We start from the raw sequence: 54,965 nt of genomic DNA on the forward strand, positions 1-54,965 counted from the left end.
CAGCGCCAGGATCGGCGGGATCGCCTCGCCATCATAGCGCAGCGACTGGTAGGCGGCGTCCTCGATAACAGCGATGTCGAGTTCTTCTGCAAGCTCCAGAACTTTTTCGCGGCCTGCGCGATCGACCGTTTCGCCGGTCGGATTCGAAAAATCGGCGGACAGATAGGCGAACTTCACCTTGCCGCCATTCTGGGCCGCCGTCGCACGGTAGGATTCGGGCGTCCGGTTGCCGTTCGGCGTCAACTGGTCGTAAGACGGCTCATAGGCGTTGAAGGCCTGCAGCGCTCCGAGATAGGTCGGCCAGGTTACGAGTGCGGTATCTTTCGGCGACAGGAAAAGCTTGCCGAGATAATCGAGACCCTGCTGTGAGCCAGAAACGATGAAGACATTGTCGAGGCCGCAGGGGATGCCCAGCGCCGCCATCTGCTTGACCAGCCATTCGCGGAGCGGCTTGTAGCCTTCGCTCACCGAGTATTGCAGCGCCGAGTTGACGGCAGCGCTCTCGAAAATATCGGCATAGGCGGCCTTGAATTCCTTGTCGGGAAACAGCGCCGGATCCGGAATGCCGCCGGCGAAGGATATGATGTCCGGCTGCTCGAGAAGCTTCAGAAGCTCACGGATTTCCGATGCACGCATGCGCGACGAACGGGTCGCAAAGATATTGTCCCAATTCAACATGGGAGTTTCCTCGTAATTTTTTGTCGTTTGCGGACCAAATCACGCAACAAAAATTAAGTCAAGAATGCTGACCTATTTTCTTGTAACAGTGACAAGTTTCAGGTCTTGTATTCGAAAGCGGCATTGACAGGAATAGCGAGGCGCTGGAAATCGAGCGGGTCTTGACCGACTAACGTTATTTTCTTACCTTTTTTCTATCGATAAGGATCGGGTAAGAATGGCGACGGCAACACTATCTGCGAAATTTCAGATTTCCATCCCCAAGGAAGTCCGCGACCGGCAGCACTGGTCGGCGGGGCAGGAATTCGTCTTTGTCCCCAAAGGCAAGGGCGTCCTGCTGATGCCGGTCCCAGAATTGAATGATCTTCGTGGGCTTGCAAAGGGAGCAAACCCCGAGAATTACCGCGACAGAAACGATCGCTTTTGATGCGTGTGGTCGATAGCTCCGCCTGGATCGAATGGCTGGTTCACGGCAAGTTGGCCAAACGCCTTCAAGACGAGATGCCTGATCGAAGCCAATGCATCGTTCCGACGATCGTGCAGTTCGAACTCGCAAAATGGCTTGAGCGGGAACGCGGCGAAGAGGCTGTCGATAGTTTCTTCGCCTACACGACCACATGCATCGTTGTACCGCTAGAAACGATGCTCGCCCGGCGCGCAGCGGAGATTTCGGCCGCTCACAGGCTGGCTATGGCCGATGCTATCATCTATGCGACCGCAGAGCTTCACGATGCCGATATCTTGACACTGGACGCACACTTCAAGGACCTCGATCACGTCGTATATTTCGAGAAGAACGTATGACCTCTTCATTCTACGACGAAAACGCCGAGACTTATGCCTCGCGAAACCGGAAGCTGCCGAGGGCGAGGCTCGATGCGTTTCTCACGGCCCTCACCGACGGCGCCAGGATCTTGGAGCTCGGCTGCGGCGGCGGGCAGGACAGCGCCTACATGCTCTCCAAAGGATTCGACGTGACTCCAACGGACGGCTCGGCGGAACTGGCCAAGCAGGCGGAGAAGCTGCTCGCCAGACCGGTGAAAGTCATGCGCTTCGAAACGCTCGATGCCGAAAGCGAATTCGACGGTGTGTGGGCCGAGGCCAGCCTGCTGCACGTGCCGCGCGCGGATTTGCCAGCCACACTCGCCCGCATCTGCCGTGCACTGAGCGATGGCGGCGTCTTCCATGCAAGCTTCAAGGCGGGAACGGCAGAGGGTCATGACAGCTTCGGCCGCTATTACAACTATCCTTCCGCGGCCTGGCTTTCGGGATTGCTGTCTGCCGGCGGCTGGCAGAACATCAGCATCGACGAAGCCGATGGTAGCGGCTACGACAACAAGCCGACGCGCTGGCTTTTCGTGAGGGCTCGCAAATAGCAAGGGCCGGGAGCGTTTTCCGCTCCGCAAAACCGCCTTACGCTGGAGTGATGGAACGTACCGTCCCGTTGTTGTCCACGACACAGGCGAACTTGCGGCCACCCGCGTCGAGATCGACGCCATATGTGACCGCGTCGAGCTGCCGCGAGCTGACAGGGAGAACCTTGCTGCCAGTCGTACCGGCGCTACCTGCGGCAGCATTGGCGCACATCAGTTGCAGATCCGCCGGCGCCGTCTGCAAGCTGGTTCGCGACATGTCCGTCGGTGGCGGTGACGACGATTGGCAGGCACCAAGAAGTGCCGCCGCAACCGAAATGAATGCCATCGTCCAGTTCAAACGCCCGCTCATAGGTGCCCCCAACACGTCCGCCTCCGTTCATTCCTCAAAACGCGCCCTCGCCGGCCTTGCCGTCCAGTCGTCAGATTCCCCTGTAGAGCGCCGCCCCTTGCATCAAGACGATGACCTTCGCGCCAACCGAGACCCGTGAGTACAGGTCGACAACATCGTCGTTGTTCAGCCGGATGCAGCCGGAGGAAACGTCGAGCCCGATCGTCCACGGTTCAATCGTTCCGTGAATGCGGTAGATCGTGTCGTTGTCGCCTTCGTAGAGATACATCGCACGGGGACCGAGCGGATTGTCGGGCCGGCCGCCTGGCATCCCGGCTGCCCATTTGGCCGCATTCGGGTCGCGCGCCACCATTTCCGGCGGCGGTGTCCAGGTCGGATTTTCCGCCATTCGACCGACCCGCACGATGCCGGCCCAACCGAACCCTTCCCGCCCGACGCCGATGCCATAGCGTATCGCCTGTCCTCCCGGCTGCACCAGATAGAGAAAGTGCTGGTTGCCGTCGATGATGATCGTCCCCGGCTCCTCGGCCGTGCGGAATGTTACGAGCTGCCTTCGGAACGCCTCGGGCAACTGCTTGTTGCGGGCATAGAGCTGCCTGGCCTTCTTCTTGTCGTAGTCGACCCACTTGCCCGCTCTGGCGTCGTAAATCTGCGTCTGGGCAAGAGCAGCAACAGACGCCAGGCAAAGGCCGGCGGCAAGAAGCGCAAACCCGAATTTCCGTGCCCTGGAAGCAGTCGCAAGGCGTGAGGTGCCAGAGATCGCCGTCATTGTTTTGCCCACCCCTCGACGCGCGCGGCATTTTGCTCGACCCATTTTTTCGCATAGTCGAGCGGCGCCTGGCGCTCGACCCCGAGCGCATAACTCATCCCTGTCACCTCGTCGGAGGAGAAATCTACCTTATCGAGGAATTGCGCGATCTCGGGACGCTTCTTCGCAAAAGTCGACGCGTAGGCGATCTGGAAGTGCGCCGCGTCCCAGGCGGTGGTAGCGCTCGACTTGCTGATCCAGAGCGGGTCTTGCGCGGAGACCAGTTTCCACTTCGCCGGATCATGCGCAGGCTCCTCGAGCCTGGTCAGTTCGTGTAGCTGGAAAACGTGGTGCGGTGCGTAGCAATAGAACACCATCGGCCGGTCGGTCGCCACGGCCGCATCGACGGCCGCCATCGCAACCTCTTCCTCCGCCTCGACGAGAGTCAGGTTCGACGCGTAGCCGTAGCTGTTCGCCCTCACCCGCTCGATCCCGGTCGAAAGCCAGGTGGGAGCGCCGATCCACATCTCGCCCCGGCCATCGCCGTCGGTATCCAGTACCTTCGTCTTTTCGGGATCGGTGAGATCGGCGACCGACTTGATGGTCTTCGCCGCCGCTGCAGTCGCGCACAGTCCCTGCCAGGCGGCGACGCTCTTGTTGCTCAGCGTCACTTCGCCCTTCTCATCCACGTACTTCTTGACGAGGTCGTCGAAATTCGGCCGCCACACCTCCGGCTGGACATCGACTTTGCCGGTCTCCATCCCGACGAACGACGTCATCGTCCCCATGGCCTGCACGTCCACCTGCAGCCCGAAGGTCTTTTCGATGCCGACCTTAAGGATGTTGGCTGTCGCCTGTCCCGAAGGCCAGTTCGGCGCGGAGATTGTCAGGTCGGCCGCCACCGACGGAAATGCCGCAAGCAATGTCGCAACGGCGGCCAACGTCAGAAAATTCGATGCATTTCGCTTCACAGTCCCATCCCCCGGAAATCCAGAACGTACTGCATGCCATGCGATCGATGACTGCCACATGGGGCGTGGGTACGCCCGGGTCCCTCCGCTGAGCCCCCCGCTCAAGGCAAAAGCCAGTCATTTGCCGGCGAGGATGCATCAGCTTGATCACCCGCGTCAACTTGTCGTTGCCCATTTTGTCCGCAGTACAGGCCCAAAACGGCCTTAGATCCCGAAAAATCACACAAAAAAGAAGCCGGGACATGCCCGGCTTCCTCTCATTCAGTAGACGTTAAGGCCTTAGTTGACCGACTTGTCGACCACCTTGTTCTTCCCGATGCCCGCATCGCCAAAGGCGTGCAGAGCGACAAACGGGGATCGGCAAGCTCCTTAGTTGACCGACTTGTCGACCAGCTTGTTCTTGCCGATCCACGGCATCATGCCACGGAGCTTGGCGCCGACTTCTTCGATCTGGTGGCTGTCGTTGTTGCGGCGGATGCCCTTGAAGCGGGCCATGCCCGAACGGTATTCCTGCATCCATTCGGAGGTGAACTTGCCGGTCTGGATGTCCTTCAGGACGCGCTTCATCTCGGCTTTGGTCTCTTCGGTGATGACGCGCGGACCGGTGACGTATTCGCCCCACTCGGCCGTGTTCGAGATCGAGTAGTTCATGTTGGCGATGCCGCCTTCGTAGATCAGGTCGACGATGAGCTTCACTTCGTGCAGGCACTCGAAATAGGCCATTTCCGGAGCATAACCGGCCTCGACCAGCGTTTCGAAGCCAGCGCGGATGAGCTCCACGAGACCGCCGCAGAGAACGACCTGCTCGCCGAAGAGGTCGGTTTCGCATTCTTCGCGGAAGTTGGTCTCGATGATGCCGGAGCGGCCGCCGCCGACGCCGCAGGCGTAGGAGAGAGCAAGTTCAAGGGCATTGCCGGAAGGGTTCTGGTTAACGGCAACGAGGCAGGGAACGCCGCCGCCCTTCTGGTATTCGCCGCGAACCGTGTGGCCCGGACCCTTCGGGGCGATCATGACGACGTCGACGGAAGCCTTCGGCTCGATGAGGCCGAAGTGGACGTTGAGGCCGTGCGCGAAAGCGATCGCTGCGCCGTCGCGAATGTTGGGAGCGATTTCCGACTTGTAGATGTCGGCCTGCAGTTCGTCCGGCGTTGCCATCATCATCAGATCGGCCCACTTGGCGGCTTCGGCAACGGTCATGACCTTGAAGCCGTCAGCTTCGGCCTTCTTGACGGTCGGCGAACCGGCCTTGAGCGCAATGACGACGTTCTGGGCGCCGCTGTCCTTCAGGTTCAGCGCATGCGCGCGGCCCTGCGAACCGTAGCCGATGACGGCGACCTTCTTGGACTTGATGAGATTGAGATCGGCATCACGATCATAATAGACGCGCATTGATTTTTCCTTCCCTTTGCTTGTCTTGTTGATTGGAAACAGCGGAACTCAGCTCAGAGCCGGCATTTCCGCCAAAACCTTGTCCGTGCCGTAAAGCCGAAGGAAGGCGGTGACTGCCCTCTCCGCCTGCTGCGCGGTATCCTTGAGGCCCGGTTCGCCGAGCAGCATGCGCACATGCAGATCGGAGACGATCAGGCCGTAAAGTGTGCGATATGCCTCATCGGCATCATGAAAACGCAGCAGCCCTGACCGCTTGCCAGCGTCAATCAGCGCCATGGCGCGGCGGTCAATCTGCCGGCGGCCGCGCTCCAGGAGCAATCTTCCAAGTTTCGAGCCGTCGCGGTTCGACTGGCCGATCGCGAGCCGGTTCAATGCAAGTGAAACATCTCCGGCCAGCACGTCCAGCAAATCCCGCGCAAAGATTACAACATGATCATGCAGGCTCGCAGCCGTCAGGCGTTCGCCGCCGCGCTCGAACGTGCGCACCTTGCTGGCCTGATAGGCGATCATGGCCGAAAGAAGACCGTCGCGGTCACCGAACCACTTGTAGAGGCTTTCCTTGGAGCAGTTGGCAGCACGCGCGACCCCGGAAGTCGTCAGGGCTTTCTCCCCGCCATCGACGAGAAGCTGCAACGCCTGCTCCAGAACGGCGTTCTGACGCGGCGAAAATTCGCTGGGCTCCAACGATTCAGCAAACACGATAAGCACTCCCCCATACGTACCGTACGGTACGGTTCACGAGGGTTTATCGCGCAGAAGCGCTCCCCCGTCAATAGTCTCACGGAGACCCGAAGGACAAATTTTTCGCAGGACACGCGCCGTTTTATTCGGCAGCGCTCAGCACGGCATCGACATCGCGTGCCGGCGACAGGCCGTAGAGACGGCTGTACTCCCGGCTGAACTGCGACGGGCTCTGGTAGCCGACGCGGTGACCGGCGGTCCCGGCATCCAGTCTCTCGATCAGCATCAGCCGCCGCGCCTCGTGCAGGCGAAGCTGCTTCTGGTATTGCACAGGCGTCATCGCCGTTATCGCCTTGAAGTGATGATGGAAGGACGAGACGCTCATATTGACGTGCTCGGCGAGGTCCTCGATGCGCAGCGTCCTTGCAAAGTTCTCCCGGAGCCAGCCGATGGCACGCGCGATCCGGTTGCCGTGACTGTCGGCCATGGCGAGGTTGATCAGCTGATCACCGGCCGGTCCGATCAAGATGCGGTAAAGGATTTCCTGTTCGATCAGCGGCGCCATCGCCGGGATATCGTCCGGACTATCGAGCAAGCGAAGCAGCCGTACAGCAGCGTCGAGAAGCTGCGGCGTCGCGTCATTCACGACGATCCCGCGCTGACCAGGGGTGGTCGCTGCCGGCCGCTGGATGTTCGCACGGCTGAGCAGATCAAGCAGTTTCTCGCTGTTGATGGCAAAGGTCAGGCAGAAGTGCGGGACCTCCGGGCTGGCCTCGACCACCCTCCACACGACGGGCAGGTAGAGCGACGTCAGGAGGTAGGAGCCGGGGCCGTAGTTGATCGTGTCCGTGCCAAGCTGCACGCTCTTTGCACCTTGAACCACCATCGCAAAACACGGGCGATAGCTGCCGTGGCATGGCGCGCTCGGTGTCGTGCGACGGCTAATCCCGAGCCCTTCGATGCCCGTCTGGAACTCGCCCTCGCCGGATGCGAACCGGGCTGCGATCGATGCGATCTCCTGATATCGGTTGAACGGCAGTGTCATGCGGATAGCTCTCTGATGAAGGACGGCCGGGCGGCGCGGCTGCTCCCTATCTAGAATGCATTCAGCCTTTGGCAAATACCCCGCGCCTTCACTTTTGCAGGATCGGGCAAAAAGGCTGGAGGATCGCTCTAACGCCCGCGACGGCTTGTAGGGCATAACTGCGCCATCCTCTCCACCCCCGCGAAAAGAAGGATTTTTCCATGCCTATTGCTAGAGGCTATGCCGCTACTGACGCATCCAAGCCGCTGACGCCCTTTACCTTCGAGCGCCGCGACCCCAACCCCGACGACGTCGTCATCGACATCAAGTTCGCCGGCATCTGCCATTCGGACATTCATACCGTCCGCAACGAATGGAAGAATGCCGTCTATCCGATCGTCCCGGGCCATGAAATCGCCGGTGTCGTATCGGCCGTCGGTTCGGCCGTGACCAAGTTCAAGGTCGGCGACCGTGTCGGCGTCGGCTGCTTCGTCGATTCCTGCGTCGGCTGTGCTACCCGCGACGTCGACAACGAGCATTACATGCCGGGCCTCGTCCAGACCTACAACAGCGTCGAAGTCGACGGCAAAACCGCCACGCAGGGCGGCTACTCCGACTCGATCGTCGTCAAGGAAGGCTACGTCCTGTCGATTCCGGACAACCTGCCGCTCGACGCTTCCGCACCGCTGCTTTGCGCCGGTATCACCCTCTACTCGCCGCTGCGTCACTGGAATGCCGGCCCGGGCAAGAAGGTCGCGATCGTCGGCATGGGTGGTCTCGGCCATATGGGCGTGAAGCTCGGCGCCGCCATGGGTGCCCATATCACGGTTCTCTCCCAGACGCTGTCGAAGAAGGAAGACGGCCTGAAGCTCGGCGCCAAGGAATACTACGCCACGAACGACGCCTCGACCTTCGAGAAGCTCGCAGGCACCTTCGACCTGATCATCTGCACGGCCGGCGTCGCGATCGACTGGAATGCCTACCTCGGCCTGCTCAAGGTCAATGGCTCGATGGTCATCGTTGGCGCCCCGGAACATCCGATCCCGGTTCACGCCTTCGCCCTGATCCCCGGCCGCAAGAGCCTGTCCGGCTCGATGATCGGCTCGATCAAGGAAACCCAGGAAATGCTGGACTTCTGCGGCGAGCACAACATCGTCTCGGAGATCGAGAAGATCAACATTCAGCAGGTCAACGAAGCCTACGAGCGCGTACTCAAGAGCGACGTCCGCTACCGCTTCGTCATCGATATCGCCTCACTGGCAGCATGATACTCGCTTTAGTCATGCTCGGGCCTGTCCCGAGCATCTGCAAACGCCGAATTTATTGAGAGCTAGCAGATCATCGGCACAAGGCCGAGGATGACGTCGACTAAAGCAAGCGCTCTATCTCGACAGGCAAAGGCGGCTCTTGGAGCCGCCTTTTCTACTTCTCCTCCCGCATGGTTTCCTTCTGGGTAATCAGCCGGGCGCTGTGCTTGCCGCTCAGAAAGATCCAGAGCCAGTTCCAGGCGACGGCGAAGCGCGACCGCGTGCCGATGAGGAAGTAGATATGGGCGATGCCCCATACCCACCAGGCAAGCCACCCCTTCAATTTGATGCTGCCGAAATCGATGATCGCCGCACTCTTGCCGATGGTCGCGAGACTGCCCTGATGGCTGTAGCGGAACGGCGCTGCCATGGTTCTCCCCGCAATCCGCGCCCGGATAACCCTTGCCACATAGGTGCCCTGCTGCTTTGCGGCAGGCGCAATCCCAGGTACCGGCGAGCCATCCTCCCGCTTCACCGAGGCCGTATCGCCGATGACGAAGACATCGGGAAAGCCCGGCGCCGTCAGGTTCTTCTCGACCACCACGCGCCCCGCCCGGTCAGCCGGAACATCAAGCCACTTCGCGGCGGGCGACGCCTGGACGCCGGCGGCCCATACGATCGTCCGGCTGGCGATGAACCGCTCGCCGATCATCACGCCTTCAGCCGTGCAGTTCGTCACCATCTCTCCGAGATGAACCTCGACGCCGAGTTTTTCCAGCGCATGCTGGGCGTAAGCGGAAAGCTCCTCGGCAAAACTCGGCAAGACGCGCGGCCCGGCTTCCGCCAACACGACCCTGGTCTTGCGCGTATCGATGTTGCGGAACTCCTCCGGCAGGATGTGATGCGCAAGCTCGGCGATGATGCCTGCCAGTTCGACCCCGGTCGGGCCGGCGCCCACGATCGTGAAGGTCAGCAGCGCATCCCTGACGGCCGGATCGCTTTCCAGTTCGGCCCGCTCGAAGGCGAGCAGCATGCGACGGCGGATCGTCGTTGCGTCCTCGAGCGTCTTCAGCCCCGGCGCGACGGGCTCCCATTCGTCATGTCCGAAATAGGCGTGCGTTGCGCCGGTCGCAAGCACCAGCGTGTCGTAAGGTAAGGTCACGCCATTCCGTAAGGTAATGACCTTGGCAGCCGTGTCGACCCCAGTCACCTCGCCGAGCAGCGTCGTCACATCGGATCGATCGCTGTAAAGCTGCCGGATCGGCCAGGCGATTTCGGAGGTCGAAAGGATCGTCGTTGCGACCTGATAGAGCAGCGGCTGAAAAAGATGGTGATTGCGGCGATCGACCAAGGTGATCTTCGCTCCCGCACCCCTGAGCTCGTTGACGAGTTGCAGCCCGCCGAAGCCGCCGCCGACAACGACGACACGATATTCGCTCATGACATACCTACCCTTTCGCGATTTCGCTGCGGAAGATGTCGGCTTTCGTAAAAGGGCTTTCAACCGCTGGGCCGGAATAGCTGCCCGCCTCAGCCGGCATAGCTGACCGGGATCGCTGTACCGCCCTTCAACAGCTCCATGGAGATCGACGCCGAGACGTCGAACAGTTCGATCTTGCGGACGATCTGCTTGTAGATGATGTCGTAATGCTCGACGCGCGGCAGGACGATCTTCAGGATGTAATCCTGATTTCCGGTCAGCCGGTGGGCTTCGACGATTTCAGGAATGCCGCTGATCGCCCTGCGGAAGCTCTCGATCCATTCGTCGGAATGATGCGCCGTCTTGATCAAAGCAAAGACCGTCGTCGGCACGCCCATCTTCTCACGGTTGAGCACAACGATGCGCCTGGCGATATGGCCGCTCTCCTCAAGGCGCTGGATACGCCGCGAGCAGGCAGAAACCGAAAGCGCAACCCGTTCCGCGAGAACACTCACGGAAATACCGGCATCCGTCTGCAGAAGGTCGAGAATCTTTCGGTCGCGATCATCAAGCATTGCTAAAGTTTACGTTGGCGCTGATTTTTTGCACGATATGATAAAAATGCACAAAGTCATAGAGCCCGGTTATAAAGACGATCAAAGAATGCAAACATTCGGCGCAAGGACTGATGCATGCTTTGGGCAATCGAATCCGGGGGATGGGAGCAAGGAATATGCAGACAATCGGCCTGATCGGCGGCATGAGCTTTGAAAGCTCGGCGGTCTATTATCGTCTGGTCAACGAGATGGTTCGCGAACGCCTGGGCGGCCTGGCCTCGGCCGAACTTGTCATGCATTCCGTCAACTTCGAAGAAATCGTCGAAATGCAGAAGGCAGGGGATTGGGATGCCGCCGCCGCCCGCCTCGGCGATGCCGCGCTTCGCCTGCAGATTGCCGGCGCCCGCTGCATCCTCATCTGCACCAACACCATGCATCTCATCGCCGACCAGGTGGCTTCACGGATCTCTGTTCCGCTCATCCACATCATCGATGAGACCGCACGCTCGTTGAAGGTTGCGGGACGCAAACGTCCCCTGCTCCTCGCAACGCGCTACACGATGGAGCACGGCTTCTATTCGGGTCGCATGAAGCGCCTGGGTGTCGACGTCATGGTCCCGGAGGCCGCTGACCGCACCACCGTTCACGACATCATCTTCAACGAGCTGTGCTCCGGAAAGGTCCTCGACAGATCACGGGCGAAGCTGATGGAGATCATCGAACGCGAGCGCGCCAAGGGCGCAGACAGCATCATTCTCGGCTGCACCGAGATCTGCCTGATCCTCGATCCAAACAAGCTGCCCCTGCCCGGCTTCGACACGACTGCGATCCATGCCAAGGCTGCCGTCGATTTTTCGATCGGCGAAGAGCAGAGCGACGAAACCGAAGCAGCCTGAGCAATTACTTGACTCAGTCAATTAATTAGAGGACAAAGTCTCTTATCGGGAGACTTTGTCATGCACGATTCCGCCCTTATCGAAGCGGCGCGAGACTTCAGCCGTTTCTATACGAATTTCCTCGGTGTCCTGAACAAGGCCTATCTCGACACGCCCTTCACCCTGACGGATGCACGGGTGCTGTTCGAGATCGGCTCGCATGACGGCATAAGCGCCGTGACGCTCGCCCGCGACCTTCATCTCGATCCGGCCTATCTCAGCCGTATCCTGAAGCGCTTTCGTGCGGATGGCCTCATCGAGACCCAGGCCGATCCTGCCGATCTGCGCAGCCAGATCATCAAAGTCACCGTTAAGGGACATCAGCAATTTCAGGAGCTTGGGCGCCGCTCGAATGCGCAGATTGCCGAACGCTTCGACGTGCTTGCCCTCGGCGAGCCGCAACGCGTCGTCAACGCCATGCAGACCATCCGCTCGCTGCTCGACCCGAACGGCAGGCCGAACCCTGCGATCATTCGCGCACACCGGCCCGGCGACATCGGCTGGATCGTGCAGAGCCAGGGCAAGGCCTATGCCGAGGAATACGGCTGGGACATGCGGTTCGAAGGCCTCGTCGCCGAAGTGGCCGGCCGTTTCCTCGCCAATTTCGACCCGGAGATGGAGTATTGCTGGATCGCCGAGCGCGACGGCATCAATGTCGGTTCGGTGCTCGTAACGAATGGCCGCGATGGGATCGCCAAGCTGCGATTGCTCTATGTCGACAAGGCCGCACGCGGTCTCGGCCTCGGCAAACTGCTCGTCGATGAATGCATCCGCTTTGCCAGGGCGAAGGGATATCGCCAGCTTTCGCTCTGGACCAACGACGTACTGGAGGCTGCTCGCGGCATCTACGTGAAGGCTGGCTTCCGGCTTGTTTCCGAAGAGAGACATAAGATGTTCGGCCCGGAGGAAAACGGTCAAACCTGGGTTCTGGATCTCTAGATTGCTGCATCGCAAAAAATTGACTTGATTTGGAAACGGTCATTTCCTAATCCGACGAACATGACCACAGCAACCATCAGCGAGCAGAGTCGATCGCGCGGCAGGCCGCGGGAATTCGACATGGAGGCAGCGCTCGATAAGGCGCTTGGCGTCTTTTCCGAGCGCGGCTATCACGCCGCCTCGATCAGCGAATTGACGGACGCAATGGGGCTCGCCTCGGGCAGCGTCTACAAGGCCTTCAAGGACAAGCACGGCATTTTCCTAGCCGCCTTCGACCGCTACCGCGCCGTACGCCGCGCTTTGCTGGATGCCCGCATGGCAACGGCGGCGACCGGTCGCGAGAAGGTCCGTGAAGTTCTGACCTTCTACGCCATCTCGTCCCACGGAGAATCCGGCAAGCGGGGTTGCCTTGTCGTCAGCAGCGCCAAAGAGCTTGCGATCTTCGATGAGGAGGCTGCAGAGCGGGTCGCCGGTGCCTTTGCTGCAAACGAGAAATTGCTGCTGGACCTCATCCGCCTCGGCCAGTCCGATGGCTCGATTCCCAAGACGCTCGATGCGGCGACGGCTGCGCGGACGCTCCTCTGCTTGATCAAGGGCATGCGCGTCGTGGGCAAGACCGGCCGCACCGAGGAAGATATGAACGTCGTGGCGCAAGCCGCCATGAAACTTCTCACCCCATAGAGACCGCCGCAAAAGCGGGTGGCGACCAAAGACTTTTAGACCGATCCTCCATATTCGCATGCCGGAGTTTTTTATGAGCGTTTCAACCGCCACGAACGAGACCGCGGTTCCCCGGACGATCTCGCCTTTGATGACATTCCTTTTCGCCGCCGCCTGCGGCCTTGTCGCCGCCAATCTCTATTACAGTCAGCCGCTGGCAGGTTTGATAAGCGCCGACCTCGGCTTCACGCCGGCGGCCACGGGCCTGATCGTGACGCTGACGCAGATCGGCTACGGCCTTGGCTTGCTCCTCATCGCACCGCTCGGCGACCTCCTTGAAAACCGCCGCCTCGTGCTGGTGCTGACCCTTGCGTCGGCCGCAGCGCTCATCGGCGCCGCATTCTCATCGACGCCAAGCCTGTTCCTCTTTGCCTCGCTGTGCATCGGCCTGTCTTCCGTTGCGGTCCAGGTCTTGGTGCCCTTCGCCGCCCACATGGCGCCGGATGCAATACGCGGCCGCGTCGTCGGCAACGTCATGAGCGGTCTTCTCTGCGGCATCATGCTTTCCCGCCCCGTGGCCAGCTTCATCGCCGAGGCCTCATCCTGGCACATGGTCTACTACGTCACCGCGGCTATCATGGTCGGGCTGGTCGCCATCCTGCATACAAGCCTGCCGGTTCGTGTGCCGCATACGAGGCTCGGCTACGGCAAGCTGCTCGCCTCGATGCTCCACCTTGCCACGACCTCCCGCGTCCTTCAGCGCCGCGCGCTCTATCAAGCCGGGATGTTCGGCGCCTTCAGCCTGTTCTGGACCACAACGCCGCTGCTGCTGGCCAGCCCGACATTCTGTTTCACCCAGAACGGCATCGCGCTCTTTGCGCTCGCCGGTGCTGCCGGCGCGATCGCTTCGCCGATTGCCGGGCGTCTTGCCGATCGCGGCCTGACGAGAGCCGCCTCGACGCTCGCCATGCTGCTCGGCATGTCAGCTTTCCTGATCGGCCATTTCGCGACGGACGGCTCAACGCTGGCCATTGCCCTCCTGACGGCCGCCGCAATCCTTCTCGATTTCGGCGTAACGACCAACCTCGTCTGCGGCCAGCGGGCGATCTTCGCGATCAGCGCCGACCATCGCAGCCGCCTGAACGGCCTCTACATGGCAACCTTCTTTGCCGGCGGCGCTCTCGGCTCGGCGATCGGCGGCTGGGCCTATGCGACTGGCGGATGGACGATGGCAGCGTGGATCGGCTTCTGCTTCCCTACCTTCGCCTTCCTGCTCTTCCTCACCGAGGGACGCGGCAAGTAAGCCGCATCTCAGCCCTCGGCGGCATCGAAACGAACTCGGGCGGCGCGAACCGCGTCATGGTTGGCTTCCGCCCAGTTCAAGAGCAGTGCCAGCGTGCCGTAAAGCGAGCGGCCGAGTTCGGTGATACGATACTCGACGCTCGGCGGCTTGGTGGGAAACACCTCCCGCTCGATGTAGCCTTCGCGCTGCAGGTCGCGCAGCGTCTGCGTCAGCATTCTCTGGGAGATATCGGGGATCTTCCGCCGCAACTCGCCAAAGCGATAAGGGCGTGCGGCAAGCGCTTCCAGCATTAGCGTCGACCACTTGCCGCCGATCTGCTGCATCATGTCCCTGACTGGGCAATTGTTGAAATCGAGATCGCCGAGATCGATCTCGCGACGAATGCCGGGAGCCGGGTTGCTCTTCAGATTTCGCACAGCGCCGTTCATGTCGGGTGGTTCCTCTTTGGTAACCTAGAGCGGAAAAACTGCCTTCTTTACAGCCCCAGGTCAATTCCTATTTTAGTGCTGCTCTCTTTTTGAGACCACATAGAGGAAGACCTATGAGCGAAACAATTCTTGTTACCGGCGCGGCCGGCCAGCTCGGCCAGCGCGTCATTCATCACCTGCTCGAAACCTACAAGGTTCCCGCCGCCAACATCCTCGCAGCAACCCGCGATCCGGCGAAACTTGCCTCGCTTGCCGCCAGGGGCGTGGGCATCCGCAAGGCCGATTTCGACGATGCGGCAAGCCTCGAAACCGCCTTCAAGGGTGTCGATCGCCTGCTGATCATCAGCACCGACGCGCTCGCCGTCCCCGGCCAGCGCCTCAAGCAGCACAAGGCGGCCGTCGAGGCTGCGGCAAAAGCCGGCGTGAAGCACATCGCCTACACATCCATGCCCTCGCCCGACAGGTCGGTCGTCACCTTCGCGCCGGATCACCTTGGCACCGAGAACGCCATCAAGGCGACCGGCATCCCCTACACCATCTTCCGCAATGCCTGGTATCACGACAACTACCTGATGGGCATGCCGCATAACCTGCATGCCGGCAAATGGTATACGTCGGCTGGCGATGGCAAGATCTCGACAATTGCGCGCGACGACTGCGCGCGGGCGATAGCAGCAGCACTCGCATCCGCCTCGACAGAGAGCGTCACCTATACGCTGACCGGCGCGCGGTCCCTGGCCGCAAAGGAGATCGCAAACATCGTCGCCGAAGCAGCCGGAAAGCCGCTTGAGGCCATCCCGGTCAACGACGAGCAACTCGGCCACGGCATGCGCAGTGCGGGCCTGCCGGACTTCGTTGCCGACATGCTGGTGTTAGCCGATGCGAACATCCGTGCCGGCAACTTCGATATCGTCACGGAAGACTTCAAGACGCTGACCGGCAAGGAGCCGCAGCCGCTGAAGGATTTCTTCGTGGCCCATAAGGCGGCACTCGCCGCCTAACCCGGACAAGGCCAGCAATGAGATGGCGCGCCCTCATCCCTGTGCTTGTCATAGGGATGAGGGAAGTGAGGTGGATCTCAGATCTTCTGGCCGCAAGCCCGGCAGAAGCGGCGAACGGTTTCCGCCATGCCATATTCCAGCGCATCAGCCGTGAGGCCATGGCCGATCGATACTTCGGCGAGCTTCGGAATGCGCTTCACGAGCGGCGGCAGGTTGGCGACTGTCAGGTCGTGCCCCGCATTGACCCCGAGGCCGATGGCAAGCGCCGCATCCGCCGTTTTGCCGAGCGCTTCAAGAATGGGCGCAGCGCGCTCCGGTGCGTCATAGCAGCCGCCATACGGACCCGTATAAAGCTCGATCCGGTCGGCACCCGTTGCCTTGGCGAACTTCATCGCCTCGGCATCGCCGTCGCCATCGGCAAACAGCGAAACACGGGTTCCCATCTTTTTGAGCTTTGCAACGACGTCCGTCAGGAAGGCCTGGTGCTTGCGGAAATCCCAACCGTGGTCGGAGGTCGCCTGCGATGGATCGTCGGGCACGAGCGTGACCTGTTCGGGTGCCGCCTCTTTGCAGAGCTCCAGGAATTCCTCGGTGGGATAGCCTTCGATATTGAACTCGGCCTCCGGAAATTCATCGTCGATCAGGTTGCGAATCACCGCCAGGTCGGTGAAGCGGATATGCCGCTGGTCCGGCCGCGGGTGGACGGTCAGCCCGCTGGCGCCCGATTGCAAGGCGATACGCCCCAACCCCTCCACGCTCGGCCATGGCAGATCCCGCCGGTTGCGCAGCATGGCGATGGCATTGAGATTGACGGAAAGCGTTGTCGGCATGTCGGTGATCCATTCGATGCGGAATGCGTGGGCTGCTTTGTAAGCCAATGAACCTGCTCAGGCCAACGAGATTCGCTCATGGCTGCATGCGAATCTTTGATAGGCGGCGTTCCGGCGCGAAAGGGTGTACCACCGGAAGTATTACCAGTTTTGTTTGAAGAGTTTGCCGGCATTTCAGTCAATCCAGTCCAATGGCGTAGATTCCAGCAATCGCAACTGCGTTGCTATCGCGTTTAAAACCGATTATTTTTAGCACTTTCAAAAATGAGCGTTCGCGCATACCGTGAACGATAGGTATCGAGTCAGTACGCCGCGTACTGCTTCTCCTCGACGACTGTAATTGAGGACGACCACTCCACAGCGCTTTCGAAGCAACTGGCAAACCGCATTGAGGTGCAACTTTATGCCAGGGGGGTCCATGCCAGATGGTACCAAACGTGCCGCCAACGGTGAAACGTCGGGGGGCCGGGCGAAATACCGGTTCCTGCCGTCTACCGCTCTGCCGGCGGATTTGCCTGAGGGACCAGTGCCGATCGCCGAGATGGCGAATGCATTCGGGGTGACGCACAGGACACTGCATTTCTACGAAGAGAAGGGCCTGCTTTCCGCAAACCGAATCGGCTTGATGCGCGTTTACGGCGAGGACGATGTGATGCGGATGGCCGTCATCAACCTCTGCCGCGAATCCGGCATGCCGGTCGCCGTCATCCAGGAATTGATGGAGGAACTGCGCCGCGCTTCCTCGCAGGACGAAGCCGAAACGATGTTTCGCGAGGCGCTGAGTATCCGTAAGCGCGAGCTAACGGCGGAAATGTCGACGCTGCACCGCCAGTTGCAGCAGGTCAGCGACCTGCTCGATGCCGATGCCAACGGCGAGATGCCGCCGCTGAACGACAACGAGGACCACAGCAGCCTTTCGGATGAGGAGATGCGTTGTCTCTCCCTGATGGCAGAAGGCTTCTCGACCCAGCGCATCGCCCGCACGCTCGATCTCAAGCACGACGAAGCACAGGCGCTCGAATCGGCGATCATCCTGAAGTTTCGCGCAAACAACCGCTTCCAGGCGATCGCCAAGGCGGTACTTCTCGGGCTGGTCAACGTCTGACGTTTGGGCGGCGGCGGTTGCCGTTCGGCAACGTTACCGCACGATCGTCAGCGTTTCCGCCGCACGCGTGATAGCGGTGTAAAGCCAGCGTTCGCGCGTATCGCGGAAGGCCCAGCTTTCGTCGAAGAGCACGACATTGTTCCACTGCGAGCCCTGCGCCTTGTGAACGGTCAATGCGTAGCCGTAGTCGAACTCGTCGTAGCGCTTTCGCGTGTTCCACGGGATTTCGCCTTCGACATCCTCGAACGCCTGTTTCAGGAGCTTGATCTTGGCCGCGCCGCGATCCATGTCGTCGTCTTCCGGTCGCACGAGCAGGTTGATGCCCGGTTTCGTCGTCTCCTTCGACGATGTCATCACCTGCCAAAGCGAGCCGTTGAGCAGCCCCTTGGCAGGATCGTTGCGCAGGCAGACGAGCTTGTCGCCCGTCTGCGGATAGTCCGCGCTGAAGCCCTTCAACTCGCGCAGGCGCTGGTTATAGCGCCGCCGGGTGCGGTTGGTGCCGACGAGCACCTGGTCGGCATCGAGAACTAGCGCCTGGTTGACCTCGTTCTTCGAAATCACCTGCGCGGTGCCGTAGTCGCCATGCATGATCTCGTTGCCTTCGCGCACCTGCATCGCCAACTGGATGATCGGATTGTCGCGCGCCTGCCGGTGAATGTCCGTCAGCAGATAATCCGGCTCCTGATTGGTGAAGTAGCCGCCGCCCGAGACCGGCGGCAGCTGGCCGGGATCGCCGAGGACGAGGATCGGGGTACCGAAGCTCATCAGGTCCTTGCCGAGCGCCTCATCCACCATCGAGCATTCGTCGACGATGATCAGCGCTGCCTTGGCAACGGGGCTCTGCCGGTTGATGGCAAACATCGGGGCGATCGAGGTCTTGCCGGTTTCTTCGTCCTCGACGGCCTCTTCGCCGCGCGGGCGATAGATCAGCGAATGGATGGTCTTGGCATTGCTGGCGCCGCGCGAGCGCAGCACCTGGGCCGCCTTGCCGGTGAAAGCCGCAAACAGCACGTCGCCATCGACATTCTCCGCAAAATGCTTGGCAAGCGTCGTCTTGCCCGTCCCGGCATAGCCGAACAAGCGGAAGAGCGGTGACCTGCCCTCCTTCAGCCATTTCGAAACGGCCTTCAGGGCTTCATCCTGTTGCGGAGCGAATTGCATGGCAGCGACTTGGCAGGATTCGCAGCCGCGAAGCAAGACGTAAAAGCGCGCGCGGCGGGCGTTGCCCGTTAACGTGCTGATCTCCGGCCGCTTGAACGCGGATTTTGCGCCCGTTAGTGTCGCCCGGCCATTCGAAGGGGATTCGTGTGAGAAAAGGCATTCAGGTTTGTCTGTTGATGGGGGCGCTCTCGCTGCCGGGAGCTGCAAAGGCCGAATGGCAAGCCGTCGAACAGATCAAGCCCTATGCAATCAACGGAGCCACCGGCGCCGAGCTTTACGCCTCGATCGGCGAACACGGACCGAAGGCGGGCATCGGACGGGCGATCGCCCATACGACCTTCAAGCTTACTTGGACCAGGAAATACGAGCCGCAGCCGGACAGGTCCTGCAAGCTGACGACGGCGCGGCCGAAGCTGATCATAAGCTACACGCTGCCGAAGCCCGCCGGACAGCTATCGCCTGCAACAAAGGCGAGCTGGGAAAGCTTCGTCGCGGGCGTTGAAACCCATGAGCGGTGGCACGGCGAAACCATCAAGCAGATGGTCAAGGAGATCGAAGCCTACAGCGTCGGTCTCACCGCCGCTGATGATCCTGATTGCCGCAAGATCCGCACCGTGCTCACGAAGCGCCTCGGCGAGCTGTCCGGTTACCAGCGCCAGCAGGGCCGGGATTTCGACCGCGTCGAGATGGGTCAAGGCGGCAATATCCAGCAGCTCATTCTCAAGCTGGTCAATGGACCGTAGCAGTCGGCGCCGGTCATGACGCCTCGCCTCCTTCGATGCCTTGCGGCAGCAAAGGCAATTGCAGCCTGCGCGATATCCCGATCCCGTCCAGAAACACTTCATCGTGGCTGACGGCCAGCAATGCACCGTCATAGGCACGCAGCCCGCTCTCCACGGCAGCGATCGAGTCGATGTCGAGATGGTTTGTCGGCTCGTCGAGGATCAGCAGCGAAGGCGGGTTCGGTCCGCCGAGGACGCAGGCCAGTCCCGCACGCAACAACTGGCCGCCACTAAGCGTCGATACCGTCTGGAGCGCCGCATCGGCCCGGAACACGAAGCGGGCGAGTGCCGCCCGGCAGGCGTTTTCCGCCGCTTGCGGGTTTATCCGCAGGAAGTTGTCTCGGATCGAGATCGATGGATCAAGAACGCTCACCCGCTGGTCAAGCATCGCGAACCTCGTCATCACTGAGACCGTGCCGGTCCAGGGCCTCAACTCTCCGGTGATGAGCGCCAGCAACGTCGTCTTGCCCGAGCCGTTGGGGCCGGTGACGGCAATGCGCTCCGGCCCCGTGATATCGAAGGACAGATTGCTGAGGATCGGCTGGCCGGACCGGTAACCCGCGGTCACCGAGTCCATCTTCAGGACGACCTTGTTGGCCGGTAGTCCGGTCGGCGGAAGCTTCACCGATAAGGGCTGCAGGACTTCGATCTTCTCGCGCGCCGAGGCTGCCTCTTCCAATGCATGAGCACGCCGGCGTTCGGCAAGCCGCGCATTGTCGCCACTCGTGCCCTCGCTGCGCTGCTTCAATCCGCCGGCGACGATACGCGGCATGTCGCCCCTGGCGGCCTTCTTCCTGCCGGCGCGATCTCTTCGTGCCTGCCGTTCGGCTGTCGCCTGCGCGCTCCGGGCAACCTCGGCCAGGCGCTTATCGGCATCGGCAAGGTCGTGTTGCGTAGCCGCCAGCTCGAGAGCCTTGCGCTCCTGATATTGGCTCCAATTGCCGCCGTAACGGGTAGCGCCCAACGTGGTCAACTCAACGATCGCATCCACGGTTTCGAGCAGTTCCCGGTCGTGGCTGATGACAATGGCGCCTTTCTGCCAGTCTGCGAGCAGATCGATCACCGCCCACCGCCCGTCACGATCAAGATTGTTGGTCGGCTCGTCCAGTATCAGAAAATCAGGCTCGGCAAAGATGAGCGCGGCAAGCCCGGCCCGCGTGTGCTGCCCGCCAGACAGCGCGGCAAGGCTCGTCTCCGGTTGTGCATCGAGGCCGGCGCGATCCAGAGCAGCAGCGATGCGTGTCTCCAGCGTCCAGTCCGCCGATGCCAGCTCCTCGACCGTCGCCGTGCCAGCCTCGGCCCGGCGGAGAACGGCCAGGGCTCCGGCCGCACCGAAGAGATCGGCAACCGTTTCGCCGGCTTCCACCTGGACGTGCTGGCGCAGCACGCCCAGCGTGCCGCCGAGCGCGATCGCCCCGGACTGAGGCTGGAGTTCGCTGGAAATCAGCTTGAGGAGCGTGGTCTTGCCAACGCCGTTGCGGCCGACCAGACCTGTGCGGTCTGTGCCGAAACTCAGATCGAGATTTGAGAAAAGTGGCCGGCCGTCAGGCGTGGACCACGATAGATTGGAAAGCGTGATGGATGCAGGCATGGATACGAAGTTCCCCGGTGGCAAGGCGAATTGGCATTGCGATCGGGTTGAACTCCATTGCTGCACACATCCTGTTGGAATGATTGGTCGCCGGCAATCTAGGCGACAAATACTTCCGATTCAAGGCAAAGGCGCAAATCTGACAGCAGCACCCGTATCCATCATTGCTTTTCAAGAATCTCTCGCTCGACATGGAATAAAAACGCCGCCTTCCGTGTCTCATGTCCGGCAAGCAAGAAAGCCTGTCGAACGTGAGGAGACACCCGCATGAAACTCGTAAAATCTGTGATCGCATTCGCCGTTGCATCTGCTGCGGCAACGGCTGCATTTGCGGCAGAGCCGGTGATGACCGTGGAATCCGCCAAGGGCAAGGTACTTGCCGGTGAAAACGGCATGACGCTCTATACCTTCAAGAAGGACGCCAAGGGCGTTTCCAATTGCTACGACCAATGCGCCAAGAATTGGCCGCCGCTGATGGCTGCTAGCGGAGCCAAGGCCGAAGGTGCATATTCGATCGTCGATCGCAAGGACGGTACGAAGCAATGGGCCAAGGACGGAATGCCGCTGTATTTCTGGGTGAAAGATACCAAGAAGGGCGATATCACCGGCGATGGCGTCGGCGGCAACTGGGACCTTGCCAAACCCTGAGTAAACCGGCGTGAAGACACCTGCACCTGAAACATTCGAGGGCCAGATCCTGGCCCTCCTTCCTTCGCTCCGGCGCTATTCGCGAAGCCTCACACGCTCCGACGCCGATGGCGAGGACTTGCTGCAGGATTGTGTCGAGAAAGTACTTGCCCGCCGTTCGCAATGGCGCGGCCTGAACTTGCGCGGTTGGGCGCTGACCATCATGACCAATCTGTATCGCAACACGCGCCGCCAGAATCCTCCCAGCATGATGGTCGAACTCGATAGTGCCGAACAGCTGCCCTCGCCGGAGGTACCCGCCGATCCACTGGAGCGCGTGCGGCTGGAGGACGCGCTGAACAGCCTTTCGGAAGAAAACCGCGCCGTGCTGATGCTCGTCGTTATCGAAGGCTACACCTACAGCGAGGTCGCGGCTGCCCTCGACATTCCGATCGGCACCGTGATGTCGCGCCTGTCGCGCGCCCGTCAACGGCTTGGACAGAGAATGACCGCCGACAATGTGATTACGCTTCGGAGACCGAAATGAACGAGCCCAACCAGACCGTGCCCGAAGCGGAGCTCCACGCCTATGCCGACGGGCAGCTGCCCGACAGCGACCGCACCCGTATCGAGGCATGGCTGCAGGACCATCCGGAAGACGCCGCAAAGGTTGCCGCATGGCAAGCGCAGAACGCCGAAATCCGGTCGATGTTCGCGCCGTACGAAAGATCCAAGGAAAGCGATATCCTGCTGATCGATCCGGAGAACGGACCTTCCGACTGGCTGAGGCGTTTAAGACTTGCCGCGGCCGCCGTCGTGCTCTTTGCGCTTGGCGCCGTTGCCGGTCATTACGGCCCGCCGCTTCTCGAAAGACCGGAACTTCAACTCGCGTCGTCAGAGACGCTCCCGAAAGAGGCGCAGAACGCCTTTCTGGTCTATGCAGGCGAGGTCCGCCACCCGGTCGAAGTCTTCGCCAATGAGGAAGCGCATTTGGCGACCTGGCTCGGGAAACGGCTTTCGATCCCGAACCTGAAGGTGCCGGACCTGCAGTCGCTCGGCTTCAAGCTCGTCGGTGGCCGCCTGCTGCCGGTGGATGGAAAGCCGGGCGCGATGTTCATGTATGAGAACCAGGCAGGGGAACGCCTAACCGTGCTTGTCGGCCGCAACAAGGAAAATAGGACGACGAGCTTCCGCTTCGCCTCCGCCGACAGCGTCGAGACTTTCTACTGGATTGACGGCGAGCTCGGCTATGCCGTCACCGGCGAGATTTCGCGCGACATGCTGCGGCAGGTTGCCGAGGAGTGCTACAAGCAGTTGCCGTCGTGATGCTCAGCGCAGCGGATCGTTCGACAGCTCGATCGGCTTTCCGTGGGGCGTCGCTTCGGCCGCACGCTGCCAGCTTTCCTGCAGCGAAAGGACGGTGCCGGCATCGGCAATGCCCTTGCTGACGAGGAGCGAAAAAAGGGCTGCAACCCAGCAGTCGAAATAGTCGCTGCCATCGACCGCCCGTCCGGGCTTATGCAATTCGTTCGAAAGCGTCTCCGCCCATTCGCTCCACGCGAAAAGCCCCCGCTCATGCAGATGCACCGTCATAGCAAAAGCCTCGGCCGCCCATGGCTCGGGAAAGACCGGCTCGCCATCACTGGATTTCGGCAGCTGCGGTGATTGGGTCAACGGCGATACCGTTTCACACAGGCTCAAGATAGCTCTCCCATGCGTCGATGGACACCGTCAGCGACGGATCGGCACCCTCACCCCAGATCTCGCCGCCGTCGAAGACGACGGTGTAGACCCATTGCGGGTTTTCACCCTTTCCATGCGCGTTGTCGTCCGGGAACACGAACGACCCTTGCACCGCCTCGATTGTACCGGTCTTTGCCCGGGCATAGCGCGGCAGCCGCGTATGCGTCTCGGGATTGAAATTCTTGGTGCGGACTTGCTGACCGGCGGAGAACTTCGCCGGAGCCTCGGATGGCCGGTCGCAGGGGCCGCCTTTCGCCAGTACGCCCGCCACCATGTCGGCCTTCAGCACACGCTTCGGCACGGCACCGTCGTTCAGCTTGTGGCCTTGAGCGATCTCTTCCTGCGTCGCAAAGCCGTGACGCTCCAGAAGCACTTCGAGCGCTCGCGTCCAGATCTCGTAGTAGCTCGCAGAAAGATACTCGGCAGGCGGAATGCTCTCGCGCGCATGCCGGCTCTCGTCGATCGTCCAGGCGCCAAAGGCGCCGCAGGACAGCACGACGCCGAGTGCTCGCTTCTCCCACTCGGCGTGAAAATACGGCTCGTTCTTTTCGGGAGCCACAGGGCCAAACCCCATCTGCCCGCCGAGATCGTGAGGGCCGTTCACGCTGCCGCTCCCGGGGCGCCAACGATCGCCGTCCCGATCATCGCATCGCGGCTGACGAGCTCTGCGAGCGCCTCCTCGCTCATCCCATCAGTGCCCGCCGGACGTTCCGGAATGACGAGGTAGCGGAGTTCTGCCGTCGAATCCCACACCCGGATTTTCTTGCCTTCGGGCAACTCGACACCGAATTCCGCAAGCACACCGCGCGGATCGATGACCGCCCGCGAACGGTAGGCTGGCGCCTTGTACCAGACCGGCGGCAGGCCGAGAACGGCCCACGGATAGCAGGAGCAGAGCGTGCAGACGACGAGATTATGGGTCTCCGGTGTATTGAACACCGCCCGCATGTGCTCGCCCTGCCGCCCGGTATAGCCGAGACTGGCGATGGCTGCCGTCGCGTCTCTCTTCAGCCATTCGGAAAACTCCGGATCGCTCCACGCCGTGGCCACCACATGTGCCCCGTTCCGCGGGCCGATCTTCGTCTCGTAGGTCTCCACAATCGCATCGATCGCCGCCGGATCGATCAGCCCCTTCTCCGTCAGCACCGTCTCCAGCGCCTTCACGCGCGCCTGCATATCCGAGTAGCGGTTGTCGTGATGATGATCGTGGTCGTGATCATGGTGATCGTTCAAGGTGAAGCCCTCCGCAGCACATTGATCTTAAGGGCTTCAATGCATTCCGCCAAGCCATCCATAGGCTCGCCCTAACCCGTCGCTCTGCACACCCGACGTCACGGCAGAGATATGCCGTTAGGTAAAGAAACTGGGCTAATCCCTTTGTTCCCAAGGTCCAACGGGGCCTGCGTGATAGTCTCGGTGATCTCGCAACCACGGAGGGGCACTGCGATGAATAGGCTTGTCATCCTTGCATTCGCCTTGAGCACTGCATTCGCCGCCTGCGCAAGCGCGGGCGATTATCACATTCTGAAAGAGGGCGAGTATCAGATCCCGGGACATCCCTATAAATCCGCGAAGAACTGCCCGCGCACGGCACCAATCGGCAAGTTCGATGCCCGATGCGACATTCCTCTCCTGGGCTACCGCAACTTCGCCGACCCGACGATCATCGTTCAGTCGGGCGGGTTCTAGGTTTTGGGCGGACGTCCGTTGGATGGTCCGCTTTCCTTCCGCTATTTCAACATCATCGGCCAAAGGCTCAGCACCAAGAGCACTGCCATGGTGATGTTGAACCATTTCAAACGAACCGGATCAGATAACCACTCGCGAAGCGCGGAACCGAAGCCCGCCCAGGTTGAGACGCTCGGCAAGTTGACGACCGCAAAGGCAAGGCCGACGAGCAGGACGCTGAACAGATAGAGGTCGGGATTCGTATAGGTCGCCATCGCCGTCACCGCCATGACCCAGGCCTTTGGATTCACCCATTGGAAGGCGGCGGCGGCAAGGAATGACATCGGCTTGACGCTTCCCTTGGCTTCGCTCAGCGACCGCGAGGTTGCGATTTTCCACGCGATCCAAACGAGATAAGCGCCGCCCGCAAATTTCAGCGCCGTGTAGAGGGCAGGCGCAGTATGCAGCACGGCGCCGAGCCCGAAACCGACGCCGAGAAGAAGCGTCAGGAATCCCGCGCCGATTCCCAACATATGCGGGATCGTTCGCCGGAAACCGAAGTTCACCCCGGATGCAAAGAGCATCATGTTGTTCGGCCCTGGTGTGATCGAGGTCGTGAAAGCAAAGAGAACGAGTGCCAGAAACCTTTCCAGCGGCATGGAACCTCCCTGGGACCGTCATCGACTTCGACGCGCCATCTTTGATGATCAGCTAGCCGACGACTATTCTCTAAGCCAGATAATCATTGTCACCGTGACAGGATTGCTTGAAAGATCACGTCTCTGCTCAATCTTTGGCAGAAAACGGAAGAGATTCAGCGATGCAAAGCGACCCGATCCCCACCATCACCCTCCCGAACGGCGTCGAAGTCCCGGCTCTCGGCCAGGGCACCTGGAACATGGGCGAGCGGCCGTCGGAAGCCGAGCGGGAAATCGCCAGCCTTAGGGCCGGCATCGATCTCGGCATGACATTGATCGATACGGCCGAAATGTACGGCGAAGGCGACTCCGAGCGCGTCGTCGGCCGCGCGATCAAAGGCCGGCGAGACGGCCTGTTCATCGTCACCAAGGTCTATCCTTGGAATGCCAGCCGCAGGGGCACGGTCGAAGCCTGCGAACGGAGCCTCGTCCGGCTCGGGATCGACCGGATCGACCTCTATTTGCTGCATTGGCGCGGCGAACATCCGCTCGCCGACACCGTCGAGGCCTTCGAGGACCTGAAGGATGCCGGAAAGATCCGCGCCTGGGGCGTTTCGAATTTCGACCTCGGCGACATGGAGGAATTGCTTGCCGTTCCCGGCGGCAGACATGTCGCTGCCAATCAGGTTCTCTACAATCTTGCGCGCCGCGGCATCGAATATGATCTCCTGCCGTGGTGCCAGCAGCACGATATCCCGGTCATGGCCTATTCGCCGATCGAACAGGGCCGCATCCTGCACAATCCTGAACTGATCCGCATCGCCAAGGCCAATCAGGCGACCCCGGCGCAGGTCGCCCTCGCCTTTCTTCTCGAACGCGATGGCGTGATCGCCATTCCGAAGACGTCGAATGCCGACCGCGCTGCCGAAAACCGCGATTGCGTTTCACTGGATATCAGTGATGAGGACTGGGCGTCCCTCGACCGCGCCTTCCCGCCGCCTGCGCAGAAATCGGCCCTCGAGATGCTTTGATTTTCTCAGAGCACGGCACGCTGTCCGGCCAGGATCAAGTCGATCGCTCCGAACACATCGATCTGCCGCCAGTCGGAGCACCTCCGGTGCGCCGCGCAACCTACGCGACGCTACGCTGAGGGTCAACGCAAGCCAGGCTTCCGTTCACATGCCCTGCGGGCCGCGGTTCATCGCGGCAACGCCGGTCCGGCAAACCTCAATCAGGCCCAGCGGCTTCATGATCGCCACGAACTGGTCGATCTTCGAGGACTTGCCGGTGATTTCGAGAATGAAGTGCTCAACCGTCGCGTCGACCACTTTGGCTTGGAAAGCATCGGCAAGGCGCAGCGTCTCGGCACGGGCTTCGCCGCTTCCCGCCACCTTGACCAGCGCTACTTCTCTCTCGATCGGAGGCTCCTGCCCGAGTTCGCGGGCGCGAACCGACAGGTCCACCACCCGGTACACCGGCACAATGCGCTCAAGCTGCGCCTTGATCTGTTCGAGGACATGCGGCGTACCGCGCGTCACGATCGTAATGCGAGACAGATGGGCCTGATGTTCGGTTTCGGAGACCGTGAGACTTTCGATGTTGTAGCCGCGGCCGGAGAAAAGGCCGATCACACGGGCAAGGACGCCCGGCTCGTTGGCGACGAGAATGGAAAGCGTATGGTTCTCGATGGCTGCCGTCTCGGGCGAGATGAAGTAGGCGGAGCCTGTCGGCTGTAGATGTGCATTCATTGTCTTGGCTTCCTCACCTTCGATTTCAAACGAGCTGGCGGCCCTTGGCGTCGATCGCGTTGGCGACCGCTTCGTCCGTGGCCTCATCCGGCAAAAGCATTTCGTTGTGGGCCTTGCCCGACGGGATCATCGGGAAGCAGTTGGCGAGATTGGCAACGCGGCAATCGAAAATGACCGGCTTCTTGACATCGATCATCTCCTGGATCGCGCCGTCGAGATCCCCAGGCTTTTCGCAGCGCAGACCGACGGCGCCATAGGCTTCGGCAAGCTTCACGAAGTCCGGCATCGCTTCCGTATAGGAGTGCGACAGGCGGTTACCGTGGAGCAGCTGCTGCCACTGGCGAACCATGCCCATGTATTGGTTGTTCATGATGAAGATCTTGATCGGCGCATCATGCTGGATTGCCGCCGACATTTCCTGGATGCACATCTGGATCGATGCGTCGCCGGCAATGTCGATGACCAGGCTCTCGGGATGAGCAATCTGGACGCCGAGGGCTGCCGGCAGACCATAGCCCATCGTGCCGAGGCCTCCCGAGGTCATCCAGCGGTTCGGCTGTTCGAAACCGAAGAACTGCGCGGCCCACATCTGGTGCTGGCCGACTTCCGTCGTGATGTAGGTGTCGCGGTCCTTCGTCAGTTCGTACAGTCGCTCGAGCGCGTATTGCGGCATGATGACGTCGCTGCTTTTCGTGTAGGCGAACGAGTTGCGCGCACGCCAGCGCGCAACATTCGCCCACCAGTCGTCGAGACGGCCCTTCTCCGGCTTTTTCGGCAGCGCACGCCACAAGCGGACCATGTCTTCCAGCACGAAGGCGACGTCCCCGCGGATCGGGATGTCGACGCGAACGTTCTTGTTGATCGATGACGGGTCGATGTCGATGTGGATCTTCTTGGAATTCGGCGAGAAGGCATTGATGCGGCCGGTGATGCGGTCATCGAAGCGTGCGCCAATGCAGACCATGACGTCGCAATCGTGCATCGCCATGTTGGCTTCGTAGGAGCCATGCATGCCGAGCATCTTCAGCCAGTTCTTGCCCGACGCCGGATAGGCGCCGAGGCCCATCAGTGTGGAGGTGATCGGGAAGTCGGTCAGTTCCACCAGCTCGCGCAGCAGCTTGCAGGCTTCCGGACCCGAATTGACGACGCCGCCGCCGGAATAGATGACCGGACGGCGCGCATTCGCCATCAGCTCGATTGCCGCATGAATCTGGTTGAGGTCGCCCTGAACCTTCGGCTGATAGCTTTTCTGGATCGAATGATCGGCGGGCGGCGTATAGGTGCCGGTGGCAAACTGGATATCCTTCGGGATGTCGACGACGACGGGGCCAGGACGGCCGGACTGGGCGATACGGAAGGCTTCATGAATGACGGATGCGAGTTCGTTGACGTCCTTGACCAGCCAGTTGTGCTTGGTGCAGGGGCGCGTGATGCCGACCGTATCACACTCCTGGAACGCGTCCGAACCGATGAGCGACGTCGGAACCTGGCCGGTCAGGCAGACGAGTGGGATCGAGTCCATCAGTGCGTCCTGCAGCGGCGTGACGGCATTCGTGGCACCCGGACCCGAGGTGACCAGCATGACGCCGACCTTGCCGGTCGAGCGGGCGTAACCTTCGGCCGCATGCCCGGCGCCCTGCTCGTGGCGCACGAGGATATGCTTGATCTCGTCCTGCTGGAAAATCTCGTCATAGATCGGCAGCACAGCACCGCCCGGATAGCCGAAGAGGTGCTCGACGCCGTTATCCTTCAGCGCCTGGAGAACGATCTCCGCACCTGTCATCTGATTGTCTGCCTTCTTGGTGTCCGTGCCCGTCATGTTGCTATTCCGCTTTGACTACTAGGATTGAGATTTATGGTCCGGAAGCCTGATTTTCAGGCATAAAAAAAGGCCCCGAAGGAGCCTATCGTCTAGCGCATGGGTGGCTATCGCCGGATGGTTACACCATCCTGCCCATGCGCTTTCCCACCACAATAAGACCTGTTGCGATTTTCATGGGGGCAAGTGATAGACAGAAAATTGCGCAGCGTCAACGCTTTCTGAAACAAAAAATCGATGTAGTCCGAGAGGCGTAGGAGCTGACTATCCCATTAAAAACAATGGGCGGAAGGATTTTGTTAAAGGATGGATCATATGATGACCTGCTAACGCAGGGAGTAGGCCGTTGCCCGACAACGACTTGCAGACGACAGGGAATGACCGCGAGCATGAACGCCGCGACAATCTAACGCCCGGGAATCGCTTCCTCGGTCGAGTCGTCGCATGCAGCGGCTCCCGCGCAACCATCGCCGCCACCGCAGAGGCCGGAGGCACCGATCTCACCGAACTCTGGTCCGTCGGCCGCCTGATCTCGATCAGCGTCGGCAGGAACCGGGTCGTTGCGCTCGCCTATGCCATGAATACCGGCGAGCACTCCTGGGGCGAAGGGCAGGACAACTATTTCAAGATCGAGACCGAACTGCTCGGCGAGGTCCGCGTCGAGGACGACGGCCGAGAGGAATTCTCGACCGGCATCTCCCAGTATCCATATCTCGGGGCGATCGCCCACCGCATCCGCGCCGCCGACCTGATGCGCATCTACGACGCAGGCAGCGGAACGACGGCGGTCATCGGCAAGCTGACCCAGGACGAAAGCATCGACGCGGCGATCCATATCCCCTCGATGCTCTCCAGGCACTTCGCCATCGTCGGCTCCACCGGCGTCGGCAAGTCCACGGCGGTCTCGCTGCTTTTGCACAAGGCGATCGAAGCCGATCCAAAGCTTCGGGTTCTGATCCTCGATCCGCACAACGAATTCGCCGCCGCCTTCCCGAAGCATTCGGTCGTGATCGATACGGACACGCTCGACCTGCCCTTCTGGCTGATGCGCCTTGAAGAATTCGCGGAAGTCGTTTTCCGCGGTCGGACACCGGTGCCGGAAGAACTCGACATGCTCCGCGACATCATGCCGGAGGCCAAGCGCGCCTTTCGCGGGAGCGACAGTTCGCTTGTCCGCCGCCAAACGGAAAAGAGCTCGATCACCGCTGACACGCCGGTTCCATACCGCATGGCCGATCTGCTGGCGCTGATCGACGAGCGCATCGGCCGCCTCGAAGGACGCGCCGAAAAACCGTTCCTGCGCTCGTTGAAGATGCGCATCATCGCTGCCATCAACGATCCGCGCTACCATTTCATGTTCTCCAACAATACGATCAGCGACACGATCATGGAGACCGTAGCGCAGATCTTCCGCATTCCCGGCGATAACCGGCCGATCTGTACGTTCCAGCTATCCGGCATCCCATCGGAAGTGGTGAACTCCGTCGCGTCTGTTCTTTGCCGGATGGCTTTCGAAATCGGCCTCTGGAGCGACGGCGCCATCCATATGCTCGTCGTCTGCGAGGAAGCCCACCGCTATGTTCCAGCCGACCCGAATCTTGGTTTCATCCCGACGCGCCAGGCTATCGCCCGCATCGCCAAGGAGGGCCGTAAATATGGCGTCTCTCTTGGCATAGTCACGCAGCGTCCCGGCGAACTCGATCAGACGATCCTCTCCCAGTGTTCGACGCTGTTTGCGATGCGCCTCGCCAACGAAAGCGACCAGGAGATCATCCGCTCGGCAATTCCGAACTCGTCGATCTCGACGACGAGCTTCATTTCCTCAATCGGCAATGGCGAAGCGATCGCCTTCGGCGAGGCGATCAAGGTTCCGATGCGTATGCGCTTTTCGCGCGTCGACCAGCATCTGCTGCCGAAGGCGAATGGAGCGAACGTCAAACAATCCGACGAAGATCCCGATTCCGTCGATCTACGCAAGATCGTGACGCGCATGCGGGCCGTCAGCGGCGGGCCGGATATTTCGTCGTTCCAGCAAAGTTATAATGCCGCCCAGAGCGACATGCTGTTCGACGATGAAGAGCCACCGGAGGACACCCTCTATCCTGCGCCAATCTCCGCACCGCCGCTCGCGCCTTCTGAATCCTATAGACCGGACATGCTGCCACGCAGCTATACGCCACGGGAGCCAGCGCCCGCGGCTCCGCCGTCGACCTCGATTGACAGCCGTCTGGAAGCTCTACGCCGCGAGATGCGCCGCGACGAGGCAGCGGCCCAAAGACCAGCGTTTTCGCCAGATAGCGCTGCAGCTCCGCGCCGCGAGCCCGGCAGATCACTTCGCGAGAGCATTCTCAAGAAGCCGCTGAGCAGCCTCTACGATAAGGATTGAGCCGCGGTTATGTCAGCCGCTTCCAGCTCTCGTCCATCTGATTGCGGAACCATGTCATCTGACGCTTGGCATATTGCCGCGTGGCGGCCGCGCTCTTTTCGATCACTTCGCCCCGCGCCATCTCGCCCCTTAGCATGGCTGCGATCTGCGAAACGCCGATCGCCTTCATGACCGGCATTTCCGGCGGCAAGCCGAGCGCCAGCAGCTCTCTGACTTCATCTTCCGCTCCCTGCTCCAGCATCTTCTCGAAGCGTCCGTTGATGCGCTGGTGGAGCACAGTTCGCTCCGGCAGAACAATGATCTTTTCGACGGTCGCCGGATCGACGAGCATCGGCCCCGCCTGCCCTTGAAAGCGCAAGATCGACTGCCCCGTTGCCGCCACGACCTCCAAAGCACGGACGATGCGTTGCCCGTCCTGTACGCTGAGACCACCGGCAGCCGCAGGATCGACTTGGGCGAGTTCGGAGTGCAGCACTTCCGCGCCTTCATCCAGCAAGCGCGCCCGCAGGCGATTGCGAATATCATCCGGTATTGCCGGCATATCCGACAGACCGCCTGTCAAAGCCTTGAAGTAAAGTCCCGTGCCGCCGACGAAAACCGGCAACTGCCCCTTGGCGCACAGCTCGGGCAGCAACGCCGTAACGTCTCGCAGCCAAGCGCCTGTGGAGTAGGCTTCTCCTGCGGGCACATGCCCGTAAAGATGATGCGGCACGCCCTCCATCTCCTCCTCGGACGGCCGCGCCGTCAGAATGCGGAGCGTGTCGTAGACCTGCATGCTATCGGCGTTGACAACCGCCCCGCCATGGCGTTTCGCCAGTTCAACAGCAAGCGCGGACTTGCCGCTGGCGGTGGGCCCGGTTATCAGGATTGCACTTGTTGCGCTCAAAAGGTTTTCCATATGGCTCTCGTTGCCACGCTTGTCGCCAATCCGTCAAATCCCGTTCTTACCCCGGCACTCGCCGAACAGGCTGCCGAAAGCGTGAAGGCACCGGGGCTCTATTGGCTGGCGGACGGCATCGCCTGCGATATCGCCCTTCGTGACGATACGGACGCTGAGGCGGTCGAGGCGAACATTCTCGCCGTCATCGCCGGTGCCCCGATCGATCTCGTGGTCCAGGAGGCCGAAACGCGCCGCAAGAAGTTGCTGATCGCCGATATGGATTCGACGATGATCGGGCAGGAATGCATTGACGAGCTTGCCGCCGAAGTTGGCCTGAAGGACAAGGTCGCCGCAATCACCGCACGCGCGATGAACGGCGAGATTGCCTTCGAACCTGCACTTCGGGAACGCGTGGCGCTGCTGAAGGGCCTGCCGGTCTCGGTCATCGATGAGGTCATCGCCAAGCGCATTACGCTGACGCCTGGCGGTCCCGAGCTAATCGCAACGATGAAATCGAAGGGCTATTATAGCGCCCTCGTCTCCGGCGGCTTCACGGTCTTCACCAGCCGGATCGCCGCGACGCTCGGCTTCGATGAAAATCGCGCCAACGTCCTCCTCGCAGAAGGCGGCAGGCTCGCCGGTTTCGTCGCCGAGCCTATCCTCGGCAAACAGGCGAAGGTGGACGCTCTCATCGACATCTCCGCCAAGCTCGGCATCTCCACCGAAGAGGCGATCGCCGTCGGCGACGGTGCCAACGACCTAGGCATGCTTCACCTCGCCGGCTCCGGTGTCGCTCTCCACGCCAAGCCCGCCGTCGCGGCCGAAGCGAAGATGCGCATCAATCACGGCGACCTCACCGCACTGCTTTATATCCAGGGTTATCGGAAGACGGATTTCGTCAAACCATAAAGCGAGGCCGCCCGCGAGACGGCCCCAAACGGGCTATTCCATCGGGACGGCGATAAACCGCAGATCGCCATTGGCCGAGGCGATCATCAGTTGGGCGTTGCGACGGCCTTCCTTCTTCAGCGACTGCACTTTCGCGGCCACCGCATCCGGCGACTTCATGAATTCCTGGGCGACCTCGACGATCACGTCGCCAGCCTTGAGGCCCTTCTCGGCAGCCGCCGAGCCTGGAGCCACCTCGGTGACCACTACTCCGTCGACACTTTCCGCAATGCCGAACGTCTTGCGGATTTCGGGGCTGAGCAGGGAAAGGGAAAGCCCGAGCACATTCTTCGGCGTCTTGGCATCCGGCGTCACCTGCCCCTGCTGATCCGTCTGGCCATTGCCATTGGGCGCCGGCGGCGCCTGACCCGAATCCGGCTCATCCATATCCTGGTTCTCGTCCGGATCCGGGTTGATCACCCCATCCGGAGAGCCGTCGGCATCGGCGTCGGCGGCGGCAGCCTCGTCGCTGTCTTCCAGACGACCGAGCGTCACCTTGACAGTCTGCTCCTTGCCATCGCGCAAGACGACGACGTCCACTTCCTTGCCGACCGGGCTTTCCGCCACGACGCGCGGCAGGTCACGCATCTCGTTGACGGGCTTGCCGTCGAATTTCAGAATGACATCGCCGGCCTTGATCGAACCATTATCGACCGGGCCGCCCTTGATGACGCCGGCGACGAGCGCTCCCTTGGCGGTATCGAGGCCCAGGCTGTCGGCCACATCATCGGTTACCGGCTGGATGCGCACGCCGAGCCAACCGCGGCGCGTTTCTCCGAACTCACGAAGCTGACCGACCACGCCTGCGGCAAGTTCCGACGGCACCGAGAAACCAATGCCGATCGAGCCGCCGCTGGGCGAAATGATCGCCGTATTGATGCCGATCACCTCGCCCTTCATGTTGAAGAGCGGACCGCCCGAATTGCCCTTGTTGATGGCCGCATCCGTCTGGATGAAGTTGTCGTAAGGACCGGCGTTGATGTTGCGGCCGCGGCCGGAAATGACGCCGACGGTCACCGAACCGCCGAAGCCGAACGGATTGCCGATCGCCATCACCCAGTCGCCGATGCGCATGACGCTGGAATCACCGAATTTGACGGCAGTCAGCGGCGCTTTCGGCTCAACCTTCAGCACCGAAAGATCGGTCTTCGTATCGGTTCCGATCAGTTTCGCCTTCAACTTGGTACCATTGGCGAAATTGACCTCGATATCGTCCGCGCCCTCGATCACGTGGTTGTTGGTGACGATGTAACCCGAGGGATCGATTACGAAACCGGAACCCAGCGAGCTGACATTGTGATTGGCCCCTTTGCCGCCCTGCTGCTTGTTGAAGAAGTCGTTGAAGAATTCCTGAAATGGAGAACCATCCGGGGCGCGTGGCGCGGGACCAACGCCCTCGTCATCCTTGACGTTCTGCGACGTGGAAATGTTCACCACCGCATCGAGAAGCCCCTGAGCCAGATCAGCGACCGAAGCCGGACCGTTCGTCGGCGGCGTGTTCTGCGCTTCCGCGGCGCCACCAAGACCAATGCTAGTCAGAAGGGCAACCCCGGCCAGGAGAGCGAGTGATCGTCTGAAGGTCGGGCGTGTCGTGGGGGCCATCAAGCTTCCTCTTTTAGGTCAAAGCTGCAGTCTCACCACCAACATAGGGCGGAATGATGGAGGGTGAAATCACCTTTTCGCGAATTCCCGCGCATTCTGCGTCAGCCTCTAACGAGCCAGACGAGCACGACGCCCAGCGCAATGGCGGCAAGTCCGAAGACGCGAAGCTGGCGCTCTGGTATCGACGGAAGCAGCCGGGCCATGTCGACAAGAAAACGAGGGGCCAGTGCGTAGACCAGCCCCTCGATGATGAGAAGAAACGCGATTCCGGTCAGGAAATCCTGCATCCGGAGTGCGTCAGTTTGTCGGAGCCGCAAGTGTCGGCGCGGGCGGCGCAGCCGGAGGTGTCCTACCTTGGGCATTGTCGAAGTAACGGAAGAATTCCATATTGGGCGACAGCACCAGCGTCGTATCCTGAGAAGACAGGGCAGACGAATAGGCCGCCATCGAGCGGTAGAACTCGAAGAACGACGGGTCCTTGCTGAAGGCTGCTGCGAAGATGCGGTTCCGCTCCGCGTCGCCCTGACCGCGGAGAATTTCAGCATCGCGCTGGGCTTCCGCGGTAATTTCGACGACCTGACGGTCGGCGATGGCACGGCGGCGCTGGCCTTCTTCGGTGCCTTGTGCCCGAAGCAGCTCGGCCTCCGCCAGACGTTCTGCACGCATGCGTCCATAAGTCTGCGGCGCCACCTGCTGGGTCAGGTCGGTCCTGCGGATACGCACGTCCTGGATGTTGATCCCGAGATTTTCGGCATCTGAATGCAGGTCATCCCGCACTTCAAGCATCATCGCCACGCGCTCTTCCGAAAGAGCCGCATCGAAATCACGCAGACCGTAGACCCGGCGCAGCGACGAGTCGAGCTGGGTCCGAAGACGCGCTTCGGCAGCCTCGCGGTCGCCCGAGACGGTCTCGCGGAATTTGCGCAGGTCCTTGATGTTGTAGATCACGAAGGCATCGACGTCGAAAGTCGACCCGCCGCGAACCTGGACGCGGATATTGTCGAGGTCGAAACGCATCGCCTGCTTTTCGACGAGCTGAACGCGATCGGCATCCATGAACGCGAAGGGCAGCTTGAAGTAGATGCCAGGCTCGGTCTTTACCGACTGGATCTGTCCGAAGCGGACGACGATTGCCTGCTCGCGTGCATTGACCACGAAGACCGAGGAATAAGCGATCAGCAGCACAACGGCGAGCAGAATGATAATCAAGGGAAGTCTGTTCGATGGCATGGTTCAACCTCCCTGCTGTGCCGGTTTGCCGAGTTCGTTGAGCGGCAGGTACGGAACAACCCCCTGCTTCTCGTCGATCACGACCTTCTTGGAATTCTTCAGCACCTGCTCCATGGTTTCGAGGAACAGCCGCTTGCGGGTCACGTCGGGAGCCTTTGTATACTCTTCGTTGATGGCCAAGAACCGCTGGGCCTCACCGTCCGCTTCCTTGACGACACGGTCCTTGTAGGCAGCCGCCGCTTCGCGGATCTGGGCGGCGTCACCGCGCGCCTGACCGAGCTTCTGGTTGGCATACTGGTTCGCTTCTTCGACCAGACGCTGCTTGTCCTGTTCGGCACGCTGCACTTCTTCGAAGGCGTCGGCGACATCGCGCGGCGGTGCCACGTCCTGAATGGTGACTGCCGTCACGGCAATGCCCGCCTTGTAGCGGTCCATCGTATTCTGGACGATGGCAGCGACCTCGGTCTCAATCGGCTGACGGTTGTTGCGGAATGCATCCTGCGCCGGACGACGGCCGATGATTTCGCGCATGGCGCTTTCAGCGACCTGCTGCAGCGTTTCGGCCGGATTTTCAACGTTGAAAAGATAGGCCTTGGGGTCGACGACGGTAAAGAAAACCGAGAACTGAACGTTCAGGATGTTCTGGTCGCCGGACAACATGAGGCCGGAAGAAGACGAAGCGGATGTCGCGCCGATATTCTGCTGCTGCACCGTCACCTTGACGAACTCGACCGTTTCCATCGGCCAGAGGTGGAAATGCAGGCCCGGGGTCGAAATTTCTTCCTTCGGCTGACCGAAGCGAAGCTCGACCCCACGCTCATCCGGCTGGACGATATAGATGCATTGGAAAAGCCAGAAGATCACCAGGATCGCGGCGATGATCACCGCCACGCCGCCATTGAACCCGCCGGGGACAATATTGCGCAGCTGATCTTGGCCACGCCGAATGATGTCTTCAAGATCGGGTGGGCCACCCCTGCCACCGCCGCGCGGACGGTTCGGCCCCTGCCCCCATGGTCCCTGATTACCGCCGCCGCCGCCCCATGGGCCGCCGCCGCCATTCTGATTACTCCAGGGCATCAAAACCTCTTATTCGTTGACTCTCGATCATTTTGCCCGCGGGGGCAGCGGGCTTGAGCGATTGTGACCGTTATAGGTGTCGGCGCCGCCGCTTTCAACGCGGCGTGAAGAACTTGGCGATGATTATTGATAAATATTTTGTTTTTAGGACCTGCGGCGCTCATAGACGACAAAGCGCGTCGGATAATTGTCCTTTTCCCCGGCGGGCACCTCGAGTGTTTCAACCACCGTCCAGACGGCGGGGTCTATCGAGGGGAAAGAGGTATCACCTGCCACATGCGTTTGCACATGCGTCACGCACATGCGATCCGTGAGTTCCATTGCCTGCGCATAGATTTCGCCGCCGCCGCCGATGATGATTTCGGTCTGGCCGGACTCGCGTGCCAGCCTTTCGGCAATGTCGATTGCCTCGGAAAGGGAGTGGGCCATCGTCACGTCCGGGTGCTCGATCGTCGCACTCCGGGAGATCACGACATGAGGACGCCCAGGCAATGGTTTGCCGCCGAGACTTTGATAGGTCTTGCGTCCGATAACCAGCGGCTTCCCAAACGTTATTGCCTTGAAACGCTTGAGATCAGTCGAAAGCCGCCATGGCATGTCGCCGTCGCGCCCTATGATGCCGTTTTCAGACACGGCAACTACGATGGTCTTTCTGATGCCGGACATGGATCCCCGATACAGCGAGCAGTGGCTTTTGACCACTTCGCGCCGGTTTACCGGCTGGCAGTTCAACAAGCAAGATGACTGCCGCGTTTCGAAATGGAATGGCGCCCCGTCGGAGAGGGAAATTCGTAAACCAAGCCGTTCACTTGAGTTTTACTCCAAAAAATTCGACGGTAAGTTGTGAATCATGCGAGAGCAATCAGATCCCAACCGCCGCCGGCCGAGGCGAATTGACCTCGTCATCATTGCCGTGGCAGCTGCCCTTTTCGCCTGGATCGTCACCGGCGACAAGGCGGCTCCGGTAACAACCGGACTAGGCACTGCGCTCGCCTGGTACTTTCTCGGTTATCCGATCATTCCTATAAAAACTAAGGGACATACAGTCGCGTGGTTCGGAAAGCGCCTGTTAACGGTTGTGACCCTATTCCGAAGGGAGTGACCGAAGGCTGATGTGAATGACGAATGCAATGCCTCAATTCGACGTGATCTGCGATCCAATGGATCGGTGGATCGTCTGGGATCACGCTGCGGAATCGCCCGCATCGTTCGGCGGACAGATCCTGGAGGGACTCGACGAGCGGGAGGCTCACCGGCTCGCACAAATTATGAATGAGATTCACGGACGGCGAACGGCAGACACCCACGTCCCGGCGCGTGCGGCCGGTTAGAAAGTCTCTCTAATAACCAGTCATTTCTAGGTAGCCCCGGCCGCCCGTCGTGCCTTCGAACGTAATCGGCCCCTCCCAGTAAGGTGTCCTGGTCGCCATCCACGCTGATGGATTAAGCGGCGTCGTCGTGACCGAAAAGCCGTGTTCGGGAATCTCCACCCGCCATTTGATGGGAATGTCTCGGTCGGTGACCTTTGCTGTTGCCAATGGTGTGACCTTCAGGGCGGTAGGCTTCAGCGGCGTGGGCCGGCCGTCCTTCGATATCCAGGTCCCCGACGTATAGCCCGGTCCTTGGTCGCGAAGCCGGAAGCCCATTATCTTTTCGCCCGTATCGAGATGAAGCGAAAACCAGTCCCACCCGGTCTGCTCGGCGGAAAGAGGCTGTGAAGACCATTCGTGATCCAGCCAGGCCAGACCCGTGACTTCGACACTCCCCTTGGGTAGCGCCAGCCTTCCGCTCACCTTGTAGAAGGGTTGCGAATAGTAAAAGCTCGCCTGCCCTGCCGCGGACTTGACGGAATAGCCGTTCTCGCCTTGCAAGACAGGCGGTTCGCTGGCCTGGAGTTTCAGGCTGTACCCGAAATCCTTCCCGGTCGCGCTGATCTCAAGGTTGGAGAGCTCGTCGTCGCCGGGGCGCGGGCCGCCGATGTTCTTCATGTGCCAATTGTCGATCCATGCCGCAAATGGAGTCGTCGTCACACCCGCCTGTCCGATGCCGCCGCGGGCAAGCCGCTCCGCCACATGCTGCGCCTCTGATGTGGTTATCGCCGCGTGCGCCAGCCATACCTGCGGACTTGCCCAGCCGGATTTCTCGCCCGGCGCCATCGCCGAACGGAAGAGCGTCCATTGCGCGCCGTAAGCCTTCCCGTCCGCCCCTTTGAGATTGGCCGTCACATACCACCACTCGATCCGAAAATCCGGGTGAGGTCCATGATCGGCCGGAAATCGAACCTCAGTGCCCGGCTTCGGTATGGCGAAGCCCTCGGCGCTCGTCCCCAGTCCCGCAAAGCCTTGCGGTGATGCTTCTCCGGCTGCCGAGAAGAGGAAGACCAGGCCCAAAGCGGCTGCGAGCATCGATTTAGCGTTCATTGGCGAATACCTTGAGCAGATCGGAAGGCGTAACCTTTGACAAACGGCTGAGCGGAATCAGGACCGACAGAAGTGCTGCGGCCAAGGCAATCACGCCGAGCCGCAGCCAGTCGGCCGGGAACACCTGCATCGGCAGCCGCCAACCGAAGGCTTCGACGTTGACGATCGCAAGCAATACCCAGGCGAGCCCCAGGCCGACGGGCAATGCCGCGAGCAGCGTCATCACGCAGAGCGCCATGGTCCGCGCCAGTTCGAGCAGAACCAGCTTACGCCTCGTCACCCCCAGCGCCCAAACCGGAGCGAGCTGTGGTAGACGAATGCCTGACAGGGTGAGCAGGCTTGCGAACATCGCAAGACCCGCAACTATGAGCGTCAGCATGTTCAATGCGGCCGTGACAGAGAATGTCCGCTCGAAAATCGCAACGGAAGCCCGCTTGAGGCTCGCCTGGTCCACTATATTCCCGGGCGGCAGACCGAACTCGCTGACCAGCCTGTCTCGAACCTGTTCGACACCGTCGGGTGCAATCCGCAATCCGTATCGAAGGCGCGGCACATCGGGGTGGTGCGACACCAACTGATCGATGCCGACGATCACCTGTCCCATCGGATTCCCGTAGTCCGAATACACGCCGGCAATTTCTGTCTTCCACCCAGCGCCGAGCGAAATTGTATCGCCGATCGCCAGCCGCTCGCGTCGCCAAAGCTGCTCGTTGATCAAGACCCCGCTCCCTTGAGCGACGCGATCCCAAACATCCGGCGTGCCGTCGAGAAGCGGCCAGTGATCGCGATAGGTCCTGTCGTTGGCGACGCCATATATCTGCACGCGCTGGCCGAGAACCTCGCCGTCCACATTCCAGATCGGAAGAATGGCATCGACGTGCTGCGGAAGCCACATTCGCAGCCTTGCCGCCTCGTCTTCGCTCCGCGCCGTCACGTAAAGCTCGGCAGCGAGCCGCTGGTCGAGCCATCCGACAAAGGTCGCCCGGAAGCTCGATACCATGGTTCCGACACCGATATTCGCCGACAGCGCAAGCAGCAGCGCCATGAGCGCGAGCGCCAGGCCCGGGAGCTGCTGGCGCGTATCCGCCCAGAACCAGACTGTCAGCGCCTGTTTCGAGGCGCGCTGCAAGGCAAGCAGGATAAGGCCGAGCAAGACGGGCAGGAGCAGCGCTGCGCCAAGCAGGAGGCCACCCAGAACACCGAACCCCGCCGGCAGACCGCGGCCCCAATGGGCGAGCGCCGTCGACAGGACCAACAGCGCCAGCGCGAGGGCCGCCTGCCAGCGCAACCCTGCCTCCGAAGCCCTCGCCCAAGCCCTCGGCTGCGCCGGTGCGAGAAGTGGCATGCGCCACACGCGCCAGAGGCTTTGCGCCGATGACAGCAACGCACCTGCTATGGCGATCCCCAAGCCGGCCGCAGACCACTCGGGACGCAAGGACAATGTTCCGGGAACGGCTGCGCCGTAGAGACCCTGCAGCGTCGCGGCGACGCCCGGAAGAAGAACGGCGGCGACGACATAGCCGAGCGCGACGCCGGCCAGACCCGCGACCGTCGAAAGTACAAGAAGTTCTCCCAACAACAAGAGGGTCAAGGCGGTGGCTGAAACGCCGAGGGATCTCAACGTCCGGAACGTGGATCGTCGCTGCTCGAAGGCGAGGCCGATCGCGGAATAGACGATGAACAGGCCGACCGCGAACGCAAGGAATCCGAACGCCGTCAGGTTGAGGTGGAAGCTGTCGGTCAGCCGTCCAATGTCGCCTTGCGCATCCGGCTGCTTCAGGACCAGTTCGGGTGCTATTTGGTCGATCGGAGGCAGGCCTTCAGACTGATCACGCGCCACGATGAGCTTGCTCAGCTGGTCCGGCTTGCCGAGAAGTGTTTGGGCTATCCCGATGTCGGTTATCGCTGTATTCGGCAGCATCTGCCCGGCGACCCGCAGTGGAGGCAGCGGCAGGCTCCGGAGCCGATCTGCCGTTTCGGTCGAGACGATCAGCTGGCCAGGCGGCGTCGCAAAATCGCGCAGGTTCCCCGTTCCGCCCAAATCCACCTGCTGGGCTTCATCCGGAATGCTGAGCGGATCGATGCCGATGACGTGAAGCCGAACGCCGCCGATGCGAGTATCGCCTTCCAGCACGGGCGAGACCAGCCATCCCGCGCGCCGCAGCGCGATAAAGGCCTGCTGGGAAAACGGCGCGCCGTCAGCCGAGACGAGCTGTTCAAGCCGATCCTGACCGAGCATGGAGGCGGCACGCGCATAGCTGGCGCGAGCCTCTGCGTTGATGGCCTGCACCCCCGACCAAAGCGCAGTGGCGAGTGAAAGCCCCAGCATCAGCATTGCCAGCTGGAACGGCCGGCGACGCCAATGCGAAAGAAGGGCGCCGAGCGCCGTCAGAAACATCAGTCGACCCGCCCCGCGCTGAGATTGACATGGACATCCAGCTTCGCGGCGAGCCTCAGCGAGTGCGTCACCATCAGCAATGCCGCATCGGTATCCGCGACCAGCGACAGCATGGCTGATACCACCGCGTCGCCCGTCGCCTCGTCAAGATTTCCGGTCGGCTCGTCGGCGAGCACAAGCCTGGGACGGGCCGCAAGCGTGCGTCCGATCGCCACCCTTTGCTGCTGTCCGCCGGAAAGCTGCTCGGGATATCGCTTGAGCAGCCCCTTTAGTCCTAGACGATCGGTGAGCTCATCCACCCATTCCGGCTCATGGCGACCAGCGAGCCGGCTGTGGAAGGCCAGATTGGCAGCGACATCCAAGGAGGGAATGAGGTTGAATTGCTGAAAGACGAGGCCAACAGTCTTGCGGCGGTAGGCGGCGCGACCGCTTTCATCAAGGGTGGTGATATCAGTCCCGTCAACGACGATCTTGCCAGAATCGCGTTGGTCCAAGGCCGCAACGAGGTGCAACAGCGTACTCTTTCCGCTTCCGGACTCCCCGGTAAGGGCCATCGTCCGGCCGGCATCGAGATCGAGATCTACGCCGCGCAGCACGTTCAGCACCCCCTCCGCCGTCGAATAGGATTTGCTGACATTTCGGAGGGCAACGATCATTGGATTCCCGAGCGAGGGCCGTGACAAGGCATATGTAAGCGGCGCCCAAACGGATTAAAAGTGCCATTCGCCCGGCTCGAAGCCAGAACGCGCAGGTCAGTGGCCTCAGCGCGCGCTGCTCATTTTCCGTACAAAGCTCTGGATCGTTCAAGATGCTTGAGCATCGCCATCTCCGAGCCGTCGGCGTCATTGGCCGCCAATCGGTCGACGATCTCCTCATGCTCGACCAGCGTGAATTTTTCCTTGCCGGTCCAGATCAACATCTCGGTGTGATATTCCTTCAGCCACGCGAGCATCGCTTCGCTGACGGCGACGTAGATCGGATTGCCTGAAATCTGCGCGATGCGGGTGTGGAATTCCATGTCCGCGCTGATGAACTCTTCGGCCTGCCCAAGGGACTCCCGTTGGCGCTCGATGATCTCCCTGAGATCGCCGATATCCTTCTCGGAGGCCCGCTGCGCAGCCTCGCGCGCCATGCCGCGCTCGAAGAATATGCGCGCACTCTTGAGATGCTCCAGCGAGTCGGCCGACTGCGACAACATGATCTTCGCGGTCAGATCGACCTGGCGAAATATCGACTTTGCCGTCAACCTGAGGACCTTCGCCCGCTCGCCATGTGAAATACTCACCAGGCCTTTGTTGGCAAGCGATTGCATGGCTTCGCGAATGGCAGGCCGGCCCACGCCGAAGCGCTCCATGAGGACACGCTCGGATGGCATCTCATCGCCAGGCCGAAGTTCACCGGAGGTGATCATCCGCTCTAGCCGATCAAACACTTCGTCGGACAATTTTCGACGCACAATCTGTTCGACGGGTTGGGTCATAACGTCTCGCTGGCTCAAAATGTCTCCTCCCCTACCACCTTCCGGGCTGACGACAAAGCGCGCTAGCAAAATTCACGCTGCCGAAAATTTTCCTTCCCATCGGTTGGGATACTCATTATACCAGATCACGAGTTGACGCCATGACAATCTTTCGTGGCCAGAGGAGCAACCGGCATTTCCATGATGATTACCGTGACCTACCGCATCGAAACGCCCGGCAGCGTCGAAGCGATGGCGGGCAAAATCGCCAGCGACCAGTCGACGGGCACCTTCGTGCCGGTTCCCGGTGAGACGGAGGAGCTGAAGTCACGTGTAGCGGCTCGTGTTGTTGGAATTCGACACCTTGATGACGCGAGTTACCCGACCTGGCCAGAGGTTACGCCGGGCACGCGGTTGCGGCGCGCCGACGTTGACATCGCCTTTCCGCTGGACGCGATCGGCGCGGACCTCTCGGCGCTGATGACCATCGCGATCGGTGGCGTTTATTCCATCAAGGGCATGACCGGCATCCGCATCGTCGACATGAAACTGCCGAACGCCTTCAAGGGCGCGCATCCCGGACCGCAGTTCGGGATTCCCGGTAGCCGCCGCCTGACAGGCGTTGAGGGCCGCCCCATTATCGGAACGATCGTCAAGCCGGCGCTCGGGCTGCGGCCACACGAGACGGCGGAACTCGTCGGCGAACTGATCGAGTCGGGCGTCGACTTCATCAAAGACGACGAGAAGCTGATGAGCCCGGTCTATTCGCCGCTCAAGGAGCGCGTTGCAGCGATCATGCCGCGCATTCTCGATCACGAGCAGAAGACCGGCAAGAAGGTCATGTATGCCTTCGGGATCTCGCATGCCGACCCCGACGAGATGATGCGCAACCACGACGTTGTTGCGAAAGCGGGCGGCAACTGCGCCGTCGTCAACATCAACTCTATCGGCTTCGGCGGCATGAGCTTTCTCCGCAAGCGCTCCAATCTGGTGCTACATGCGCACCGAAACGGTTGGGACGTGCTGACGCGCCATCCAGGCGCTGGGATGGACTTCACGGTCTACCAGCAATTCTGGCGGCTGCTCGGCGTCGATCAGTTTCAGATCAACGGCATCAGGGTCAAGTATTGGGAACCGGACGAAAGCTTCGTCTCCTCCTTCAAGGCTGTCAGCACGCCGCTGTTCGATACCTCGGACTGCCCGCTTCCTGTCGCCGGCTCCGGACAGTGGGGAGGACAAGCCCCGGAGACCTACCGGCGGACGGGTCGCACCACTGATCTTCTCTACCTCTGCGGCGGCGGCATCGTCAGCCACCCTGGCGGACCGGCGGCCGGCGTTCGCGCCGTGCAGCAGGCATGGCAGGCCGCCGTCGCCGACATCCCGTTGGAGACCTACGCCAAGGATCATCCGGAACTTGCCGCCTCGATTGCCAAGTTCGCCGACGGCAAAGGCGCGTAACGGCGATGGACGAGCTTCTCATCAGCTACTACGGCGACGACTTCACGGGCTCCACTGATGTCATGGAGGCCCTGGCGTCGAATGGCGTTCCGACTGTGCTCTTTCTCGACATCCCCTCGCCTGAGCTCCTCGCGCGTTTCAAGGACTGTCGCGCGATCGGCATCGCCAGTACAAGCCGCAGCGAGACGCCTGACTGGATGCAACGGCACCTGACACCCGCGTTCGAGTGGCTGAAATCGCTGGGTGCGAATACCTGCCACTACAAGGTCTGTTCAACCTTCGACTCCAGTCCTGCCATCGGCAGCATCGGCAAGGCGATCGAGATCGGCGGCGCGACGTTCGGTCAATCCATCGTGCCGGTGATCGTCGGTGCGCCGCAACTGAAGCGCTACACCGCATTCGGCAACCTGTTTGCCGCCTACCAGGGCCGCACGTATCGCATCGACCGCCATCCGGTGATGAGTCGCCATCCGGTGACTCCGATGGATGAAGCCGACCTGACCCTCCATCTCGCAAAGCAGACCGACATTCCGGTTGCCCTCGCCGATCTCGTGACGATCACCGCACCTGATGCCGACAGTCATGTCGATGAACTGGTTGCCGGCGAGGCCGGCATTCTGCTGATCGACGTCGATTCTCCGGCGACCCAGCAAGCTGCAGGCCGCCAGTTGATGCGTATCACAAGCCGGGCCGGCGCCTTCGTCATTGGCTCGTCGGGCGTCGAGTATGCTCTTCTCAATGCGTGGCGACAGCAGGGGCTGCTGAAGGGAAGCGCCGAGTTCCCCGATGTCGGCGCTGTGGACCGGCTCGCCGTCGTCTCCGGCAGTGTGTCGCCAACAACCGAACGGCAGATCCGCGCCGCTATCGATGACGGTTTCGAGGCGATCCCGATCGATCCTGTCGCGCTGGTGTCGGATGATGGCGAGCGTGCGATCGAGGCCGCTGTGGCCACCGGCGTAGAGAAGCTGAAGAACGGCAGCAGCGTCATCCTGTACACCGCCCTCGGACCCTCGGCGGACGTTGGCGCCGACATCGACAAAGTCCCGGGTGCACGCCACAAGCTGGGGCGCGCGCTCGGGATAATCCTGCGTAGCCTGGTTACGAGTGAGGGACTGAAGCGCGCCGTCATTGCGGGCGGCGACACCTCGAGCCATGCGCTCAAAGAACTGCGGGTCGATGCCCTGACCACTCTTCTGCCTCTGCCTCAGACGCCCGGCTCTCCCCTCTGTGTTGCGCATGGCACCTACGCGCCCACCAATGGCCTGCAGATCGCGTTGAAGGGCGGCCAGATCGGCACCGATGGTTATTTCTCGCAGATCCGCGACGGAAGGCGGGGCTGACCACCGTCGGAAGTAAGAATTTTAGTGTTATGGTGATTGACTCATCATACCAGTTTATGATCCTATCCAAACATCGAAAAGGTGAGGAAACATGACTACAATTGCCCTCTTCGGCGCCGGCGGAAAAATGGGATACCGCCTTGCCAAGAATCTCAAAGGCTCGCGTTTTGACGTCCGCCATGTCGAAGTCAGCGACGCTGGAAAAGCGCGCCTGAAGAACGATCTTGCTATCGATTGTGTGCCGTCGGACGCGGCGCTGAATGCCGCTGAGGTCGTGATCCTGGCGGTTCCGGACACGGCAATCGGCAAGGTTGCTGCCGGCATCGTTGACAAGCTGAAGCCCGGCACCATGGTCATCGCGCTCGACGCTGCGGCTCCCTTCGCCGGGCACCTGCCGAAGCGCGATGATCTTACCTACTTCGTCACCCATCCCTGCCATCCGCCGATCTTCAACGACGAGACGGAGATGCAGGCGAAGAAGGATCACTTCGGCGGCCTGTTTGCCAAGCAGCACATCGTTTCGGCTCTCATTCAGGGTCCGGACGGTGCCTACGCACTCGGCGAGGAAATCGCCAAGGTGATCTGGGCTCCGGTCATGCGCTCACACCGCGTCACCGTCGAGCAGATGGCGATGCTGGAGCCTGGACTGTCGGAAACCGTCTGCGCATCGCTGCTCGTCGTCATGCGCCAGGCCATGGACGAATGCGTTGCCCGCGGCGTGCCCGCAGAGGCGGCCCGCGATTTTCTACTCGGCCATATGAATGTGCTCGGCGCGGTCATCTTCAAGGAAGTGGATGGCGTGTTCTCGGACGCCTGCAACAAGGCGATCGAGTTCGGCATCCCTGCGCTGATGCGCGACGACTGGAAGAAGGTATTCGAACCCCAGGAGATCGCCGAAAGCATCCGGCGCATCACCTGAAAAGGCTTGGGGAGGCCAAAAGCCTCCCCCTCTACCGCCCCAAGGGAGACGGGGCTTCATTCACACTCGGGAGGACAATATGAAACTAACGCGTAGACTGACACTTGCGGCCTTTGCCGGCGCATTGGCACTGGGGACGGCCATTCCGGCCTATTCGGCGGACCTGATCGCCATCATCACGCCAGCCCATGACAACCCCTTCTTCAAGGCCGAGGCGGTCGGTGCGGAAGCCAAGGCGAAAGAGCTTGGTTACGAAGCCCTCGTCATGACGCATGACGACGACGCCAACAAGCAGTCGGAGATGATCGACACGGCCATCGGCCGCGGCGCAAAGGCCATCATCCTCGACAACGCCGGCGCGGATGCGTCGGTTGCAGCCGTCAAGAAGGCAAAGGATGCAGGCATCCCCTCATTCCTGATCGACCGCGAAATCAACGCGAGCGGCGTTGCCATGGCCCAGATCGTCTCCAACAATTACCAGGGTGCCCAGCTGGGCGCGCAGGAGTTCGTCAGGCTGATGGGCGAAAAGGGCAACTATGTCGAGCTGGTCGGCAAGGAATCCGATACCAATGCCGGCATTCGCTCGCAGGGCTATCACGACGTCATCGACGACTATCCGGACCTGCAGCTGGTCGCCAAGCAATCGGCCAACTGGAGCCAGACGGAAGCCTACTCGAAGATGGAAACCATCCTCCAGGCCAATCCCGACATCAAGGGGGTGATCTCCGGCAACGACACGATGGCGATGGGCGCGATCGCAGCGCTGCAGGCCGCCGGCCGCAAGGACGTGATCGTTGTCGGCTTTGACGGCTCCAATGACGTCCGGGACTCCATCAAGGCTGGCGGCATCAAGGCGACTGTCCTGCAGCCGGCCTACGCGCAGGCACAGCTGGCCGTCGAACAGGCCGACGCCTACATCAAGAACAAGACGACGCCCAAGGAAGAGAAGCAGTTGATGGACTGCGTCCTCGTCAATTCTGACAACGCCGGCAAGCTCGAGACCTTCGCGCTCACGAACTAACCGCACCTGGATCAATGCAGAGGGCGGCAGACCGCGCCCTCTGTTGTTCATTTGATGACGTCGAGGCCTGTCGCATGTGGAGAATGAAGGGCGTTTTGCTCGCTGCTATCGTGGCCGCGGCCTTGCCCGGTTGCAAGATCATCAAGACTCCGACCGCGGAGGAAAAGGCGGCGGCTGCGGCGAAGAACGCATTTGACCCGAATGCAAGGGTCGAGGCGATCTGGCAGCCACAGGTCGTGCCCTATTTCGAGAAGCGCGCAGGCGAACTCAAAGACGTCGCGCAACTGGCGGCCACCAGCCCTGACCAGGCGGGGGAGAAATACGGCAATCCGCGCAAGCAGAGCAGTTCGCCCTGGACTTATGCGGTGAAAGTCACCGGCAAGGTCGTCGCGGCGGATACGGCCTCGCGCGCGGCAACGCTCGAAGTCGACGCAGATGGCGACGGCAAGGCTGACGCGAAGGTGCAGATCGGCCCGGCCCTGCGCGGTACGGCGCTGCGCGACACGCTGGACTTCGTCAATTTCAACGAATTCAAGAACCAGATCGAGTGGGCGCAGTTCGGCAAGGCGTTCAACGAGAAAGCCAATACGGCTTTCCTGTCCGCCGTCCCGCGCGACGGTCTCGTCGGCAAGACAGTGAGCGTGACCGGCGCCTTTCCGCTGCCGAACAGCGGACAGCTTCCGCTTGTCACGCCTTCCGAACTAACGGTGGGATCATGACCGCGAGCGAGACACCGAAGGACGACATCATCCTGCACCTCGCAGACGTGTCGAAGGTCTATTCCGGCATCGTCGCGGTCAAGCGCGCCAATCTCGCATTGCGCCGCGGGGCGGTAAACGTTCTGGTCGGCGAAAATGGCGCAGGCAAATCGACGCTTATGAAGATCATCGCCGGCGTCGAGCGCCCGACGATGGGACGCATCATTCTGGATGGAGAGCCCGTATCCTTCCACAGCCCGGCCGATGCGCAGGCGCATGGCATCGGCATGATCTTCCAGGAACTCAATCTCTTCGCCAACATGTCGGTCGCGGAGAACATCTTTGCCACCCGCGAGATCACCCGCGGCCCGCTCGGCATCGATCACAAGGCGCAGGTCGAAAAGGCCAATGCGTTTCTGAAACGATTGGATGCCGGAATCGACGCGGAAACGATGGTCGAAGATCTGCCGATCGGCCAGCAGCAGCTCGTCGAAATCGCCAAGGCGATGTCGCTGAATGCGCGCATCCTGATCATGGATGAGCCGACGTCCGCTCTTTCAGCAGCCGAAGTCGAAATCCTCTTCAAAGTCATTGCGGACCTCAAGGCCCAGGGTGTGGCGATCGTCTACATCTCGCACCGGCTGGAAGAGCTGATGCGCATCGGCGACTATATCACCGTTCTGCGTGACGGCCAGATCACCGGCCAAGCCATGGTGCGCGACATCGATACCCGTTGGATCGTGCGCTCGATGATCGGCTCCGACGCCAAGGATTTCGCCAAGTCGGTCGATCACGCCGTCGGCAAGGAGATGTTCCGCGCCGAGGATATCAGCCTGCCGCGGCCAACCGGCGGGCTTGCGGTCGACCACGTCTCATTGTCGGTGAAAGCCGGCGAAATCCTCGGCATCTATGGTCTGATGGGTGCCGGCCGCAGCGAATTCTTCGAATGCGTGATCGGACGGCACATGCACTCGACGGGCAAGATCTTCATCGATGGCAAGGAAGTCCGCGCCCGCGACACCACGAGGCGCATCCGCCGCGGTCTTGCGCTCATTCCGGAAGACCGGCAGCGGGAGGGACTGGTCCAGGTTCTGTCGATCGCCTCCAACCTGACGCTGGCGAGCCTTGGCCGCTTCACCCGCCTCTTTCATATCAACAGCAGCGCCGAGAAGAGCGCCATTCGCGATGCGATCAGCGACCTCTCGATCAAGGCGCCGAACCCGGATTTCGAAGTCACCTCGATGTCCGGCGGCAATCAGCAGAAGGTGGTGATCGGCAAGGCGTTGATGACCAACCCGAAGGTGCTTCTGATGGACGAGCCGAGCCGCGGCATCGATGTCGGCGCCAAGGCGGATGTCTTCCGCACAATGCGCCGGCTGGCGGCAAACGGGCTTGCCATCCTGTTTTCGACTTCAGACCTCGAAGAGGTCATGGCGCTTTCCGATCGCATCGCGGTGTTGAGCAACGGCCAGCTGGTGGCCGTTTTCGACCGGAGCGAGGCCACGGAAGACGCCATCATTGCGGATTCGGCCAAGGGACACGGACATCAAGGGAAACTCGCATCATGACGGCGGCCACATCAACCACTTCCTCGCCGGCGAGCGCGAACGGCTCTATCCTCCTGACGCTGATGAAGCTCAGGACCTTCATCGCACTCTTCGCGGTCATCATTTTCTTCGCAATCTTCGCACCGAATTTCACCTCGACGGCGAACATGATCCTGATGTCGAAGCATGTGGCGCTGAACGCCTTCCTGGCGATGGGCATGACGTTCGTCATCATCACCGGCGGCATCGACTTGTCAGTGGGATCGATCGTCGGTCTCTGCGGCATGGTGGCCGGCGGCCTCATCCTCTACGGCATCGAACTGCCGATCGGCTATACGATCTACTTCAACCTCTTCGAAATCGTGCTCATCACACTTTCGATCGGGTTGCTGATTGGCCTCATCAACGGCCTGCTGATTACCAAGCTCAATGTCGCGCCCTTCATCGCGACGCTCGGTACGCTCTATATCGCCCGCGGTCTCGCGCTGCTGTCCTCGGACGGCCAGACCTTCCCGAACCTCGTCGGCCGTCCGGAGTATTCGACGACAGGTTTCGACTTCTTCGGCGCCGGTCGCGTGCTCGGCTTGCCGGTGTCGATCTGGATCCTGATCGTGCTCGCTCTGCTTGCTGCCTATGTCGCGCGATCCACGCCGATCGGCCGCCATATCTTTGCCGTCGGCGGCAACGAGCGCGCCGCGCGCATGTCGGGTATCCGCGTCGATCTCGTAAAAATCGTCGTCTACATGTTCTCCGGACTTTGCGCTGCGATCGTTGGCGTCATTATCTCTTCCGAACTGATGGCCTCGCACCCGGCAACCGGCGAAAGCTTCGAACTCAACGCAATCGCTGCGGCCGTGCTCGGCGGCACCTCGATGTCGGGCGGGCGTGGGACGATCGGCGGAACGATCATCGGCGCCTTCGTGATCGGCATCCTGTCGGACGGGCTGGTGATGATGGGCATCTCATCCTTCTGGCAGATGGTCATCAAGGGGCTGGTGATTATCATCGCCGTGGTTGTCGACCAGGCGCAGCGCCGCCTGCAGCAACGCGTTACTCTCATGCAGATGGCAAAGGCAGGTTGATATGACTGAATTGAAGGGTGCATTGATCGGTTGCGGGTTTTTCGCGATCAACCAGATGCACGCATGGAACGATGTCGAAGGTGCCAGGATCGTCGCGATCTGCGATTGCGATCCGGAGCGGCTGAAGATCGTCGGAGACCAGTTCGGTATCGACAGACGCTATAGCGATGCCGAGGCGCTGTTTGCCGACGGAGGTTTCGATTTCGTCGATATCGCCACGACCGTCCAGAGCCATCGTGTCCTTGTGGAAATGGCGGCTCGGCACAAGGTCGCGGCCATCTGCCAGAAGCCGTTCGCCAAGACTCTGTCGGACGCAAAGGCGATGGTGGAGGCGTGCCGCAATGCCGGCGTGCCGCTGATGGTGCACGAGAACTTCCGCTGGCAGACACCGATCCAGGCCGTCCGCAGGGCTTTGGATGGCGGGGCCATCGGCACCCCGTTTTGGGGCCGCTTCTCCTTCCGGTCCGGCTACGACGTCTTCTCCGGCCAGCCATATCTCGCCGAGCAGGACCGATTCATCATCGAGGATCTCGGCATCCATACGCTCGACATCGCTCGCTATATCCTCGGCGACGTTTCCGCCATCACGGCTCGGACGAAACGGGTCAATCCCAAGATCAAAGGCGAAGACGTAGCGACCATCCTGCTCGACCACGAATCCGGCGCGACATCCGTCGTGGACGTCAGCTACGCCACAAAGCTCTCGAAGGAACCCTTTCCCGAGACATTGATCGAACTGGACGGTTCCGACGGAACCATCCGCCTCACCCGAGGCTACGGGCTCGAAGTAACCAACGCGCAGGGCACCACCACGACGGATGTGTCCCCCAAGCTATTGTCATGGGCCTCGCGCCCCTGGCACAACATTCAGGAGAGCGTCTACGAGATCCAGCAGCACTGGGTCGACCAATTGAAGCGCGGCGCCGAGCACTCGACATCCGGGACCGACAATTTGAAGACCTTTGCCCTCGTTGAAGGCGCCTATGAAAGTGCAGCGAGAGGACAAACGGTCGACGTCGGAGCGCTGCTGCGATGACGGTCGATCCGTTCCTGCTCTACGGCACCCGTGTCGTCGAAACACCACCGGTTCGCCTTAGGGCCGGAAAGCTCGAAGTCGACCTCGCCGATGGCAGCCTGCGCACGATCCGCTACGATGGGACCGAGGTGCTGAGAGCGATCTCCTACCTCGTTCGCGACCGGGACTGGGGCACCTATAGGCCGGAGATCGCCGACCTAAAGATCGCGCAAAATGATGATCATTTCGAGGTCACCTATCGGGCCCGCTGCAATGGGCCGGAGAACACGACGCTCGTTATCGACGTTCGAATTGGCGGACACAGCGGGCGGCTCGACTTCGAGGCCGAAGCCATCTCGGAAACGGGCTTCGAGACGAACCGCTGCGGCTTCTGCATTCTTCATCCGATCGTTGGAGTGGCCGGGTCGCGGGCTACGGTCGAGCACGTCGATGGCACGACCGAGGCAACCCGGTTTCCTGATTTCATCGAGCCCTGGCAGCCGTTCAAGGACATGCGCGCCATCACCCACGAGGTCGCACCTGATGTCACCGCGGAATGCCGCATGGAGGGCGACACCTTCGAAATGGAGGATCAGAGAAACTGGTCGGACGCGTCCTACAAGACCTACGTCCGGCCGCTCGCCCTTCCCTGGCCTTATCAGATTCCCGCCAATCAACCCGTCCGGCAAAAGACATCGCTGATCATCAAGGACAGCCGCCCCGCACAGCGCGCTTCTGTCGGTAGCTCGGGCGGAGCAATAAAACTTCAACTCGGCGCACGCTCCGGCGCCGTGCCGGCAATCGGTCTGATCATTACACCCGAGGAAGCTGATGCGTCTCTCTCGGCGCAGAGCTTCCTATCGGAGACCGCGCCCCGGGAACTGCTCTTCCATCTCGATCCAGGTGCTGGACACGGCGTCGAAGCGCTCAAGCGGTTCGCCGCAATTGCTGCAGTTCACCCCGGACGTTCGACGCTGGAGATCGCGCTTTCTTGCAAGCAGTCCCCAGCGAGCGAAACAGCCGAGATTGCCCAACAAATGCGGTCGGCGGGATTCAAACCGGATGCGGTCATGATCTCGCCCTCCGTCGACCGGCAGTCGACGCCGCCCGGCAGCAAATGGCCCGACTGCCCGCCCCTCGAAGAGGTCTATGCCGCAGCCCATTCCGCTTTTCCAGGCATGCGCATCGGCGGCGGCATGCTCAGCTACTTTACCGAACTGAACCGCAAGCGTGTGCCGGACAAACAGCTTGGCTTCATCAGCCACTGCACCAACCCGATCGTCCATGCAGCCGACGATCTCAGCGTCATGCAGACGCTGGAGGCCCTGCCCTTCATTACCCGCTCGGTGCGGGCCATCTACGGTGAGAAACCCTACCGGATCGGCCCATCGACCATACCGATGCGGCAGAACCCCTACGGCAGCCGCACGATGGACAACCCGTCGGGCGGGCGCATACCCATGGCCAACCGGGACCCGCGCCACAACGGACGTTTCGCAGAGGCTTTCGCGCTTGGTTACGCGATCCGGGTGCTGGATGCCGATCTCGAATGCCTGACGCTATCGGCGTTGACCGGTCCGTTTGGTTTGATCGCCGGTCCGGGTGAACCGACCCCGGAAGGCGGCCGGCGCCCGCTGTTCAATACGGTACGGACACTGTCCGCATTGGCCGGCGCATCCTGGCAGGAGTGCGTCTCCTCCTCGCCCTCCGAGGTTCTGGCGTTCGTCGCGCGCGGTGACACAGGGACCAGGCTTCACGTGGTCAACCTGACGCACGAAGAACAGGAAGTCGACTGCAGCGCGTGCAGGTTGGCGTCCGAGAATCCGGGTGCGCACCTTCGGCTCGCTTCATTCGCTACCGCGATCTTGCCACTCGCGGATTGACCTGAAGCGTACCAACTGCACCATCTTGATGGTTACCTCATCATACCAGTTGACATGTAAATCACTATCTGTAAAAAGAGCTGCAGCTTATCAAGAGGAGGACGGTAATGCTGACCCTATCTGCAAAATTGAAATCCGCGAGCCTTGTCGCAATGGCCGTTGCGGCTCTATCGGCAAGTCC

At 61.1% G+C, this 54,965-nt stretch carries 58 protein-coding genes (2 of these 58 only partly in view); 29 read left to right on the forward strand and 29 right to left on the reverse strand.

Annotated elements, in window-relative coordinates:
- Positions 1-678, reverse strand: partial view of an aminotransferase-like domain-containing protein gene (locus ACPYOJ_RS01565; RefSeq protein ID WP_481414680.1) — the 5' portion only. The gene continues 543 nt to the left of window position 1, outside the view; the window shows 678 of its 1,221 coding nt (coding positions 1-678); the start codon lies at positions 676-678; its stop codon lies off the left edge, out of view.
- 217 nt (positions 679-895) lie between these two features.
- Here ACPYOJ_RS01565 and ACPYOJ_RS01570 point away from each other — a divergent pair, with 217 nt between their 5' ends.
- From ACPYOJ_RS01570 to ACPYOJ_RS01580, 3 genes are read left to right on the forward strand one after another with little or no spacing between them, the layout of a single operon-like run.
- The gene (locus ACPYOJ_RS01570; protein WP_481414681.1) at positions 896-1,105 is read left to right on the forward strand and encodes an AbrB/MazE/SpoVT family DNA-binding domain-containing protein; all 210 of its coding nucleotides are present in this window, start codon (positions 896-898) and stop codon (positions 1,103-1,105) included.
- The gene (locus ACPYOJ_RS01575; RefSeq protein WP_481414682.1) at positions 1,105-1,482 is read left to right on the forward strand and encodes a PIN domain-containing protein; all 378 of its coding nucleotides are present in this window, start codon (positions 1,105-1,107) and stop codon (positions 1,480-1,482) included. The genes ACPYOJ_RS01570 and ACPYOJ_RS01575 overlap by 1 nt, the downstream gene beginning before the upstream one ends.
- Positions 1,479-2,054: a class I SAM-dependent methyltransferase gene (locus ACPYOJ_RS01580; RefSeq protein WP_481414683.1), complete on the forward strand. Its 576-nt coding sequence runs from the start codon at positions 1,479-1,481 to the stop codon at positions 2,052-2,054. Before ACPYOJ_RS01575 ends, ACPYOJ_RS01580 begins: the two co-directional genes overlap by 4 nt.
- A 37-nt stretch (positions 2,055-2,091) precedes the next feature.
- Here the strand turns inward: ACPYOJ_RS01580 and ACPYOJ_RS01585 are convergent, their stop codons facing one another.
- The 6 genes from ACPYOJ_RS01585 to ACPYOJ_RS01610 form a co-directional block, all read right to left on the reverse strand.
- Entirely contained in the window at positions 2,092-2,403 is a 312-nt protein-coding gene (locus ACPYOJ_RS01585; RefSeq protein WP_481414684.1) for a hypothetical protein, read from the reverse strand.
- Positions 2,404-2,473: 70 nt separating this feature from the next.
- The gene (locus ACPYOJ_RS01590; protein WP_481414685.1) at positions 2,474-3,172 is read right to left on the reverse strand and encodes a L,D-transpeptidase; all 699 of its coding nucleotides are present in this window, start codon (positions 3,170-3,172) and stop codon (positions 2,474-2,476) included.
- A complete protein-coding gene (locus ACPYOJ_RS01595; RefSeq protein ID WP_481414834.1) occupies positions 3,169-4,098 on the reverse strand; it encodes an ABC transporter substrate-binding protein in 930 nt (309 codons plus the stop codon). Before ACPYOJ_RS01595 ends, ACPYOJ_RS01590 begins: the two co-directional genes overlap by 4 nt.
- 393 nt (positions 4,099-4,491) lie before the next feature.
- Complete coding sequence (gene ilvC / locus ACPYOJ_RS01600) at positions 4,492-5,511, reverse strand: ketol-acid reductoisomerase (RefSeq protein ID WP_481414686.1); 1,020 nt, start codon at positions 5,509-5,511, stop codon at positions 4,492-4,494.
- A 48-nt stretch (positions 5,512-5,559) separates the two neighbouring features.
- Entirely contained in the window at positions 5,560-6,210 is a 651-nt protein-coding gene (locus ACPYOJ_RS01605) for a TetR/AcrR family transcriptional regulator (RefSeq protein ID WP_481414687.1), read from the reverse strand.
- 124 nt (positions 6,211-6,334) lie between these two features.
- Positions 6,335-7,237, reverse strand: a complete 903-nt coding sequence (locus ACPYOJ_RS01610) for an AraC family transcriptional regulator (protein ID WP_481414688.1) — start codon at positions 7,235-7,237, stop codon at positions 6,335-6,337.
- A gap of 200 nt (positions 7,238-7,437) precedes the next feature.
- On the opposite strand from ACPYOJ_RS01610, the gene ACPYOJ_RS01615 reads away from it, so the two are divergent.
- Positions 7,438-8,484, forward strand: coding sequence for an NAD(P)-dependent alcohol dehydrogenase (locus ACPYOJ_RS01615; protein WP_168830788.1), 1,047 nt, complete (start codon positions 7,438-7,440; stop codon positions 8,482-8,484).
- A gap of 154 nt (positions 8,485-8,638) precedes the next feature.
- Here the strand turns inward: ACPYOJ_RS01615 and ACPYOJ_RS01620 are convergent, their stop codons facing one another.
- Both ACPYOJ_RS01620 and ACPYOJ_RS01625 read right to left on the reverse strand, forming a co-directional pair.
- Positions 8,639-9,904, reverse strand: coding sequence for an NAD(P)/FAD-dependent oxidoreductase (locus tag ACPYOJ_RS01620; RefSeq protein WP_481414689.1), 1,266 nt, complete (start codon positions 9,902-9,904; stop codon positions 8,639-8,641).
- 89 nt (positions 9,905-9,993) lie between these two features.
- Positions 9,994-10,458, reverse strand: a complete 465-nt coding sequence (locus ACPYOJ_RS01625; RefSeq protein WP_481414690.1) for an Lrp/AsnC family transcriptional regulator — start codon at positions 10,456-10,458, stop codon at positions 9,994-9,996.
- Positions 10,459-10,616: 158 nt separating this feature from the next.
- Between ACPYOJ_RS01625 and ACPYOJ_RS01630 the strand changes: the two genes are divergently transcribed.
- From ACPYOJ_RS01630 to ACPYOJ_RS01645, 4 genes are all read left to right on the forward strand, one after another.
- Positions 10,617-11,336 carry an aspartate/glutamate racemase family protein gene (locus ACPYOJ_RS01630; RefSeq protein ID WP_481414691.1) on the forward strand — a complete coding sequence of 240 codons (720 nt, stop codon included), beginning with the start codon at positions 10,617-10,619 and terminating at the stop codon, positions 11,334-11,336.
- Between the two features lie 60 nt (positions 11,337-11,396).
- On the forward strand, positions 11,397-12,314 hold the full coding sequence (locus tag ACPYOJ_RS01635) for a bifunctional helix-turn-helix transcriptional regulator/GNAT family N-acetyltransferase (protein ID WP_481414692.1): 918 nt from the start codon (positions 11,397-11,399) through the stop codon (positions 12,312-12,314).
- Between the two features lie 60 nt (positions 12,315-12,374).
- Positions 12,375-12,995, forward strand: coding sequence for a TetR/AcrR family transcriptional regulator (locus ACPYOJ_RS01640; protein WP_481414693.1), 621 nt, complete (start codon positions 12,375-12,377; stop codon positions 12,993-12,995).
- Positions 12,996-13,068: 73 nt separating this feature from the next.
- Positions 13,069-14,277 carry an MFS transporter gene (locus ACPYOJ_RS01645; RefSeq protein WP_481414694.1) on the forward strand — a complete coding sequence of 403 codons (1,209 nt, stop codon included), beginning with the start codon at positions 13,069-13,071 and terminating at the stop codon, positions 14,275-14,277.
- 8 nt (positions 14,278-14,285) lie between these two features.
- On the opposite strand, the gene ACPYOJ_RS01650 is transcribed toward ACPYOJ_RS01645, so the two are convergent.
- A complete protein-coding gene (locus ACPYOJ_RS01650) occupies positions 14,286-14,705 on the reverse strand; it encodes a winged helix-turn-helix transcriptional regulator (protein ID WP_168830780.1) in 420 nt (139 codons plus the stop codon).
- A gap of 113 nt (positions 14,706-14,818) precedes the next feature.
- Between ACPYOJ_RS01650 and ACPYOJ_RS01655 the strand changes: the two genes are divergently transcribed.
- On the forward strand, positions 14,819-15,706 hold the full coding sequence (locus ACPYOJ_RS01655) for an SDR family oxidoreductase (RefSeq protein WP_481414695.1): 888 nt from the start codon (positions 14,819-14,821) through the stop codon (positions 15,704-15,706).
- 77 nt (positions 15,707-15,783) lie between these two features.
- Here ACPYOJ_RS01655 and ACPYOJ_RS01660 read toward each other — a convergent pair whose 3' ends face one another.
- Entirely contained in the window at positions 15,784-16,536 is a 753-nt protein-coding gene (locus tag ACPYOJ_RS01660) for a pyridoxine 5'-phosphate synthase (RefSeq protein ID WP_481414835.1), read from the reverse strand.
- 418 nt (positions 16,537-16,954) lie between these two features.
- Between ACPYOJ_RS01660 and ACPYOJ_RS01665 the strand changes: the two genes are divergently transcribed.
- On the forward strand, positions 16,955-17,641 hold the full coding sequence (locus ACPYOJ_RS01665; protein WP_481414696.1) for a MerR family transcriptional regulator: 687 nt from the start codon (positions 16,955-16,957) through the stop codon (positions 17,639-17,641).
- A gap of 33 nt (positions 17,642-17,674) precedes the next feature.
- Here ACPYOJ_RS01665 and ACPYOJ_RS01670 read toward each other — a convergent pair whose 3' ends face one another.
- A complete protein-coding gene (locus ACPYOJ_RS01670) occupies positions 17,675-18,802 on the reverse strand; it encodes an ATP-dependent DNA helicase (protein WP_481414697.1) in 1,128 nt (375 codons plus the stop codon).
- 176 nt (positions 18,803-18,978) lie between these two features.
- On the opposite strand from ACPYOJ_RS01670, the gene ACPYOJ_RS01675 reads away from it, so the two are divergent.
- Entirely contained in the window at positions 18,979-19,545 is a 567-nt protein-coding gene (locus ACPYOJ_RS01675) for a DUF922 domain-containing Zn-dependent protease (protein ID WP_481414836.1), read from the forward strand.
- A gap of 13 nt (positions 19,546-19,558) precedes the next feature.
- On the opposite strand, the gene ACPYOJ_RS01680 is transcribed toward ACPYOJ_RS01675, so the two are convergent.
- Positions 19,559-21,175, reverse strand: a complete 1,617-nt coding sequence (locus ACPYOJ_RS01680) for an ABC-F family ATP-binding cassette domain-containing protein (RefSeq protein ID WP_481414698.1) — start codon at positions 21,173-21,175, stop codon at positions 19,559-19,561.
- Positions 21,176-21,442: 267 nt separating this feature from the next.
- On the opposite strand from ACPYOJ_RS01680, the gene ACPYOJ_RS01685 reads away from it, so the two are divergent.
- The 3 genes from ACPYOJ_RS01685 to ACPYOJ_RS01695 are packed head-to-tail and all read left to right on the forward strand — an operon-like array spanning position 21,443 to position 23,128.
- Entirely contained in the window at positions 21,443-21,823 is a 381-nt protein-coding gene (locus ACPYOJ_RS01685) for a COG4315 family predicted lipoprotein (RefSeq protein WP_481414699.1), read from the forward strand.
- Positions 21,824-21,833: 10 nt separating this feature from the next.
- Entirely contained in the window at positions 21,834-22,349 is a 516-nt protein-coding gene (locus tag ACPYOJ_RS01690; RefSeq protein WP_481414700.1) for an RNA polymerase sigma factor, read from the forward strand.
- On the forward strand, positions 22,346-23,128 hold the full coding sequence (locus ACPYOJ_RS01695; protein ID WP_481414701.1) for an anti-sigma factor family protein: 783 nt from the start codon (positions 22,346-22,348) through the stop codon (positions 23,126-23,128). Before ACPYOJ_RS01690 ends, ACPYOJ_RS01695 begins: the two co-directional genes overlap by 4 nt.
- A 3-nt stretch (positions 23,129-23,131) precedes the next feature.
- On the opposite strand, the gene ACPYOJ_RS01700 is transcribed toward ACPYOJ_RS01695, so the two are convergent.
- The 3 genes from ACPYOJ_RS01700 to nthA are packed head-to-tail and all read right to left on the reverse strand — an operon-like array spanning position 23,132 to position 24,721.
- Positions 23,132-23,503, reverse strand: a complete 372-nt coding sequence (locus ACPYOJ_RS01700) for a nitrile hydratase accessory protein (protein WP_481414702.1) — start codon at positions 23,501-23,503, stop codon at positions 23,132-23,134.
- On the reverse strand, positions 23,490-24,149 hold the full coding sequence (gene nthB / locus ACPYOJ_RS01705) for a nitrile hydratase subunit beta (protein WP_481414703.1): 660 nt from the start codon (positions 24,147-24,149) through the stop codon (positions 23,490-23,492). Before nthB ends, ACPYOJ_RS01700 begins: the two co-directional genes overlap by 14 nt.
- Complete coding sequence (nthA, locus tag ACPYOJ_RS01710) at positions 24,146-24,721, reverse strand: nitrile hydratase subunit alpha (protein ID WP_481414837.1); 576 nt, start codon at positions 24,719-24,721, stop codon at positions 24,146-24,148. Before nthA ends, nthB begins: the two co-directional genes overlap by 4 nt.
- A gap of 270 nt (positions 24,722-24,991) precedes the next feature.
- Between nthA and ACPYOJ_RS01715 the strand changes: the two genes are divergently transcribed.
- A complete protein-coding gene (locus tag ACPYOJ_RS01715; protein ID WP_481414704.1) occupies positions 24,992-25,234 on the forward strand; it encodes a hypothetical protein in 243 nt (80 codons plus the stop codon).
- 41 nt (positions 25,235-25,275) lie between these two features.
- Here the strand turns inward: ACPYOJ_RS01715 and ACPYOJ_RS01720 are convergent, their stop codons facing one another.
- A complete protein-coding gene (locus tag ACPYOJ_RS01720) occupies positions 25,276-25,872 on the reverse strand; it encodes a LysE family translocator (protein ID WP_481414705.1) in 597 nt (198 codons plus the stop codon).
- 161 nt (positions 25,873-26,033) lie between these two features.
- Here ACPYOJ_RS01720 and ACPYOJ_RS01725 point away from each other — a divergent pair, with 161 nt between their 5' ends.
- Positions 26,034-26,882 carry an aldo/keto reductase gene (locus ACPYOJ_RS01725; RefSeq protein WP_481414706.1) on the forward strand — a complete coding sequence of 283 codons (849 nt, stop codon included), beginning with the start codon at positions 26,034-26,036 and terminating at the stop codon, positions 26,880-26,882.
- Between the two features lie 144 nt (positions 26,883-27,026).
- Here ACPYOJ_RS01725 and ilvN read toward each other — a convergent pair whose 3' ends face one another.
- Both ilvN and ACPYOJ_RS01735 read right to left on the reverse strand, forming a co-directional pair.
- On the reverse strand, positions 27,027-27,599 hold the full coding sequence (ilvN, locus tag ACPYOJ_RS01730; protein ID WP_168830767.1) for an acetolactate synthase small subunit: 573 nt from the start codon (positions 27,597-27,599) through the stop codon (positions 27,027-27,029).
- A gap of 25 nt (positions 27,600-27,624) precedes the next feature.
- Positions 27,625-29,418 carry an acetolactate synthase 3 large subunit gene (locus tag ACPYOJ_RS01735; RefSeq protein WP_481414707.1) on the reverse strand — a complete coding sequence of 598 codons (1,794 nt, stop codon included), beginning with the start codon at positions 29,416-29,418 and terminating at the stop codon, positions 27,625-27,627.
- Positions 29,419-29,764: 346 nt separating this feature from the next.
- Here ACPYOJ_RS01735 and ACPYOJ_RS01740 point away from each other — a divergent pair, with 346 nt between their 5' ends.
- A complete protein-coding gene (locus tag ACPYOJ_RS01740; RefSeq protein ID WP_481414708.1) occupies positions 29,765-31,804 on the forward strand; it encodes an ATP-binding protein in 2,040 nt (679 codons plus the stop codon).
- Between the two features lie 7 nt (positions 31,805-31,811).
- On the opposite strand, the gene miaA is transcribed toward ACPYOJ_RS01740, so the two are convergent.
- Positions 31,812-32,702 (reverse strand): tRNA (adenosine(37)-N6)-dimethylallyltransferase MiaA, encoded by an 891-nt coding sequence (gene miaA, locus ACPYOJ_RS01745; RefSeq protein ID WP_481414709.1) that lies wholly within the window; start codon positions 32,700-32,702, stop codon positions 31,812-31,814.
- On the opposite strand from miaA, the gene serB reads away from it, so the two are divergent.
- Complete coding sequence (gene serB, locus ACPYOJ_RS01750) at positions 32,703-33,593, forward strand: phosphoserine phosphatase SerB (RefSeq protein WP_481414710.1); 891 nt, start codon at positions 32,703-32,705, stop codon at positions 33,591-33,593.
- A 33-nt stretch (positions 33,594-33,626) separates the two neighbouring features.
- Here serB and ACPYOJ_RS01755 read toward each other — a convergent pair whose 3' ends face one another.
- The 5 genes from ACPYOJ_RS01755 to ACPYOJ_RS01775 all read right to left on the reverse strand — a co-directional run bounded on the left by ACPYOJ_RS01755 (position 33,627) and on the right by ACPYOJ_RS01775 (position 38,210).
- The gene (locus ACPYOJ_RS01755) at positions 33,627-35,234 is read right to left on the reverse strand and encodes a Do family serine endopeptidase (RefSeq protein WP_481414711.1); all 1,608 of its coding nucleotides are present in this window, start codon (positions 35,232-35,234) and stop codon (positions 33,627-33,629) included.
- Between the two features lie 101 nt (positions 35,235-35,335).
- Positions 35,336-35,521 (reverse strand): DUF2065 domain-containing protein, encoded by a 186-nt coding sequence (locus tag ACPYOJ_RS01760; protein ID WP_481414712.1) that lies wholly within the window; start codon positions 35,519-35,521, stop codon positions 35,336-35,338.
- Between the two features lie 10 nt (positions 35,522-35,531).
- Complete coding sequence (gene hflC, locus ACPYOJ_RS01765; RefSeq protein WP_481414713.1) at positions 35,532-36,464, reverse strand: protease modulator HflC; 933 nt, start codon at positions 36,462-36,464, stop codon at positions 35,532-35,534.
- A gap of 3 nt (positions 36,465-36,467) precedes the next feature.
- Positions 36,468-37,544 carry an FtsH protease activity modulator HflK gene (gene hflK / locus ACPYOJ_RS01770; protein ID WP_168830757.1) on the reverse strand — a complete coding sequence of 359 codons (1,077 nt, stop codon included), beginning with the start codon at positions 37,542-37,544 and terminating at the stop codon, positions 36,468-36,470.
- A gap of 144 nt (positions 37,545-37,688) precedes the next feature.
- Complete coding sequence (locus tag ACPYOJ_RS01775; protein WP_481414714.1) at positions 37,689-38,210, reverse strand: dihydrofolate reductase; 522 nt, start codon at positions 38,208-38,210, stop codon at positions 37,689-37,691.
- Positions 38,211-38,662: 452 nt separating this feature from the next.
- Here ACPYOJ_RS01775 and ACPYOJ_RS01780 point away from each other — a divergent pair, with 452 nt between their 5' ends.
- Positions 38,663-38,875 carry a hypothetical protein gene (locus tag ACPYOJ_RS01780; RefSeq protein WP_481414715.1) on the forward strand — a complete coding sequence of 71 codons (213 nt, stop codon included), beginning with the start codon at positions 38,663-38,665 and terminating at the stop codon, positions 38,873-38,875.
- 9 nt (positions 38,876-38,884) lie between these two features.
- On the opposite strand, the gene ACPYOJ_RS01785 is transcribed toward ACPYOJ_RS01780, so the two are convergent.
- From ACPYOJ_RS01785 to ACPYOJ_RS01800, 4 genes are all read right to left on the reverse strand, one after another.
- Positions 38,885-39,964 carry a lipocalin-like domain-containing protein gene (locus ACPYOJ_RS01785; protein ID WP_481414716.1) on the reverse strand — a complete coding sequence of 360 codons (1,080 nt, stop codon included), beginning with the start codon at positions 39,962-39,964 and terminating at the stop codon, positions 38,885-38,887.
- On the reverse strand, positions 39,954-42,362 hold the full coding sequence (locus ACPYOJ_RS01790) for an FtsX-like permease family protein (protein WP_481414717.1): 2,409 nt from the start codon (positions 42,360-42,362) through the stop codon (positions 39,954-39,956). The genes ACPYOJ_RS01785 and ACPYOJ_RS01790 overlap by 11 nt, the downstream gene beginning before the upstream one ends.
- The gene (locus ACPYOJ_RS01795) at positions 42,362-43,018 is read right to left on the reverse strand and encodes an ABC transporter ATP-binding protein (protein ID WP_481414718.1); all 657 of its coding nucleotides are present in this window, start codon (positions 43,016-43,018) and stop codon (positions 42,362-42,364) included. Before ACPYOJ_RS01795 ends, ACPYOJ_RS01790 begins: the two co-directional genes overlap by 1 nt.
- A 119-nt stretch (positions 43,019-43,137) precedes the next feature.
- Complete coding sequence (locus ACPYOJ_RS01800; protein ID WP_168830751.1) at positions 43,138-43,842, reverse strand: transcriptional regulator NanR; 705 nt, start codon at positions 43,840-43,842, stop codon at positions 43,138-43,140.
- A 180-nt stretch (positions 43,843-44,022) separates the two neighbouring features.
- Between ACPYOJ_RS01800 and oiaX the strand changes: the two genes are divergently transcribed.
- From oiaX to ACPYOJ_RS01850, 10 genes are all read left to right on the forward strand, one after another.
- The gene (gene oiaX / locus ACPYOJ_RS01805) at positions 44,023-45,279 is read left to right on the forward strand and encodes a 3-oxo-isoapionate-4-phosphate decarboxylase OiaX (RefSeq protein WP_481414838.1); all 1,257 of its coding nucleotides are present in this window, start codon (positions 44,023-44,025) and stop codon (positions 45,277-45,279) included.
- Between the two features lie 5 nt (positions 45,280-45,284).
- Entirely contained in the window at positions 45,285-46,619 is a 1,335-nt protein-coding gene (locus ACPYOJ_RS01810) for a four-carbon acid sugar kinase family protein (protein WP_481414719.1), read from the forward strand.
- 91 nt (positions 46,620-46,710) lie between these two features.
- Positions 46,711-47,538 (forward strand): phosphogluconate dehydrogenase C-terminal domain-containing protein, encoded by an 828-nt coding sequence (locus ACPYOJ_RS01815; protein ID WP_481414720.1) that lies wholly within the window; start codon positions 46,711-46,713, stop codon positions 47,536-47,538.
- A 79-nt stretch (positions 47,539-47,617) separates the two neighbouring features.
- Complete coding sequence (locus ACPYOJ_RS01820; RefSeq protein WP_481414721.1) at positions 47,618-48,559, forward strand: substrate-binding domain-containing protein; 942 nt, start codon at positions 47,618-47,620, stop codon at positions 48,557-48,559.
- A gap of 74 nt (positions 48,560-48,633) precedes the next feature.
- The gene (locus ACPYOJ_RS01825) at positions 48,634-49,278 is read left to right on the forward strand and encodes a DUF2291 family protein (protein WP_481414722.1); all 645 of its coding nucleotides are present in this window, start codon (positions 48,634-48,636) and stop codon (positions 49,276-49,278) included.
- Entirely contained in the window at positions 49,275-50,825 is a 1,551-nt protein-coding gene (locus tag ACPYOJ_RS01830; protein ID WP_481414723.1) for a sugar ABC transporter ATP-binding protein, read from the forward strand. Before ACPYOJ_RS01825 ends, ACPYOJ_RS01830 begins: the two co-directional genes overlap by 4 nt.
- Positions 50,822-51,886 carry an ABC transporter permease gene (locus ACPYOJ_RS01835; protein ID WP_168830746.1) on the forward strand — a complete coding sequence of 355 codons (1,065 nt, stop codon included), beginning with the start codon at positions 50,822-50,824 and terminating at the stop codon, positions 51,884-51,886. Before ACPYOJ_RS01830 ends, ACPYOJ_RS01835 begins: the two co-directional genes overlap by 4 nt.
- 1 nt (position 51,887) lies before the next feature.
- Positions 51,888-52,922 (forward strand): Gfo/Idh/MocA family protein, encoded by a 1,035-nt coding sequence (locus tag ACPYOJ_RS01840; RefSeq protein ID WP_481414724.1) that lies wholly within the window; start codon positions 51,888-51,890, stop codon positions 52,920-52,922.
- Complete coding sequence (apnL, locus tag ACPYOJ_RS01845) at positions 52,919-54,784, forward strand: D-apionate lactonase (protein WP_481414725.1); 1,866 nt, start codon at positions 52,919-52,921, stop codon at positions 54,782-54,784. The genes ACPYOJ_RS01840 and apnL overlap by 4 nt, the downstream gene beginning before the upstream one ends.
- A 107-nt stretch (positions 54,785-54,891) precedes the next feature.
- Positions 54,892-54,965: the 5' portion of an extracellular solute-binding protein gene (locus ACPYOJ_RS01850; protein WP_481414726.1), read on the forward strand. The gene runs 1,180 nt beyond the window's last position; the window shows 74 of its 1,254 coding nt (coding positions 1-74); it begins with the start codon at positions 54,892-54,894; its stop codon lies off the right edge, out of view.

Source organism: Rhizobium sp. SVR5-9E (assembly GCF_056755095.1).

Coding starts and splice junctions, on each gene's coding strand:
- ACPYOJ_RS01570 (WP_481414681.1), top strand. CDS start 896: ATGGCGACGGCAACACTATCTGCGAAATTTCAGATTTCCATCCCCAAG.
- ACPYOJ_RS01575 (WP_481414682.1), top strand. CDS start 1,105: ATGCGTGTGGTCGATAGCTCCGCCTGGATCGAATGGCTGGTTCACGGC.
- ACPYOJ_RS01580 (WP_481414683.1), top strand. CDS start 1,479: ATGACCTCTTCATTCTACGACGAAAACGCCGAGACTTATGCCTCGCGA.
- ACPYOJ_RS01585 (WP_481414684.1), bottom strand. CDS start 2,403: ATGAGCGGGCGTTTGAACTGGACGATGGCATTCATTTCGGTTGCGGCG.
- ACPYOJ_RS01590 (WP_481414685.1), bottom strand. CDS start 3,172: ATGACGGCGATCTCTGGCACCTCACGCCTTGCGACTGCTTCCAGGGCA.
- ilvC (WP_481414686.1), bottom strand. CDS start 5,511: ATGCGCGTCTATTATGATCGTGATGCCGATCTCAATCTCATCAAGTCC.
- ACPYOJ_RS01610 (WP_481414688.1), bottom strand. CDS start 7,237: ATGACACTGCCGTTCAACCGATATCAGGAGATCGCATCGATCGCAGCC.
- ACPYOJ_RS01615 (WP_168830788.1), top strand. CDS start 7,438: ATGCCTATTGCTAGAGGCTATGCCGCTACTGACGCATCCAAGCCGCTG.
- ACPYOJ_RS01620 (WP_481414689.1), bottom strand. CDS start 9,904: ATGAGCGAATATCGTGTCGTCGTTGTCGGCGGCGGCTTCGGCGGGCTG.
- ACPYOJ_RS01625 (WP_481414690.1), bottom strand. CDS start 10,458: ATGCTTGATGATCGCGACCGAAAGATTCTCGACCTTCTGCAGACGGAT.
- ACPYOJ_RS01630 (WP_481414691.1), top strand. CDS start 10,617: ATGCAGACAATCGGCCTGATCGGCGGCATGAGCTTTGAAAGCTCGGCG.
- ACPYOJ_RS01635 (WP_481414692.1), top strand. CDS start 11,397: ATGCACGATTCCGCCCTTATCGAAGCGGCGCGAGACTTCAGCCGTTTC.
- ACPYOJ_RS01640 (WP_481414693.1), top strand. CDS start 12,375: ATGACCACAGCAACCATCAGCGAGCAGAGTCGATCGCGCGGCAGGCCG.
- ACPYOJ_RS01645 (WP_481414694.1), top strand. CDS start 13,069: ATGAGCGTTTCAACCGCCACGAACGAGACCGCGGTTCCCCGGACGATC.
- ACPYOJ_RS01650 (WP_168830780.1), bottom strand. CDS start 14,705: ATGAACGGCGCTGTGCGAAATCTGAAGAGCAACCCGGCTCCCGGCATT.
- ACPYOJ_RS01655 (WP_481414695.1), top strand. CDS start 14,819: ATGAGCGAAACAATTCTTGTTACCGGCGCGGCCGGCCAGCTCGGCCAG.
- ACPYOJ_RS01660 (WP_481414835.1), bottom strand. CDS start 16,536: ATGCCGACAACGCTTTCCGTCAATCTCAATGCCATCGCCATGCTGCGC.
- ACPYOJ_RS01665 (WP_481414696.1), top strand. CDS start 16,955: ATGCCAGATGGTACCAAACGTGCCGCCAACGGTGAAACGTCGGGGGGC.
- ACPYOJ_RS01670 (WP_481414697.1), bottom strand. CDS start 18,802: ATGCAATTCGCTCCGCAACAGGATGAAGCCCTGAAGGCCGTTTCGAAA.
- ACPYOJ_RS01675 (WP_481414836.1), top strand. CDS start 18,979: ATGGGGGCGCTCTCGCTGCCGGGAGCTGCAAAGGCCGAATGGCAAGCC.
- ACPYOJ_RS01680 (WP_481414698.1), bottom strand. CDS start 21,175: ATGCCTGCATCCATCACGCTTTCCAATCTATCGTGGTCCACGCCTGAC.
- ACPYOJ_RS01685 (WP_481414699.1), top strand. CDS start 21,443: ATGAAACTCGTAAAATCTGTGATCGCATTCGCCGTTGCATCTGCTGCG.
- ACPYOJ_RS01695 (WP_481414701.1), top strand. CDS start 22,346: ATGAACGAGCCCAACCAGACCGTGCCCGAAGCGGAGCTCCACGCCTAT.
- nthA (WP_481414837.1), bottom strand. CDS start 24,721: ATGCAGGCGCGCGTGAAGGCGCTGGAGACGGTGCTGACGGAGAAGGGG.
- ACPYOJ_RS01715 (WP_481414704.1), top strand. CDS start 24,992: ATGAATAGGCTTGTCATCCTTGCATTCGCCTTGAGCACTGCATTCGCC.
- ACPYOJ_RS01720 (WP_481414705.1), bottom strand. CDS start 25,872: ATGCCGCTGGAAAGGTTTCTGGCACTCGTTCTCTTTGCTTTCACGACC.
- ACPYOJ_RS01725 (WP_481414706.1), top strand. CDS start 26,034: ATGCAAAGCGACCCGATCCCCACCATCACCCTCCCGAACGGCGTCGAA.
- ilvN (WP_168830767.1), bottom strand. CDS start 27,599: ATGAATGCACATCTACAGCCGACAGGCTCCGCCTACTTCATCTCGCCC.
- ACPYOJ_RS01735 (WP_481414707.1), bottom strand. CDS start 29,418: ATGACGGGCACGGACACCAAGAAGGCAGACAATCAGATGACAGGTGCG.
- miaA (WP_481414709.1), bottom strand. CDS start 32,702: ATGGAAAACCTTTTGAGCGCAACAAGTGCAATCCTGATAACCGGGCCC.
- serB (WP_481414710.1), top strand. CDS start 32,703: ATGGCTCTCGTTGCCACGCTTGTCGCCAATCCGTCAAATCCCGTTCTT.
- ACPYOJ_RS01755 (WP_481414711.1), bottom strand. CDS start 35,234: ATGGCCCCCACGACACGCCCGACCTTCAGACGATCACTCGCTCTCCTG.
- ACPYOJ_RS01760 (WP_481414712.1), bottom strand. CDS start 35,521: ATGCAGGATTTCCTGACCGGAATCGCGTTTCTTCTCATCATCGAGGGG.
- hflC (WP_481414713.1), bottom strand. CDS start 36,464: ATGCCATCGAACAGACTTCCCTTGATTATCATTCTGCTCGCCGTTGTG.
- hflK (WP_168830757.1), bottom strand. CDS start 37,544: ATGCCCTGGAGTAATCAGAATGGCGGCGGCGGCCCATGGGGCGGCGGC.
- ACPYOJ_RS01775 (WP_481414714.1), bottom strand. CDS start 38,210: ATGTCCGGCATCAGAAAGACCATCGTAGTTGCCGTGTCTGAAAACGGC.
- ACPYOJ_RS01780 (WP_481414715.1), top strand. CDS start 38,663: ATGACGAATGCAATGCCTCAATTCGACGTGATCTGCGATCCAATGGAT.
- ACPYOJ_RS01785 (WP_481414716.1), bottom strand. CDS start 39,964: ATGAACGCTAAATCGATGCTCGCAGCCGCTTTGGGCCTGGTCTTCCTC.
- ACPYOJ_RS01790 (WP_481414717.1), bottom strand. CDS start 42,362: ATGTTTCTGACGGCGCTCGGCGCCCTTCTTTCGCATTGGCGTCGCCGG.
- ACPYOJ_RS01795 (WP_481414718.1), bottom strand. CDS start 43,018: ATGATCGTTGCCCTCCGAAATGTCAGCAAATCCTATTCGACGGCGGAG.
- ACPYOJ_RS01800 (WP_168830751.1), bottom strand. CDS start 43,842: ATGACCCAACCCGTCGAACAGATTGTGCGTCGAAAATTGTCCGACGAA.
- oiaX (WP_481414838.1), top strand. CDS start 44,023: ATGATGATTACCGTGACCTACCGCATCGAAACGCCCGGCAGCGTCGAA.
- ACPYOJ_RS01810 (WP_481414719.1), top strand. CDS start 45,285: ATGGACGAGCTTCTCATCAGCTACTACGGCGACGACTTCACGGGCTCC.
- ACPYOJ_RS01815 (WP_481414720.1), top strand. CDS start 46,711: ATGACTACAATTGCCCTCTTCGGCGCCGGCGGAAAAATGGGATACCGC.
- ACPYOJ_RS01820 (WP_481414721.1), top strand. CDS start 47,618: ATGAAACTAACGCGTAGACTGACACTTGCGGCCTTTGCCGGCGCATTG.
- ACPYOJ_RS01825 (WP_481414722.1), top strand. CDS start 48,634: ATGTGGAGAATGAAGGGCGTTTTGCTCGCTGCTATCGTGGCCGCGGCC.
- ACPYOJ_RS01830 (WP_481414723.1), top strand. CDS start 49,275: ATGACCGCGAGCGAGACACCGAAGGACGACATCATCCTGCACCTCGCA.
- ACPYOJ_RS01835 (WP_168830746.1), top strand. CDS start 50,822: ATGACGGCGGCCACATCAACCACTTCCTCGCCGGCGAGCGCGAACGGC.
- ACPYOJ_RS01840 (WP_481414724.1), top strand. CDS start 51,888: ATGACTGAATTGAAGGGTGCATTGATCGGTTGCGGGTTTTTCGCGATC.
- apnL (WP_481414725.1), top strand. CDS start 52,919: ATGACGGTCGATCCGTTCCTGCTCTACGGCACCCGTGTCGTCGAAACA.